Raw genomic sequence first — 57671 nt, 5'->3', positions numbered from 1 at the left:
GTCATGGCCATTGCGGCGCCACCGTCGGCTGCCAGTTGCGAGCCGCCGTTGAAGCCAAACCAGCCGACCCACAACATCGCTGCCCCGATCATGACAAAACCCGGGTTATGTGGCGGCGTCGTGCGGTTAAGGCGAGGACCAAGAACAACCGCGATGATCAACGCAGCGATGCCCGCCGTTTCGTGCACGACAATGCCGCCTGCGAAGTCCCGCACGCCAATCTCGCCCAGAATGCCGCCATCGGTCAGCATGCCGCCGCCCCAGATCCAGTGCACCACGGGCGCGTAACACAGCAACATCCAAAGGCCCGAAAACGTCAGGACGAACCCAAACCCAACCCGTTCGACATATGCGCCAACAATCAAGGCCGGGGTGATGATCGCAAATGTCATCTGAAACGCAAAGAACAGTATCTCGGGCAGGGTGCCGGACAGGCTGTCAACGTCGACGCCGTTCAGGAATGCCTTGCCCAGGCCACCCCAAAGGCCGGACTCACCCGGACCAAATGCAATGGAATAACCCGCGACCAGCCACAAAATGCTCATCAGGCAGGCAATGGAAAAGCAATGCATGAAGACACTGAGCACGTTTCGGGCCCGGACCAGGCCGCCGTAAAACAGGGCAAGGCCTGGCAATGTCATGAACAGGACCAGTGCGGTTGCGACGATGATCCAGGCTGTATCGGCTCCGTTCATGGGCCGTTCTCCTCTTTCGCTTCAGGTGTGTCGGTCGACAAAAACACGTTGCAAACCGGCACTTCGTGAGTGGTGTGCACAGGGTTGAAGCGAATGACGAGCGGGGAAAAAAGAGGCAGTACCCCAAAAGACCGCCTATTTTGGCAGCCTTTTTTTAACTGGCGATTAAACTTGCGCCATTTTGGGGTGATTGCCAGAAATTTAAGCGAAAAGAGAAAGCCCGTCGGACAGCAGATCCAGCGCGTGATCGCGCGCTGCGCGACGGACGGCGTCACGACCCGGCGCGCCAAATTCGATGGTCTCGACCCGCGTCGGATGTCCTTTGGCCGCCAATCCGAAGCACACGCGGCCTTCGGGCTTGAACTCGGATCCGCCCGGTCCGGCGATGCCGGTGATTGAAACGGCCAATTGGGCCTGCGAATGGCGAACCGCGCCTTCGGCCATTTCACGCGCTACCTCTTCTGACACAGAGCCATGGGTGTCCAATGTTTCGGCGCGAACATCCAGCATGTCTTGCTTGGCCCTATTCGTGTAGGTGACGAACCCGCGTTCGACCACCGCCGAGCTGCCGGGAATGTCCGTCAGTGCGGCGGCAACCATACCACCTGTGCAGCTTTCCGCCGTGGCGATCATCACGTTGCGCGCTTTGGCGCGGTCAAGAAGATCGGCGGCGGTCACAGGCCCATAACTCCATGCGCAATGCCAGCTAGGGCTAGAACGCCGATCGCTGCAAATACACCGGCGATGACGTCATCAAGCATAACGCCCATCGGATCGCCACGGCGGTCTGCCCAACCTACCGGACCGAGTTTAATTATGTCGAAGAACCGAAACAGCACGAACCCGGCCACCCAGCCGGGCCAGAGCGCGGTAATCTCGATACCGTGGGCCCAGGACGGGTATGAAATCGCCCAGAGCGCGATGAACTGGCCCGCAACCTCATCAATCACGATCTCTGAGGGGTCGTGATCTTTCTGTCCTTCAGTCATGATGCGCGTGGCCCAAAGGCCCGCAAAAAACACGACCAATGTCGCCACCACCAGCAAGGGGAACCCACCGACTATGTGCAATACCCAAGCCAACGGCAGTGCTGCCAGTGATCCCCAGGTGCCGGGTGCGGGACGCAAGTGTCCGACCCCGCAAACGGTTCCGATCAGCTGCGCGACGTTCATGTTTTCACCAAGCAGGCCGTGGCCAATGCGGCGATGCCCTCGTTGCGCCCGGTAAAGCCCAGACGTTCGGAGGTTGTAGCTTTGATCGAGACCTGATCGGGGTCTAATCCCATGATCCTGGACATTTCTTCCCGCATGGCCTGCGCATGAGGCCCGATCTTTGGATACTCGCACACCAGCGTGCAATCGACATTCGAAATTCGATAGCCCATCTGTTTGCACAGCTCGACGGCGTGCCGCAGGAAGATTTCACTAGCGGCGCCTTTCCATTGCGGATCAGAGGGCGGGAAATGCTGGCCGATATCACCCTGCGCCAACGCACCATAGATCGCATCGGTCACAGCATGCATTCCCACATCCGCGTCCGAATGGCCTTGCAGGCTGCGGTCATGCGGAACTTTGACGCCGCAGAGGATCACATGATCCCCATCCCCAAACCGGTGCACGTCATACCCGTTGCCCAGTCTTACATCCATGTTCAGCCCCATTATGCGTTCCGCCCGGGCAAAATCCTCGGGTCTGGTGATTTTGATATTGTCTGCGTCACCTTGCACGATGGCCACATGGATATCTGCCGCCCGGGCAACCTCCACATCATCCGCCGCCCCGCCGGGATGCGCCGCATGCGCGCCAACGATGGCGGCATAGTGAAACCCTTGCGGAGTTTGCGCAGCATAAAGTGCCGAACGGTCCTGCGTTCCGGTGACAGTTGCCTGCTCACCGGTCCAAAGGGCATCAGTTATAGCCAGTCCAGGGGCCGCGGCGACGTTGGTGTCTAGTGCCGCAAGAACATCGTGTACGATCCGCGTGTTGACGCAAGGCCGGGCCACGTCGTGGATCAGAACTTTTTCCACCCTTAGGCCTGCCAAGGCGTTCAGCCCATTGCGCACCGACCCGGCGCGATCATCACCGCCCTCGGCCAGAATCAGGTCGTTGTTGTGGAATTCGTCCCATGCGGCCGCGTCGTCAGGCGACAGCACAAATACGATGTGATCCACGTGACCTCGAAACCTGTCGATGGTCCAGTCGGCCACACGCCGTCCCGCCAGCGTGCGCCATTGCTTGGGCGTATCCCCTCCGGCGCGCAAACCGCGTCCTGCGGCGACGATGATGGCGGCGGTTGTCATATTAGGGGTGTTCTCCTGTGCTCTGGTCTTTGTTTAGGGGGCGGTGAAAGCAGAGGCAATCACCCGCGTCACTGTGCCTAAAAAATAGGCGGATGATGATTTTGCGGGCTTGTGAGCCGCCGTTTTGTTGTTCATACGCCCTGGATTCGATATCAAACTCGCAATTGCCCAAGGATTAAGCACGTTGACCCTGCATCTTGCTGACAAGGATCTAAACCCGCCTGTGCTGCTGGCGCCGATGGCCGGAATCACGGATCGGCCCTTCCGTGATCTCGTGATGCGCTTTGGTGCCGGGATGGTGGTAAGCGAAATGGTCGCCAGTCAGGAGATGGTGCAAGCCAAGCCGGGCGTGCGTGAGCGTGCGGAACTGTCGGCCGACGTTGAAAACACCGCTGTTCAGCTTGCTGGGCGCGAGGCGCATTGGATGGCCGAAGCCGCACGACAGGTCGCGGGTCGCGGCGCGCGCGTGATTGATATCAACATGGGTTGCCCGGCCAAGAAGGTAACGAATGGGTATTCCGGCTCGGCTTTGTTGAAGACACCGGACCACGCGCTGACACTGATCGAGGCAGTCGTTGAGGCGGTAGATGTGCCGGTCACGCTGAAAACGCGGTTGGGCTGGGACGATGCCTTGCTGAACGCCCCGGACGTGGCGAGGCGGGCACAGAACGCAGGCATTCAGATGGTCACGATACACGGGCGCACACGCTGCCAGTTTTACAAAGGTCATGCCGATTGGCGGGCCATTCGTGCCGTCAAAGACGCCGTTTCGATCCCGGTGATTGCCAATGGGGACATCACCGACACCAATGCCTCACGCACCGCCTTGCATCAATCTGGTGCCGATGGCGTTATGATTGGGCGAGGGGCGCAGGGCAAGCCTTGGGTTCTGGCCCAGGTTTGTCATGAGATCTATGGAACCGGCGCGCCCGAAATCCCGACCGGCGCAGCGTTGGTTGATATGGTGCAGGCCCACTACCAAGCGATGTTGGCCTTCTACGGCGTTGATCTTGGCCTGCGCGTGGCACGCAAACATCTGGGATGGTACATGGATGAGGCTGGCACGCCTGCACCCTTGCGCCGCGCTGTCTTAACGTCGCGCGATACAGACGACGTGTTGCGCCTGATCAGCGATGCGCTGAGCGACACGGCCGAGGAAGCGGCATGAACTCGGACAAAAGCATCTGGAACTCGCTGCCCGTTCCCGCCTTCATCATTGATTCAGACGACCGGATCTCGGATGTGAATTCATCGGGCGAAGGGTTTTTGAATGCCTCGCGCAAGGCGGTTATTGGCCATCCGGTCTGGGATCAGATCGCTGTGGATGCCCCGCTGGAAGAGGCGTTTTTACGCGCACGAGCACAGGGTACCCCCTTGTTCGTGAATGATGTCGACGCTGGATCTGGGAACCGCGCGCCATTGCAATGCGCGCTACAGATTGCCCCACTGGTCGGTCATCCGGGATCGATGATCATGATCATATCTCCTCGGGAATTGGCGGGGCGGATGACACGGGGGAACACGGTCAAATCAGCAGCACAATCGGCCATCGGTATGGCCGAAATGCTGGCCCATGAGATCAAAAACCCCTTGGCCGGAATCACCGGCGCCGCGCAACTTCTTAGCATGAATATTGCGCAGCAAGACCTTGAACTAACGGATCTAATTGTTGCTGAAAGTCGCCGAATTGTGAAGTTGCTAGAGCAGGTCGAGCAATTCGGAAACCTTCAGCAACCTGATTTCAAACCGGTCAATATCCACGATGTGTTGGACCGGGCGCGCCGGTCGGCACTGTTGGGCTTTGGGGCTGATATGGCAATCATCGAGGACTATGACCCCTCGCTGCCGCTCGCCTATGGCGATCCAGATCAGTTTTTGCAGGTGGTTCTGAACCTGCTTAAAAACGCGTCCGAGGCGGCTGGACCCAAAGGCGGGTCCATTCGCTTGCGCACATATTTCGAACACTCGTTTCGCCTGCGACGAAGCGATGGATCGGGTCACTCGCTGCCCTTGCAGATCGAAATCATTGATGATGGTCCGGGCCTGCCGGAAGACATCCGTGGCGACATATTCGACCCGTTTGTTTCGGGCCGGGAAAACGGCACAGGGCTGGGTTTGGCATTGGTCAGCAAGATTATCTCGGATCATGACGGATGGATTTCGGCCGAGTCTGTGCCGGGCCGCACTGTATTTCGAATCTCGCTGCGTCGTGCGCCGCGAGACCAGACAGAAGACAATAAGGAGAGCAGTTGATGGATGGCACTGTACTTGTCGCGGATGACGACCGCACGATCCGCACGGTTCTGACCCAGGCACTGACGCGTGCGGGGTGCAAGGTGCATGCCACCTCATCCCTGACAACACTCATGCGATGGGTCAGCGAGGGCAAGGGTGATGTTGTGATCTCGGATGTCGTCATGCCGGACGGCAATGGTTTGGAAATGTTGCCTAAAATTGCCGAAGATCGTCCGGGTCTGCCGGTCATCGTGATTTCGGCGCAGAATACGATCATGACGGCGATCCAGGCGGCCGAGGCGGATGCGTATGACTATCTGCCAAAGCCGTTCGATCTGCCGGATTTGATGAAGCGTACCGCCCGGGCACTGGATCAAAAGCAACGATCACAAATAGAGCCCGCCGACGATAGCGGGGAACGCCCGGATGAGCTGCCTCTGGTTGGGCGAACACCGGTCATGCAGGCGCTTTACCGGCTGGTGGCACGGGTGATGAACACCGACCTGTCGGTGATGATCTCAGGTGAAAGTGGCACCGGGAAATCCCTGATTGCACGGGCTATTCACGATTTTTCGGACCGGCGCACGTTGCCGTTTGTCACCGCGACTGCAGCTGATCTTCGTGATTTGGAAGGGCCGGCCAGGGTCATGGCTCGGGTACGCGGTGGCACGTTGCTGATCGATGAGATTGCCGACATAGATGACGAGATTCAGGCCCGTATCGTACGAATGATGGACACACCAGGCGATCATGTTCCGCGGTTCATGGCCACCAGTCAGACTGACCTGACCGAAGGCATGGAAGGGGGGCGGATCCGTCAGGATCTGTACTACCGGCTATGTGGTGCCACGATCCATGTCCCTGCGCTGCGCGAGCGGGTGGATGATATCACCTTGCTGACGGAACATTTTCTTGCACGAGAGGAGCGGGAAAGCGGTGCGAAACGCTGGCTTAGTCCCGAGGCGGTTGAACTGGTTCGACGATACTCTTGGCCGGGGAATGTTCGCCAGTTGGAAAATGCGATCCGCCGACTAAGCCTGACCAGCCGGGCAGATGAGATTTCCAAGGCCGAGGTCGAAATGGTGTTGGGAAGCCAGCCCGAGGCTGAACCGGTTTTGGGGGGCGGGGAACGCGAGAAGCTGTCGACGTCTGTCGGAAGACACCTGAGGCGCTATTTTGACTTGCACGGGAATATGCTGCCACCTCCGGGCCTGTACCAGCGGATTTTGCGCGAGGTCGAAGCGCCGTTGATTGAAATTGCACTGGATGCAACGGGCGGAAATCAGGCGAAATGCGCCGATTTACTGGGGATTAACCGGAATACGCTGCGGAAAAAGATTACAGATCTCGATATACAGGTGACACGCCGACGCAAACTGATGTAATATCGCCACACAAACCGTGGCATCCGGGCCTCTCTCGGGTAAAGACCACGATATATGGCGGTAAGCCGCACAAGCGGCACATCAGGATGAGGGCAGACGGTGGCAACCCGAGCACAGAGCGGGATGATCCTATCGATTAATCGATGGCGGAAATCCCGAAAACTGCGCAATTTCGGCACCTTGGGGTTGGTTCTTCTAGGACCCGTGCTGGCGTTGGCAACCTACCTTGTTATTGGTCCATTTGATCTTGGGGCGACCGCTCCGACGCTACGGCTGATTCTGCTTGCTGACCTTGTCTATGTCCTCGTGGTTGCAGCGCTTGTTCTAAGTCAGGTCGGCAGTCTGATCGCAGCGCGGCGCGCGAAATCCGCCGGTTCACGCCTGCATTTGCGGTTGATCGGTGCATTTACGTTGCTGGCGCTTGTACCAACGGTCACGGTGGCTATTTTCGCCGGTCTGACTGTTAATATCGGCCTTGAGGGGTGGTTTTCAGACCGGGTGCGTCAGGTTGTTGGCTCATCTCTCACCGCGGCTGAAGCATATGAACTAGAACACCGCCAGGGCCTGACACAGGATGCCGCCGTTCTGGCGCGTTTTCTGGACAACGCACGCTCGCTGGATTTCTATATTTCGGATGCCGAGCTGCGCGAGGTTCTGGCGCAAGGTCAAGCGCAGATTCAGCGCGGATTGCGCGAGGCATATGTCATTGATGGCAGTGGTGAAATCCGTTCGCGCGGGGACCGTTCCTATCTATTCAACTATGAACCACCGACGCCCGAACAGATCGTCGAGTCGACTGACACTGGGCTCCTGATTATTGCAGATTGGGAAAACAACGAATTCCGCGCGTTGGTACCGCTGCAATCCTATCTGGACCGCTATCTCTACGTCAGTCGTGAGGTCGACGGAGATTTGTTGACCTTGCTTGATGATACCAAGCAAACAGCCAGATTTTATCAGCAGTTGGAAAGTGAACGGGGCAGGGTCCTGTTCAACTTCGGACTACTCTATCTCGGTTTTGCGTTGATCCTGATTCTGGCGGCCATGTCGCTGGGTATGTGGTTTGCGGAACGCCTGTCACGGCCAGTAGGCCGTTTGACAACGGCTGCGCAACGCGTCGGTGCCGGTGATCTGGGTGTGCAGGTCATAGAAGAGGCCAGCGACGATGAGATCGCCATGTTAGGGCGTTACTTCAACCAGATGACCCGCCAGCTGAAAGGTCAGCGAGATACCTTGCTGGAGAACACCCGTCAGATTGAGCGCCGCCGTCGCTTGTTCGATTCTGTTCTGAGTTCGGTGACGTCAGGCGTCGTCGGCGTGGATTCCGAAGGCTGCGTGACCTTCGTTAACCGCTCGGCCGAGCGGCTGCTGGACTGGTCGCGCGGTGAGGACCAATTGGCCATCGGCATTGCCGTGCCAGAATTCCTGCCGTTGTTCGACAATCTGAAAAGCAGCGGGCAAGAGGCTGTTCAGGGTGAGGTCAAGGTGGCCCGAAAAGGTCAGTTGGAGAACCTGCTGGTGCGTATGGCGATCCGGCGCGGTGAAGATGGTGGTCTGGAAGGCTATGTTGTGGCTTTTGACGATGTGACCGACCTGGTCAGCGCGCAACGGATGGCGGCCTGGGGCGACGTTGCACGTCGCATCGCACATGAGATCAAGAACCCACTGACCCCTATCCAGCTCAGTGCAGAACGGATCAAGCGCAAGTTTTCGCGCAAGCTGGATGAGGAAGACTGCGACAGCCTTGAATCGATGACCGATGTGATCGTGCGGCAGACCAACGATTTGCGGCGTATCGTCGATGAGTTTTCGAAATTCGCACGTATGCCGGAGCCTGAGCGCAGTGAGGAAAATGTCGTAGGGCTGGTGCGCGAAGCGGTGCTGCTGCAACAGGCAGGACAGCCGGATGTGCAAATCGATGCCGATCTTCCGGATCAACCAGTGCTGGCGGATGTGGATGCAACGATGTTGAATCAAGCCCTGACGAACTTGATCAAGAACGCAGGTGAAGCCATTGGAACACTTAAGGAAAAAGGCGCACCTGACAACCTAAAGCCGCAAATCAAAGTGGCGGTTTCCAGTGATGATGCGGGTACGATCATCACGATTGCGGATAACGGCATCGGTCTTCCTGAAGACCGGGCGCGGTTGTTCGAACCTTATGTTACGACACGTGACGAAGGGACCGGCCTTGGGCTGCCCATTGTCAAAAAGATTATCGAAGAACATGGCGGCGCGCTGACTTTGGAAGACGCGCCCGTCTTTGACGGACAGGACCATTTTGGCGCGATGGCTGTGATCCGTTTACCGGGGCCCAATATCGCCCCAACAGCCGCGCCACAGAAGCAGGCGATTAAAACCAACAAACTGAAAGCAGGCCAAAGATGAGCGACATTCTGATCGTAGATGACGAACGCGATATTCGCGAACTGGTGTCCGACATTCTGGAGGACGAAGGCTATTCAACCCGGCTGGCGGCAAACTCGGATGAGTGCATGTCGTCGATCAATTCCGAGCCCCCCGGGTTGCTGATCCTGGATATCTGGCTGAAAGACAGCCGCATGGACGGGATCGATATCCTGAAATCGGTGAAACGGGACAACCCGGATGTGCCGGTGGTGATCATTTCAGGGCATGGCAACATCGAAATCGCCGTGGCGGCGATCAAGCAGGGCGCATATGATTTTATCGAAAAGCCCTTTAACATCGACCAACTGATGGTGGTGATCCGCCGTGCGATGGAAACTTCTCGCCTGCGTCGCGAGAATGCCTCGCTCAAGCGGAAAGAGGTCAGCAATTCGGATATGATCGGCAAGTCCGCCTCGTTCCGGGCCATGCAGGGTCAGCTGGATAAAGTGACCAAATCGAATGGCCGTGTGATGCTCAGCGGTCCTGCCGGGTCCGGCAAGGAAATCGCGGCGCGATATATCCACGCGCATTCCAACCGGGCGAACTCTCCGTTTGTGACAGTCAATTGCGCTGGGGTCGAGCCAGAGAGAATGGAAGAGGTTCTGTTCGGACGCGAATCCTCGGAACGCGGTGTTGAATCCGGCCTGCTGGAAGAGGCGCATGGCGGCGTTGTCTACTTCGATGAGGTCGCCGACATGCCCTTGGGCACTCAGTCGAAAATCCTGCGCGTGTTGGTGGATCAGCAGTTCCAGCGCGTAGGTGGCACCGACAAAGTGCGTGTTGATCTGCGGGTGATATCGTCAACCAACAGGGATCTGGACGACGAGATCGCATCGGATCGCTTTCGTGAAGAACTTTATCATCGCCTGAACGTGGTGCCGATTGCGGTGCCGTCGCTGGAAGACCGGCGCGAAGATATCCCTGTTCTGGCGCAGCATTTTATCGAAATGTGCAACGAATCTCAGGGTTTGCCTGTTCGCGAATTGTCGGAAGAAGCCGTGGCTTTGTTGCAAACCATGACGTGGCCCGGCAACGTGCGGCAGTTGAAGAACCTGATAGAACGCGTGCTGATCCTGGGTGATGGGACGGGCCCGATTGAAGCCCGTGAATTGCCAAGCGATGAGGACAAGGCCGAAGAATCAGGCCGGGTGGTTCTGTCTGGTGCGCTGGCAACCCTGCCATTGCGCGAGGCGCGCGAAGCATTCGAACGGGAATATTTGCTGACTCAGATCAACCGGTTTGGTGGCAATATCAGCCGTACGGCAAGTTTCGTCGGGATGGAGCGCAGCGCGTTGCACCGCAAGTTGAAATCTCTGGGTGTGGTCACGTCCAACAAGTCCGGCGCGCGGGTGGCGCAACTGGATGAACCGGAACCGGCAGAGTAATCAGCCGCGATAACCTGATCGCGTTTCCGATCTGTCGTCGTCAAATAGTCGGCGGTCACATGCGTCGGGAACCAGTCAGACGAGGGCACGCGTGTGAATAAGGGGCCTGCACATATTGTCAGCTACGCGCTTGAGACTCGAGGGTACCCCGCCTTCGGCAAGCGCCTAAAACGATTGCGCCGGTCTGTTGGGTTGAAACAGGCGGCTCTTGCCGAATTGTTGCAGGTAGATCAAACCACGATATCCAGATGGGAAAACGGTGCCCAAACGCCATTGCCAGAAACACAACAGGCGGTGTTTTCAGCCCTTGGTCCCATCAAGGAAGATGACAGCGCCTTGCGGCGGCTGGTCATGAGTTCCACCGAATGTGTGCATCTCGTAGAAGAGACCAGTCATAAGTGTCTTGCCTATTCGGCCAGTCGGGCGCGTGACTGGAACACCAGCCAGCAGGCCTTGCTGGGCGTATCACTTTGGCAATTCGCCACCGAAGAAATTCGCCATGCCGAAGCTGAATTGGCGAACGAGGGGTGGTGGGATCAGCACTCGCCCAATCCCAAGGCTTTTTTGACATCCGAGGCTGTGCATGACCGGATCCGGATCAGCGCGGGCGAAATCAGGTGGGAGCGCTTGTATCTGTCGGATGGCACACCGGTTCGGTTGGTCAGCGGCTCTCGGGCCAGCACCGCATAATTTATGCGTTCAACGCGCGGTGCTGGCCTAGTAGAACCATGACATGACGGATTCTTTTCGCGTTTTCTTTCAAGTTGTACTGTTATGGCTCGCGGGGCTTGGCGCCGCTACCCAATTTGCCAAGATCGCGGTGCCGTTTGCCGAGATATCACAGCTTTATCCTGCACACTCGGATACGATTGGATGGCTGTTATCGATCGTTAGCTTGATCGGGGTCATTCTGGGCGCTTTTTCAGGGGCGATTGCCGGTCGGATCGGTCCATCCACCTTGTTGATATCGGGTCTTCTTTTGGGTGGGGCCATGTCGCTGTTTCAAGCAACCGGGCTTGGCTTTTATGTCATGCTGTTAACGCGTGTGGTCGAAGGATTGTCGCATCTCGCAATTGTTGTTGCGGCGCCGACCTTGATTGCACAGATCACGCATGGCCGGGCACGCAATGCGGCTATGGTTTTGTGGAGCACGTTTTTCGGGATCGCATTTGCACTGAACGCTTGGGCCGGCCTGCCGATGGTCGCCCGTTTCGGGCTGACGGGTTACTTTTTGATCCATGGATTGCTGATGCTGTTAATAGCGGGGATCATCTACGCCTGCCGCATTCGCGTCGATTTGGAGCAGTCAGGAAGCGTAGGATTTGGGATCTCGGAATGGGTCAACGCGCATGTGAAAGCCTACCGCTCGCCATTCATTTCCGCTCCGGCAATCGGCTGGTTTTTCTATACTCTGACTTTTGTGTCCCTGCTGGCCATTTTACCGGGGCGCCTGCCAGAGCATCTAAGTGCGACGATCGCCGGGCTCATGCCCCTGGCAGGTATCGTTTTATCGTGGTTGGCCGTCCCATTGCTACTGAGTGTCATGTCATGTGTCGCAGTGGTTAGCCTGGGTTTTGCGTTGGGCATCGCCATACTTTGCGCCGCCTTTATGGGGCTGCCACTGGCTGCGGTATGTGTGGCGCTGTTTGCAGTACTGGGATTGGTTCAGGGCGGAAGTTTTGCCGCCGTGCCAGAGTTGAATGAAACGCCAGAGGCGCAGGCGCTGAGCTATGGGGCCATGGCTCAGATGGGCAATGCGGGAAATCTACTCGGGACGCCTATTCTGCTGGCTGTTTTATGGCGTGGCGGCGATGCCGGGGTGCTTGCGGCAGTGATTTGTATCTATGCAGCGGCAATCACCGCGCATCTGTGGTTAGCCCGTCGACGTCAGGCCCGTCTGCAATCCTAACCAGCCTGACCCGGGGTTATGATTTGAAACGAACCGTCGTCGAACTTCACAAAACAGGAAGCCGTACCAAGTGGCGGTAGCGTTGTTGTCCGAACTGCCGGGACGCTGGATTTTACGTTCTGTTTGCAGGGCGGCAGGCTGACGGGGCGATAGCCTTTTGCAGCCATGCACTGCGCTTCGACGGTGCTGCGCAGGCCCTGGTTCACATCCACGGTATAGATCTGCCCCGGCTGCCACCAACCGCCCGAGCGATAACAGCGGCCATTGCTGTCGCAATGCGTTCGCCCTGGCCAATAAGTCGGCGGGCTTTGCCGCACCTGATTGGCAACCGGTGCATCCTTAAGGGCTTCGACCTGACATTGGGTGGTTTCCCTCTGCATCTTCGAGACGCTTTCGCCTTCGCGATAGTACAAAGAAAGCGGGCCACATGCGGACAGCAGCATCAAGGGTACGAGTAGGCGAAGCAGTGTTTTCATATGCTTACCTTGCCTCAGTCACACTGGTATGACAATTCAATTGACCGCTTTGGGGGCATCTGTCATTCAAAGATTTCAGGCAGAAGGGCCAAATACATGAAGGTCATTATATGCGGTGCGGGTCAGGTTGGCTGGCAGATTGCACGGCACCTTTCGGGCGAACTGAATGACGTCACTGTGGTGGACAACAATCCCGATCTGGTGCGCCGTGCCACTGAAACGCTGGATGTTCAGGGGATTGCAGGGTTCGCCAGTTACCCTGACGTGCTTGAACGGGCAGGGGCCCGTGACGCCGACATGATCATCGCTGCGACCCATTCGGACGAGGTGAACATGGTCACCTGTCAGATGGCCCATTCCGTCTTTGCAATCCAACGAAAGATCGCGCGGTTGCGGTCGAAATCCTATCTCGAAGCGATCCATTCCGATCTTTACCGTCGGGACCATCTGCCGATCGACGTGGTGATCAGCCCGGAACGTGAGGTTGCTGCTGCTGCGATGCGCCGATTGTCGGCACCGGCGGCTTTCGACACCGAGCTTTTCATGGAAGGTAAGGCGCAGCTACTTGGTATTCGAGTTGATGAAGACTGCCCAATCGTCAACACGCCGTTGCGCCAACTGACCGATCTGTTCTCGACACTCAGTTCAATCGTGGTTGGGGTTCGACGCGACGGAACACTGTTTGCGCCTGAATCCGAAGATCAGCTTTTTGTTGGTGACGAGTGCTATGTCTTTACCAACGTCAAAGATGTCGACCGCACAATGGAGGTTTTTGGTAAGTCCCAAAAAAAGCAAGACCGTGTGGTGATTGTCGGTGGTGGCAATGTTGGGCTCGAAGTCGCCAAAACACTGGAAGAACGCGAAAGCCGCGTGCGAGCAAAGATTGTTGAGCGTGATCGCCATTGTGCGGAAGTGGCTGCAGAGGCGCTGGAACGGACGATTGTTCTGAATGGTGACGGTCTGGATGCCGGATTGCTGAGTGAGGCTGGAATCGACCGGGCAGACGCCATGTTGGCCGTTACCGATGATGATCGGACAAACTTGTTAGCGGCAGTGCGCGCCAAGGCCGAAGGTTGTGCGTTGGCGATTGCCCTGATCAATGATCCCAGTATGCTGGCCCTGATGGGGCCGCTTGGAATTGATGCCTACATCAATCCACGCGCCACCACTGTCAGCTCGATCTTGCGCCATATCCGCCATGGGCGCGTCAGACAGGTCTATTCTATTGGCGATGCCGAGGCCGAAGTGATCGAAGCCGAAGTCTTGTCAACGTCGCCCATGGCGGGGCAAAAGCTGCGGGATATTGATTTCCCCGAAGGTGTATTGGTCGGAGCTGTGCGCAAAGGCGAAGACGTTCTACGACCGACGGGCAGCCTCCGGATCGATGAAAAAGATGTGGTTGCGATCTTTGCGATGGCCAAGGACGTGCCCGAGGTTGAGCGGCTGATGCAGGTCTCGATCGATTTCTTCTGATGGCGCGCGCTCGAACACAAAAAGTCGGGCTTCTACGGCGATTGCCCCTGTTTCTGCTGATCTGGGGTTGCGTCGCACTCGCGATGTGGATCCCCGCGATCTATGCGCTGGCGCTGGATGATCATGATACGTCCAGATCCTTTTTCTATTCGGGGATTCTAGGTCTGTTTCTGGTGGCCACGATTGCTCTGGCCTCGTCAAATCGAATCCCTAGAAGGGGAACCTTGGGTCAGTTGGCGGTCCTTTTGGCGTGCTTCACGGTGCTGCCGGTGTTTCTGGCGATTCCGTTTCATGATGCACTTGGCAACACCACTTTTCTGAACGCCTATTTCGACATGGTCAGTGCTTTGACCACGACAGGGGCAGATCTGTTTCCAAATCCCGATCGTCTGACGGCACCCCTACATCTTTGGCGCGCACTGGTCGGCTGGATGGGCGGGCTGTTGATGTGGATTTCTGCGGCGGCGATTCTGGCGCCCTTGTCGCTGGGTGGGTTCGAGGTCACCGCCCGGGGGCAGCCCGGGCGTCCGGTATCAGGTGTTGCACAAAGCGAAAAGGTAGACCCCCGCGGGCGCCTTATCCGTGTAACGCGTACGCTGACTCCGGTTTACATCGGGCTGACAGCCGTGATCTGGGTTCTTCTGTTGATTGCCGGCGAAAACGGACTGACGGCGGTGTGTCATGCCATGTCGATCATGGCCACATCCGGGATTTCTCCTGTGGGCGGGCTTGAAGGGGCGCAGGCCGGTATCACTGGTGAGGCGATCCTGTTTTTGTTCATGTTCTTTGCCTTGTCGCGCCTGACGTTTTCCACAGACACGGCGACAACCGGTTACTCTCGCCTGGACAAGGACCCTGAATTTCGTATTGGCCTTATGGTCGTTTTGGCCGTCGCCACCTTGCTGTTTCTCCGCGTGTTGGCTGGGGTAAGCGAAATCGGCGTTCAGATCGATCCGCTCCAGGCGCTGCAGGTGCTGTGGGGGATGATGTTCACGGTCATGGCCTTTCTGACCACAACCGGGTTCGAGAGTGCCAACTGGGATGATGCGCAGCAGTTATCGGGACTCGGCACTCCGGGCCTTATCCTGATGGGGCTGGCGTTGATTGGCGGCGGTGTTGCTACGACAGCCGGCGGTGTCAAATTGCTGCGTGTGTTCGCTTTGTATCTCAATGGCGCGCGCGAGATTGATCGGCTGATCTACCCGTCTTCGATCAGCGGTGCCGGTGGCGGCAACCGGCGCATTCAAAGTGGTGGTGCCTTTATCGCCTGGATCTTCCTGATGCTCTTGGCGCTGACCCTGGCAGTGTTCAACCTGCTGCTGGCCGCAATGGGATCCAGTTTTGAGCAAGCGATGGTTCTGAGCGTCGCCGCGCTGAGCACAACCGGGCCGTTGATCGAGCTGGCCACCGATGTTCCGATCCGGCTGATTGACCTGCCCGGAAGCGCCAAAATAACCTTATGCGCGGCCATGGTCATCGGCCGTCTTGAGACGCTTGCAATTGTTGCTTTGATCACACCATCGCTTTGGCGAGACTAAGCCAACGCCTGCGTCTGGTCTTTACTGCCTTATTTTTCATCTGGAATATCTCTGCGCGGCACTCCATACTCACGCAGAGGGAGCGCGTTGGTCCGCAGCGCGTAGCAAGAACAACGGCGAGTTTATAAAAATATGGCTTCGGACAGACAGAATCTTCAGGATGCCTTCCTGAACAATGTACGAAAAGCAAAGGTCCCGGTCACGATTTTCCTGATCAATGGCGTCAAATTGCAGGGTGTGATCACCTGGTTCGATAATTTTTGCGTATTGTTGCGCCGCGACGGACAGTCGCAGTTGGTATACAAACACGCGATTTCGACCATCATGCCATCACAACCTATTAACCTGTACGAGGGCGAAGACGCCTCTTGATGGAACATGACAGGACGCGCACCCGGGCTTGGGTGCTGCATCCCGAAATCAAATCAGATGAACAGCGCCGTGTCCCTGAACCGGCGCTGGCCGAAGCAGTTTCACTGGCCGTGACTTTACCCGATCTGGACGTGATCGGATCCGACATTGTGCGCCTGCCACGCGCTCAGCCGGGGTTGTTGTTCGGCAGCGGCAAGATCGAAGAACTGGGCGAAAGGTTTCATGACGCCGAGGTCGAGCTGGTCCTGATCGACGGCCCTGTGACGCCGGTTCAGCAGCGCAATCTTGAAAAGGCATGGAGTGTTAAAATCCTCGACCGGGCCGGTCTGATCCTCGAGATTTTCTCGGATCGTGCCCGAACCCGCGAAGGTGTGTTGCAGGTCGAGATGGCGGCCCTTAGCTATCAGCGTACACGTCTTGTCCGCGCCTGGACCCACCTTGAGCGGCAGCGGGGCGGATTGGGATTTGTCGGCGGACCCGGCGAAACGCAGATCGAGGCTGACCGCCGTGCTATTGATGATCAACTGGTGCGTCTACGGCGTCAGTTGCAGAAAGTCATTAAGACCCGCACGCTGCATCGTGCGGCGCGCGCCAAAGTGCCTTATCCGATTGTGGCGCTTGTCGGCTATACGAACGCGGGTAAATCGACGCTGTTCAATCGCCTGACCGGCGCCGAGGTCATGGCCAAGGACATGCTGTTTGCCACGCTGGATCCAACAATGCGGCGTGTGGAATTGCCGGACGGCCCCGAGATTATTCTGTCGGACACGGTTGGGTTCATCTCGAACCTGCCGACCGAGTTGGTGGCGGCGTTTCGTGCCACGCTGGAAGAGGTTCTGGGCGCTGATCTGATCGTACATGTCCGGGATATCAGTCATGATGAAACCGAAGCTCAGGCGGCAGACGTCGAGACGATCCTGACATCGCTGGGGGTTGATGAAGACCGTCCGCGCCTGGAAGTCTGGAACAAGATCGACTTGCTGAATGCAGATGAGCGCGAAGCGGCGTTGGCCCGAGCAGATCGGGAGGCCGAGATCTTTGCCATTTCGGCCATAACGGGTGAGGGGATCAGTACGTTATTGGCCGAGGTTGCAGAAAAACTGCAAGGCACCCGGCGCGAGGAAACCCTGACGCTAAGCTTTGCTGAAGGTGACAAGCGTGCCTGGTTGTACCGACATGAGGTAGTACGTTCTGAAGAACAGACAGAAGACGGCTTCCAAATCGCAGTTTTGTGGACCGATAAACAGGCATCACAATTTGCTGCGATCTAGGCGTTTTTACCATTGATCTGAGACTGGTAGTCTTCTTCATCAAACCAGCCCAACGAAGACTGAACCTTATGGTCTGGCGTTAGTTCCCATTCCTCCCAGCCCCGGGCGATGACATGGTTACCGGTTTCGGAATGATGGCCTTCGAGGGTCCAGACAAAAATGGCATGAGATCCCGCCCACCGCAGCATGTCGCACCGGACTTCTAAATCGGGAAATTCGCTGTAAAAGCCGCGCGCCATCTCCGCGATTGCGGCGTGGCCCTGGATAGGCTCGCCTCGGTTAATCGCAATCTGTCCGTCGTGTGCATAAAAGCTGGCCACGGCATCGGCGTCGCCCGAACTCCAGGCGATTGCGTAATCACGTGCGAGATTGTTCAGAATGTCGCGAATACTGGCCATGATTGTCCCCTGGTCGCCGTTTGTCGGCCAGTGGATAGTAGGCGGCGCGGCTGTCGGCGTCCACGACACGAAAAAAAAGGGGCGAGGACTTGCCGAACGGATGGCTTATCGCGGGATCAGGTTTGTGACGCCAACAGCCGCGGCCCGCGCCAGATCCATATCCAGTGACATCGGGATGTATTCACCACGCCGCCACAGCTGTGCCTGATCGTCGTAATAGCGAGACAGAAAATGACCTGACTGCCCGGTTGCAGTGATAAAAACCGAGCTGTCAGGGTCGGCAAAATCATAAACACCACGATAGCCCGCACCGTGCACGTTCTGGAACGGATCCGGGCCCTCGCCGGATGTGCGACCGCGCAGCAGGGTGTTGTCACCACCGCTTGTAGACTGGCGAATGTTCACGAAATAGCGCAGAACGGGGACTTCACCTAGAACAGGGTGATCATGAGTGGCTTGATGCGCATCGCCCCAACGCAACGATTCCAACGCACTGCCATACCGCTCGGATATCCAGATCAACGCATCGTCCAGCGCCAGACGTGCCATTTCCGTGCAGGTTTCTTTGGGCGCGCTTTGGCGGACGTCGCACCAGACCCCAGCACCGTCAATGTCGCGGTAGACCCGTTCGATGAACAAGGGCTCAACATGTTTGAACTCACCGGCCAGAGGGCCAAGCTCGTCCGAGATCAGACGGGCCTGAAGCGCCCGCAACCATGCGGCATAGATCAGAGGTTCTGGAAGATGTTCGTTCATCTCACCATTCCAGTCGGCCAAAAGCGTCAGGGCAATCTGGCGCTGGCGTTCTGGCGTGCCTTCGGGGGCGGACGCCCCTGTAAACCATAGATCAGCCCCGATCAGTGGCAGCAATGAACGGGCAGTGAAACTGACCGTGTCCAATTGCGCTTCGATAAAGCTGTCTCGGGTGTGAACCTCGCGGGACATCATCAAACGTTCCCATCGGTTGACGCGTTGCGTATCGCCCCACTCAAAAGACACGTGATTTGGAAACGCGCGATCAATGATCTTGTTGTTGGTATTGCCCAAAACACCACCTGCAGGGGCAACGAATTCGGGGTTTTCTGCATAGGGCAGGCGCCCTTGCCAACGGTTGGCTTCGATCCAGCCCGGTGTCGGGATGCGCCCTTGGCTTTGATTGCGCAGATGGCGCCCCGGCATTGCTCCGATCAGTTTCATTCCAATCGTGTCCGTATCGACTAACGACAGGTTCTGCGACGGGGCGATAAACTGTTCGGCTACTTCGATGGCCTGGTCCACATTGTCCGCATTCATCAACGCCATTGAGGCGGTCATTGATGTGTCCTGAGGGCTGAGCGCGGTCCATGATAAAGACGCAACATGCCCCGGAGGCGTGATCGTTTCCAGATCGTAGTGACTGCCCGGCAGGACCGGGCCGTTATCAGTCCAGCGCAATGTCAGCGTTATAGGGGCTTCGCCCTGGATTTCGATGATCGAGGGGCGTTTGCGAAACTCTTTGTAGCCCTCAGGTGTCAGGTATTCTTCTGGGTTGTTCGGGTTCAGTTGCTCGATATGCACGTCCTGATCGTCCAGATAGGACGAGGTTAGCCCCCATCCAAGCCGGTCGCTGCGACCGCTCATGACGGCTGGTATGCCGGGGATTGTTGCACCGATGACGCCGCCTTTGGCCAGCCCCAGATGTGCCAGATACCAGACACCCGGAGCTGTGAACCCCAGATGGGGATCATTGGCCAGGAGGGTGCCACCACTGGCGGACCGGGAAGGAGCAGCGGTCCATGCGTTGGATGCCCCGGCCAACCCACGTTTGGGGAAGGGCGACAGCGGCGTGTTGGGCATGTCGGTTCCGCGTGCATAACGTGGCAGGGTTGGAAACAATGATGCATATTCTGGCAATGCGGCTATTCCGGGTCCGGGGACGTCGGGCAGGATATCGGCCAGCCGTTCAGGGTTGTTCAGCATCAGCGAGGTACGGGCCCGCAGCACCTCATCCTGCAAATGCCCGGACAGCTGCAGCCCCATCAGCTTGATCACCGCAATACTGTCGCCAGGTTGCCAAGGGGATACGGGGGTGTTGAACAGGAACATCTCGGGCGCGCCGCGGCCCAACGCTTCTTCGTTGATCTCGGTCAGGCGGGCGTTGACGCCCGCCGCATAAGACCTCAGTGCAGCTTTGGTGTAGTCGTCCTGAACCTCGACCGAGCGATGCGCCAGACCATACAGATCCAACCGGCGCAGCAGTTTATCGATATGAACGGTGCGTGGTCCAAACACTTCGGACAACCGGCCCTGCGCCGTGCGGCGCATCACTGTCATTTGCCAAAGGCGATCCTGTGCATGGGCATACCCTAGTCCGAAAAAGACATCCGGGTCGGTTTCAGCCAGAATATGAGGCACATTGGCCGTATCGCGCACGATCTCGACCGGAGCGGTCAGCCCGCGAACTTCTAGGGTTTGGTCGTATTCAGGCAGGGACTGACTGGCCAGAAAATAGACAAGGCCCACACCGGCGAGGATCAGCAGGACCAGGCCCGAGGCAATGCGCACCAGCCAGCGAAAAACAAGACCCATCAATGCCCCACATTCTTCTTCATAATTCGATGTCGCAAAGACTAGTGGATGGCGGCTGTGACCGAAAGAGGAACGGCGCAAGAACGTGTCAAAGACAGGGCAAAATGAAAACCCCGTCGCAGTGACAAACACGGCAACGGGGTGGGAAAAGTGGTAGGTATCGCCCGAGTTAAGGAATGATGCGCGTGTATTTGGTGCCTTCTACGGTTGCGCCGAATTTGAGACCGGCCTGCCCAAAGATGGCCGCCAGAACTGGGGTCCGCAACGTCGTCGTATCCGTTGACAGGGTTTCGCCTGTCGCATCGACAACATAGCCGATATCGGCACCCGCGGTCCAACCGCTGGCGCGCCGGAAATCGTTCAATGCATCCTGCGTCATGAAGAACAGCACATGGGTGTATTGTTGTGCGCCGATCTGCAAACCAGCGCTGCCGGAAACTGCGGAATAGTAATCGACGGTTGCGCCTTGAATGCGCAACGCACCGCGCCCGTAAGCGCCGCCAAAGATAAAGCCGGCTTCAGTGATCAACGGCATGACCAGCATGCCAGTGGCCTTTTGCGAAATCTCGACCGTATTGGGGTACCGCGTGTACATTTCGTTCAGCGTCGCATCGACGCGGGCGTCGATCGTGGTGGCATTGGATGAACCGACCCCGTTGCCGCAAGCGGCAGTAAAGGTCAGACCGGTCATGCCAAGGGCAAAACCACGACGCGTCAGTCGGGGGGAGTTGGAACTGCTCATGATTGTTATATCTCTGTCGAAGTGCCTGAAATGTCGGGTGAACCCGATCTTGGCCGTTAGACTACGCGGATTGTTCCGCTATGTCACGGGAAAAGCTGGCGTAGCAGCCTCGCACACCAGCGGAAAACCGCAATGGGTCGGCGGTTTAGTCTTGTAAATACCTTGCGACTTGTGGGGCGAAATAGGTCAGGATGCCATCGCATCCGGCTCGCTTGAAGGCTATCAGGCTTTCCAGCATTGCCTTCTCACCGTCTATCCAACCGTTCTGCGCAGCCGCCTGAATCATCGCGTATTCTCCGGACACCTGATAGGCGTGGGTCGGTGCCCCAAACGTGTCTTTTACGCGGCGGCAGATATCCAGATAGGGCATGCCCGGTTTGATCATCACCATATCGGCGCCTTCAGTCAGGTCACGTTCGATCAGGCGCATGGCCTCGTCAGAATTGGCCGGGTCCATCTGATAGGTCTTTTTGTCACCGGTCAGTGCGCCTGATGCGCCAACTGCATCGCGGAACGGCCCGTAAAAGGCGCTGGCGTATTTCGCGGCGTAGCTGAGGATCATAACGTTGTGATGGCCAGCACTTTCCAGCGCGCGGCGCATTTCCCCGATACGGCCGTCCATCATGTCCGATGGGCCGATAATATCGGCCCCGGCTTCGGCCTGGGCCAATGCCATTTTAACCAACGCTTCGACGGTCTGATCATTTACGATCTCACCCTCAACGACATAGCCGTCATGACCGTTGATATTGTAGGGATCCAGCGCCACATCGGTCATGACGGCTATGTCAGGCGCGGCCGTCTTGATCGCCTTGATCGCCCGGTTCGACAGGTTGTCTGGGTTCCAAGCCTCGGCGCAGTCTTCGGTTTTGAGAGACGCATCCGTATAAGGAAAGATGCAGATTGCGGGTATGCCAAGCGCTTGTGCCTCAACAGCCGCTTTGGCGATCAGGTCGACGGAACGGCGCATGACACCGGGCATCGAGGACACGGGTTCTTCCACGCCTTCCCCATCCCTGACAAAGACCGGCCAGATCAAGTCATCGCAGGTCAAAGTGTTTTCCCGAACCAACCCCCGAACAGCCGCAGATTGACGCGCACGCCGGAACCGGGTCAGGGGAAAAGGGGCAATGGTCGGTTTCATGACTCGTTCTCCTTGAACAATGCCGCATTGGGTGGCATGAATTCGCGACGGTCTCAAGGGTACCAATGGACGCGCTGGTGCGATAGAACCCCCTGAGGATTTTGAATAAAGGGCTGGGTTTGGACTGGTACACTTCGATCTTCGAACTCATCGACATGCGCAGCTTTTCAAATCTGTGGTTTTGGATCGTCTTGGCGGTGGTTTGGTCGTCAACCAGCCATTGGGTTATGGGCGTCCCTTATGATCTTGTGATCCGCGCCCGTCGCGTCGGTGGTCAGGCCGAAGCCGATCTGCTCGACATCGTGCGGATCCAAACCAATCGGATGCTTAACATCGTTGATATGTCCGGAACGCTGCTTTTGGCCATCGTGTGCTTTGTGTCCACGGGGCTTGGTACTTTAGGCTTTTTTTACGGAGTCGAGTTTGCGCAGGCAGTTTTCCTGCTGGCGTTTCCAATGACATTCGTGACGCTTGTGAACATTTCTCACGCCCGGCGGTTACGCCAAGAGGAGCTGACGCTTGAACGGGTTGCAAAAACCCTGTCTCGCTGTCGGCTGTATACCCAGATCATCGGTATGATCTCGGTGCTGGTCACTGCGCTTTGGGGCATGTATCAGAACATTTCGATCGGCGTTCTGGGATAGCAAAAATCTGAAAGGCAAGGCGATGAAGGCTCCGAACCACGTTACAGTCGGCGGCGCCCCTGAAGGGTTTGACGCAAAGCTTGTGCTGAACGAAATTGCGCGGTCGGGCGCGCCAGTTTGCCACGTGGCCCGCGATGACAAGCGGATGGAGGCAATGCGGGCGGCGTTGTCTTTCTTTGCCCCGGATATGCCGGTCTTCGTGTTTCCCGGTTGGGATTGTCTTCCCTATGATCGTGTCGCACCCAATCCAGATATCTCGGCTGCACGGGTGGCGACTTTGGCCGCGCTGGTGCATCAAATGCCGCAGAAGTTCATTTTGCTGACGACGCTGAACGCGGCGACGCAAAAGGTTCCGGCGCGCGATGTTCTGCGTGAAGCGGCATTCACCGCCCGCGTCAATCATCGCATCAATGAAGGCGCTTTACGAGATTTCCTTGTTCGCATGGGGTTTACCCAAAGCCCAACGGTGATGGAGCCGGGCGACTATGCAATCCGGGGCGGTATCATCGATATCTTCCCTCCGGGTGAATCGGGACCGGTTCGCCTCGATCTGTTCGGAGATGTTCTGGACGGCGCCCGCCGATTCGATCCCGTCTCTCAGCGCACGACTGAGAAACTAGATGTGGTCGAGCTGGCACCGGTATCCGAGGTTATTCTGGATGAGGCAGCGATCACTCGGTTCCGCCAGAACTACCGGATCGAATTCGGTGCGGCAGGGACGGATGATCCGCTGTACGAAGCGGTCAGTGCCGGGCGCAAGCATCAGGGGATGGAGCATTGGCTGCCTTTCTTTCACGAACAGCTTGAGACTTTGTTCAACTATCTGCCGGACGCAACGATTTCCATCGATGATCAGGTGACGCCAGCGCGGTTGGCACGGTGGGATAGCATCGAAGACCAATACGAGACGCGAAAACATGCGCTGGAGAATCGCTCGCGCATGGACACGGTCTATAAACCAACACCGCCCGACTTGTTGTATCTGGATGACGCGGCCTGGGATAAGGCAGTGGGCGACAGGCGGGTTATGCAGTTCAGCCCGTTGCCGCAGGCTAGTGGGCCGGGTGTGATCGATGCAGGCGGGCGGATCGGACGAAACTTTGCCCCAGAACGCCAACAGGAGAGCATAAGCCTGTTCGGTGCATTGGCCGACCACATCACGAGCAAGTTGGGCAAGGGGCCGGTGCTGATCGCATCCTATTCGGAAGGGGCGCGGGAACGGCTGACGGGTTTGATTGAAGATGAAGGTCTGGCAGAGGCGGTTCCGGTCGCTGACGGCACCCGAATTGGCAAGCGCGGTCTGCATCTGGCCGTCTGGGCGCTGGAACATGGGTTCGAAACCCCGGATCTGACAGTGATCGCAGAACAGGATGTGCTGGGTGATCGGTTGATCCGCCAGCCCAAGAAACGCCGCAAGGCCGAGAATTTCCTGACCGAAACTCAGTCCCTCAGCCCTAGTGATTTGGTTGTCCACGTGGATCACGGCATTGGGCGTTATATGGGTATGGAAGTGGTCACCGCCGCAGGCGCTGCCCATGAATGCCTGCTGCTGGAATATGCTGAAAAATCAAAACTGTATCTTCCGGTCGAAAACATTGAACTGCTATCAAAATACGGCCACGAAGAGGGTCTGTTAGACCGGCTTGGCGGCGGTGCATGGCAGGCCAAGAAGGCCAAGCTGAAAGAGCGTATCCGCGAGATGGCGGACAAGCTGATCCGCATCGCTGCCGAACGCGCCCTGCGCAAGGCTCCGGTGATGGACCCACCGCCACACGCGTGGGAAGAGTTCAGCGCCCGGTTCCCCTATCAAGAAACCGACGACCAATTGCGTGCCATCGCCGAGGTGATGGAGGATATGCATTCGGGCGCACCTATGGATCGCCTGATCTGTGGCGACGTCGGGTTCGGCAAGACCGAGGTCGCCATGCGCGCGGCCTTTGTGGCCGCGATGTCGGGTGTTCAGGTGGCGGTCATTGCGCCTACGACTCTGTTGGCGCGGCAACATGCGGCCAGCTTTCGGGAACGTTTCCGGGGCTTCCCAATGGAGGTCCGGCAACTGTCCCGTTTTGTGTCGGCAAAAGATGCGCAACAGACCCGGGACGGGATGGCGCGGGGTACGGTCGATATCGTGATTGGTACTCACGCACTGCTGGCCAAGGGAATACGGTTCAACAATCTGGGCCTTCTGATCATTGATGAAGAACAGCATTTCGGTGTGGCTCATAAGGAACGGCTCAAGCAATTGCGGTCGGATGTCCACGTGCTGACCCTGACGGCAACGCCGATCCCGCGGACGTTGCAACTGTCCCTGACCGGTGTACGCGATTTGTCGATCATCGGCACGCCGCCCATCGACCGGCTAGCGATCCGAACCTATGTCAGTGAGTTCGATACGGTGACGATACGCGAGGCGCTGCTGCGGGAACACTATCGCGGCGGGCAGAGCTTCTACGTTGTCCCACGCATCTCGGACCTGCCCGAGATCGAGGAATTCCTGAAAGAACAACTGCCCGAGCTGACGTATATGGTCGCCCATGGGCAGATGGCCGCGGGTGAGCTCGATGATCGGATGAACGCCTTTTACGATGGGAAATACGATGTCCTGCTGGCCACAACGATTGTGGAAAGCGGCTTGGATATTCCCACTGCCAATACGATGGTCGTGCACCGCGCCGATATGTTTGGCTTGGCGCAACTTTATCAGATCAGGGGTCGCGTTGGGCGGTCCAAGACCCGCGCTTACGCCTATCTGACCACAAAGCCGCGCAAGAAGCTGACCGATACGGCCGAAAAACGTCTGCGCGTTTTGGGTTCGCTGGACACGTTGGGGGCAGGGTTCACGCTGGCTTCGCAGGATCTGGATATTCGTGGTGCCGGAAACTTGTTGGGTGAAGAACAGTCCGGTCAGATGCGTGATGTGGGATATGAGCTGTATCAATCGATGCTGGAAGAGGCGATTGCCAAGATCAAGGCGGGTGAGATGGAGGGTCTCAGCGAGGCCGACGATCAGTGGGCACCGCAGATCAATCTGGGTGTGCCGGTTCTGATCCCCGAAGACTATGTGCCCGATCTGGACGTGCGGCTAGGGCTGTATCGTCGCCTGTCATCGCTGTCCACCAAGGTCGAGTTGGAAGGTTTTGCTGCCGAACTGATTGACCGTTTTGGCAGTCTGCCGAAAGAGGTGAATACGCTGATGCTGGTGGTGCGGATCAAGGCGATGTGCAAGCGGGCGGGCATTGCCAAGTTGGACGGCGGGCCGAAGGGGGCCACGATCCAGTTTCACAATGATAAATTCGCCTCACCTCAGGGGTTGGTGGAATTCATTCAGGCCCAGCGCGGCCTCGCCAAGGTCAAGGACAACAAGATCGTCGTGCGTCGGGATTGGAAAAAGGACAGCGACAAGATCAAAGGTGCCTTTGCCATCGCACGGGATCTGGCAGAAAAAGTGGTGGCCCAGAAGAAAAAGGCCAAAGCCTAGTCGCCCGAGACAAACGTGCACAATTGCCAGTTGCCGTCATTGGATTTGACCAGCGCGGCACGGTGGCCGACCATGGACCACAAAAAGTCACTGTGCATATGACCAACGGTGCCATCCGTCAGGCGCACTGATTGGTATTCAGCCCCATCCTGATAGTCCGGGACAAAAACAACTTCATGGCTGATCAGCCCGAGTATAGCCCCGCCACGCGACGGTTCCCCGCGCAAGGTGACCTTCTCGCCGGTGATGAAATAGGCGGTGAACGGGTCAAGGGACGCGGGCAGGCTGATCTGCCATTGATGCGGCATCCAGAATTCACCCTGATCGTCGAAATAACCGGGTTGCGACAGCGTATCCTGCAATGCGACCCAGTAGCTTTCACGCATCTCGTCGGCCTGATCGCGAAGCTCTTCAGAAAGCTTTTCGGGATCTAACATCAGGTTTTCGCGGAGTTCTTCGGGGCCACCGTTGCCGCCATGGCTGAGATAGATATCAGGGCAGGCGCTGGCCACGACAGCCTCGATATCGCGCGCGGTGATCTTGGCCAGAAGGTCGTCGCGAAAGGCAACAAGTGCGGGGTCACGACCGGCCTGATCAACGGGTGGAAAAGACTGACGATCAGCTAAAGCCGGGCCGCAGACCAAAGCGGCCAGTAGGACAGACAGGTACTTCATTCGGCAGCCTTCATTGCGGCTTGCGCACAGAAACAGGAAGCGCCAACAGCTCGGTCAGCGCGTGCCAGCGCAAGGTCCAAGCGCTGTTTAATCTGTTTTATTTCAATGCCCTCACCGCGTGCCTTCAGGCAATCATGTAAACCTTTCAGGCTCCAGACATTGTCAGGATGTATAGACGCACGGCTAAGGGTTCCGCCCAGTCCCAGATCCTCGCGATAAACGGCCTCGGCCTCGGCTACATGACCTTGTTCGAACAACAGCGCCCCAAGCGCGTGACGCGTTGGTTGCATCCAGCCCCAGGGCTCGTCGTATGGCAAGGTGTCGTCCAGCTCGACCGAGCGGCGCAGATGGGTGTAGGCTGCAGCATAGTTCCGTTTGCGATATTCGATCTCGCCCCGCAGCATTTCGCGCGCGATTTCAAGCAGATCAATGACGCGGTTATTGTGCAGCAGGCGTGAGTCAGGCACCCTCGACATGGCCGCCAGAAACTCTTGCTCCTCCGCTTCCGCCTGCGCCACCTGATCCGTGGCGGCAAAGGCAATGGCGCGTGCGTAGTGGATTGTCGCAGTCAGGGTGCAATACAATTCGGGGTCCGACGGCAACCCCAACGCCTTAGCCTCATCCCAGCGGCCAAAGCGGATCAGGATATGCGGACCCATGGACATGTAGCTTTCGAAAAAATCTGCCATCGGTGGGCTTTCGATGCGCAGCATGTCCTCGGGGGTGGTGTCCCAAAGGCCCTGATTGGCCCGTAAGGCCGGTTCCATTTGGCCAAGAAACAGCGCACCGTAGATGGTAAAATGGTAATCATGCTGGCGATAGCCAGTGTAGAGGTTGAAGGCACCTTCGCGTTCGTAATACTTCAGATCGGTTTCGGTCGCCTTTTCATTCCAATGCACAACGTTGTGGTAATGCCCACACAGCACATCGATATGAGTGGGCATGTGAACCAGATGCCCAGCGTCGGGCACCATTGTCCGCAGCACATCCCCGGCCTTGAGCGCCTTTTCCGGAGTTGGCGACATCTCCATCAAGTGAACATAAAGGTGCAGCAGCCCGGGATGTGACATGGCGGCCGGATCATTGGTCATGGCCCACTCAAGCGTCTCTTGCGCCTCGAGCGTGGCGGCGCCTTTAGCGGGTTGACCGCTTTTCAGGTCCCACATCTGCCAGGGGGTGAGGTTCAGCAACGCTTCGACAAAAACAGTGCGCAAGTCCAGGTGATCAGGATGCGCGGCGAATGTCGCACGCATGCTATCCGCGAAATCGTGATCCCATTTGTGCATATCCGGGGTTGGTTCACGCTGAGGGTATCGGGCGGGCAGGGCGCGGATCAGGGCTTGTTCTACATCGGTGCACCCATCCATATGCGCCAGTGCCTTTTGGGCAGCGTCATAGGCCAACGCCAATGCCTTTTGTTTCCCGCGGTCATCCTGCAGATCCCAGGGCAGGTTATAATTCGGACCTGCCGCGTAGGCGACGCCCCAATGGGCCATGGCGCATTCCGGGTCAAATTCTGCTGCGCGCTTAAAGCAGACTACGGCTTCTTCATGGTTATAGCCGTATGTCCAGTTCAGCCCTCGGTCGAACCAGATCTGTGCTTCGGGCGACGTGGTTGTGACAGGACAGGAATAGGTGCCCAGATCGTAATACTCGCTCATTGAATGACCCCCCTCGGCTTGGAGATGAGAGTAGCGCGATTCAGTCGCGCAGCACAATTCAGGCAGGCAACCTGTCTTCAATCCGTCCCATATGGACCATCAGCCCAAAAGCGATGATGCACATAGTCAGGATGCCCATCGTCAGTGGTGTCAAAGACCCGTCGAACAACAAGCCGATAGGGGCTGCGATGGCAGCGGCCAAAACAGTTGAAATCGATCCGATGACCGAAGCGGCCATGCCTGCGATATGGCCCATCGGCTCCATCGCGATGGCATTCAGATTGCCCAGTGTTACGCCGGCCATAAAAAATACCATGGTCTGCCAGAAGACAAACAGCGCAAATGAGGCGTCAGGCGAAAGCTGCGTAGCGCTCAGGGCCATAACTGAGGCGGTAATCAGGATTTGTCCCCCCAGCGCCCATGTCACCATCCGGCGCATACCAACGCGCACAACAAGGGCTGCGTTGAGCAAGCTGGCTGACCCGGACATCAGCGCCACGAAACCAAACCAGAACGGAAAGCTATCGGCGCGGTCATGGATTACGTCATAAACCGGCTGAACCATCGTCAGCATGGTGAACAACACCCCCATGCACAGGGTCTGAACCATAATCGAAAGGCGGACGGTCGGATGAGAAAACATCTCTTTCGTGGCAGAGATCATCAGCGGCAGCCGGATCGGACGACGGTTCTCGCGAGCCAACGACTCCGGCAGGCGCACACCCATCCAAGAGATGATGACCAGTGCAAACAGAATGAACGATACAAAAATCCCACGCCAACCGAACAACGCGATCACACCTGCGCCCAGCATCGGAGCGGCCGCAGGCACCAACGTGAAGATCATCATCGCAATCGAAATGATCCGCGCCATTTCCCGGCCCGAATACAAGTCTCGAATGATCGCCATCGCCACCACGCGCGGACCGGCGGCGCCCAGCCCCTGAACCACGCGTGCGATCAATACCAATTCCAATGATGAACTCGCCCAGGCAACGGCAGAAGCCGCGACATAAAGCGCCGCGCCGCCGTATATAACCGGCTTACGCCCGATTGCATCGGACAAAGGGCCAGTAAAGAACGTACCAATCCCCATGCCCAACACAAATGAGGTTAGGATCAGTTGCGCCCGGTTGATGTCATCCGGGCTTAGCTGCGCGCCGATTTCGGGCAGAGCGGGCAGCATTGAATCGATCGAAAATGCAATGGTGGCGAACATCATTGCGATCAATGCAATGAACTCCGCCTTGGACATGCGGTTGGCCATGAAGGTCTCCTAACCCGTTCGCGCTATCACGGCGGATCGGGTTGCGCCAGACCGGAAATTTGCACAGACCTATGTGCTATTCTGCAGGGGAAGCCTCAAGTTGAGACATGATCTCCTCGATCACTTTTGCCCACATTTCAGGCGGTTGTGCGCCCGGAACGGCGTGCTGATTGGCCACGATGAACGTCGGGACCGAGCTGACGCCCATTTCCCGTGAATGGGTATCGCGCTGGCTCATGTCTTGGCGGTCGGCGTCTGATTTAAGCAGTTTCATGACCACGGCTGCATCCATTCCGGCACCGTCAGCGACATCTGCCAGCACCTCGGGGTCGCCAATGTCGCGGGCTTGAACGAAATAGGCATCGAACAACCCATCAACGACGTCGTTTTGCTTGCCTTCAATACCAGCCCAATGGATCAGTCGGTGCGCGTCCAGCGTATTGGGCGTGCGTTTCATACCTTCAAAATCGATCTTCAAACCGGCGTTTTCGGCGTGTTCAACCACGGGCGCATAGGCGCGTACCGCACCTTCCTTGCCGCCGAACTTGCGTTCCAGATATTCACGGCGATCCATGCCCGCATCCGGCATGTCCGGGTTCAGCTGAAATGGGTGCCATTCGATAACAAAGGGATGATCCGGAACGGCGGCCAGCGCTTTGTCCAGATGGGTTTTGCCGATATAGCACCATGGGCAGATCGGATCGGATAGGATGTCGAGCTTGACGGTCTGGGTCATTCGGTAGACGCCTTGAAATAGGCCGGCAGGGCGCGGCGCAGGAGCTTGCCGTTGCCACCACTGGGCAATTCGGTCAGATGAACAAAGGCGCGCGGCTGTTTGTACCGGGCCAGATTGGCCTCCACATAGGTGCGTAACGCGTCTTCGTCCAGCTTTTTGGGCCCGGTGTAGAAGGCGGCTATCACAAATGTGTTCTCTTTGACCTCAACCGCTGCCGCGCCAACCTGCGTGATACCGGTAAAGCGGGACAAGACGGATTCGACCTCAACCGGTGAGACGCGGTAGCCACCCGCATTCATCATGTCGTCATCGCGACCCAGATAGGTGATCTGCCCGTCGACGGCCATTGCACCCTGATCGCCGGTCAGGAACCAGTCGCCCAGCATCCGGGCCTGCGCCTCGTCAGGGGCGTTGAGATAGGTCAACATCAGCCCCGGATCGGACCGGTGGATGGCGATGGTTCCTTCCTGACCTTGTGGCATGGGACCGTCCGGCCCAAGAATGGCGATGCGGCGCCCCGGTTGCGGTTGCCCCAGCGCCTCACCGCGCGCCGGATGTGCTGGACTGGACGAGATGAAGGTCGAACATTCGGACATGCCATAGGCTTCGTAAAGCTCGGTTCCGGTGGCCTGTTGCCAGTGTTCGTGCAAATGACGAGACAGTTTTTCACCCGCGCAGAGGCCGTGGCGCAGGTCTGGTAGATCAATCTCCTCTGAGTGTGAGAGCAACTTGCGATAGACGCCAGGCGCTGCGGCAAAAATTGTAGCGCGGTGCTGGCGCAGCAAGGCGGGCAGTGTAAAGATGTCGGTGCCTGGTTCAGGGATCAGAGCCGTTGCACCGATGGTCCACGGATCCAATAAACCGGTGCCCAGCGTATAGGTCCAATTGAACGCACCCGCGTGGCACAGCCGGTCGTCTTCCCGCAGGCTGTACCAACCGTCCACCATCATCTGTCGCCCCCAGATGGCACGGTGCGCATGTGCCACGGCGCGCGGCTTTCCAGAAGTTCCAGAGGTGTAGACCACGTAGGCCAACCGCTCAGGATCACCCATGGCATAGTCAGCAGGAGGCAGACCTCGCATGGCGGTCAGCTCGGTCAGGTCGATTTGCCAGGGGAGCGACGCGCAGGCGACTGTAGGGTCTCGCAGAACAGCCGCAGGTGACAGATCTTCGATCATGTGCGCGGTTTCGGGTTCCGTCAGTTGCGATGAAGTTGGCACGGGCACAATGCCAACGGCGATAGCGCCCAGATAGGCGATTGGAAAGTCTACCGTATTCCCTAAGCGCATCAGAACGATGTCTCCGGGTTTCAGTCCGGTCTGCAGCAAGCCTGTTCCGGTTCCCAAAATGGCTGTTTGTAGTTCGCGATACGTCCAGTCGATGGCGCCGTCCGTACCAAGTACCGACAACGCGGTCTTGGCTGCGCTCCGGTCTGCCCGTCGCAAGACATGTGCGGCCAGATTAAAGGGCGAAGGGCAGGGCGGCGGCGGTCCTTGATCGAAGATCGACAACATGACGACTGGCTATCGCGGTGCATGGCGCGTTGCAAGCACGGTTGGCTGGCCCTATAGAAAGGCATATGAGTACCCAAGATCCCAAATCCCTTATCCGTATTGCCCGTGACGCAGGCGATCATTCGGAACTCGAACCGCTGGACCTTGGCGCAAGAGTGCGAGAGCTGCGCAAAGCGCGAAAGTGGACGTTGGAACAGGCGGCCAGTCAAGCAGGGCTTGCGCGGTCAACGCTCAGCAAGATCGAGAATGGGCAAATGTCGCCCACTTATGATGCGCTCAAAAAGCTGGCGATCGGGCTCGAGATTTCGGTGCCGCAGCTTTTTACGCCGCCGCAGCGGGATCAGGTGATCGGACGTATGGCCGTTACCCGAATGGGCGAAGGCGCTGCCCATGCCACTGCGACCTACGAGCATGAATTGCTGGCTGAAACACTGACAAAAAAGCAGATGCTGCCATATCGGGCCCGCGTTCGTTCACGATCAATGGACGAATTCGAAGGCTGGGTACGCCATGACGGCGAAGAGTTCATGTATGTGTTGACCGGCGTTGTTCGCCTGTACACAGAATTCTATGAACCAGTAGAAATGCGCCGCGGGGACAGCGCCTACTACGATGGCAGTATGGGGCATAACGTGATTTCGGTCAGCGATGAGGATGCGACCATCCTTTGGGTGACATCACTGTCCTAAGATGCGTGCACCAGAAGTTCCCGGTTCAGGCGTTCAGTAAACAGAAAATCCTCGACCTCTTCGTGGGCCTCGTTGACCGTCAGATGGTGGCGTTCGGCAAGATAGGCTTCGAACCGTTTACGATCCTTGCAAACACGCATCATGTCCTGGTCGCGCAGGTTCGGAAAACGGCGTTTCGCGCGCTCATAGGTCGCGCCCCAGTCTTTTGTGATATCTGTCCAGTTCAGCATCGCGAGCTTTCAGTTGTTCGGGTTCAGAACTGCTCTCCCCAACTACAGGGTACGAACGGGTTTACGTCACGTGAGACATGACAAAATGTCGCAGGGCACGAGAGGTTCATGTTTGGAACCTTCGAACTGCGGCGCGTCGCGCTTAGGACGAGTGAACTTTATGTCCGACGGGTGATCGCTAGATTTATTCTGTTCCGGACGGCTTGGATGGATCAGGCTTATGTGTCAGAAACATATAGATATTTAGACCGTGATTGAAGCCATGTTCTTCGCGCGCTGCAATAGCTTGAAGCGCTTTGCATTGCGCATGTGTGTGTTTCTTTCCAGTACACTAGATGCAGTCGCGAGGGCTTTATGCAGTGGTTTCCTGAGGAGCTTTTCCACATCTCGTGTCCGCGAATGATGTGCCAGATTTTGCCGAAATAAAACCGATGACAACTCGGTTGACTGATCAAAAGCCGAAAGACGACAAAACTGCCCGGTTTTCATCCTCGAGTTCAATGAATCGGAACATTACCTTGTGAGCGCCATCCGAGTTCGTAAGCCTTGCTTAAACAATCCGGTTGGGGGCCGGGGGTGGCCGCACTACTCCTCGTACCACCACACTTCGGGCATGTATTGCGGTCCGTCACCGTATATCGGCAGCGTGTCCGGGAATTTCAAAGTGCTGACATGGGCGATGCGCCCGATATCAAAGCTCCAGATTGGGATCACGTAACGGCCCGCTGTCAGAACGCGGTCCAACGCCCGTGTGGCTGCCACGAAGTCCTCTCGTGACTCCGAGGCGAGCATGGCATCAATCATTCCGTCCACGGCCGGTGATGCGACGCCCATCAGGTTGCGTGTTCCCGGGGCGTCCGCATTCTCGCTACCCCAATACAGGCGCTGCTCGTTTCCTGGTGACAGGGACATCGCGCGTCGGAATGGCGTGATATCAAAGTCCAGCTCGGCGGTGCGGCCGGTGTATTGCGCGTTGTCGACCTGTTCCGTCAGAACCTGAATGCCCAAGCGTTCAAGTGCGCGCGCATAGATTTCGACCGCAATCGCCATATCGGTGTCGCCTTGTTGCAGCAACACTGTCATCTTGAATGCTTCACCGTTCTGGTTTCGTAGAACACCGTCCTGTATGGTCCAACCAGCCTCGGCCAACAGCTTTGTGGCTTTGCGTATATTGGCCCGGTTTCGCGCCGATCCGTCCCCCGTAGGTGCGCCGTAGCCTTCCAACGTGCCGGGCAGCAGATCATCCGCGAAAGGCTGCAACAATTCTTCGACCCTGCCGGTTGCGGGACCGGGTTGCATGGCCAAGTCCGAGCCGGAAAAGTAAGATGTGATGCGCGGCTGCGCGCTGCCGGTAATCGTGTCGTTGATGAACTCAAAATTGAAGGCCAGAGTCAGGGCTTCGCGCACACGCCAGTCATCAAACGGTGCCTTGCGGGTGTTCATGACAAACCCGGTCATACCCGATGGTTTGCCATGGGGAATTTCCGTCTTGATCACATCCCCGCGTTGAATGGCCGGAAATCCGTATTGGTTGTCCCATTTATCTGCGTTGAATTCGCGCACTGCGGACAGTTCGCCGGCTTTGAACGCTTCGAACAGAACGGTTGCGTCACCATAGAACTCGATCCGCATTTCATCCAGATTCATGGTGCCGCGCCGGAATGGAATATCGGCCCCCCAATAGTCGGGGTTCCTGCGTAGGTTCACATAGCGACCGGCTTCGTAGCCATCGACAACATAGGGGCCGCTGCCAACCGGCACGTCTTGCAACTGACCGTCTGCGAAGTCTTTTCCGTCCCATTGCGACTTTTGCAGTATTGGGCGCAGACCTGCGATCAGCGCAAGTTCCCGATCAGGTTCGTTGAACGTGATACGAACCGAATGCGGGCCGGTTTGTTCGATGCTGTCGATCTTGCCCCACAACCCGCGATATCGCAGGTGACCTTCGGTGCCCAAGGTTTCATAAGACCAGATAACATCGTCGACCGTGACTGGGCTGCCGTCGGAGAACCGGGCCTCTTCCCGGAGGGTGAATTCAACCCAGGATCGGTCTGGCGCTGTCTCAACTGATTCGGCTAACAGACCGTAAAGAGTGAAAGGTTCGTCCCAGGATCGGCCCATCAGGCTTTCATGGGTCCAAAATCGCAATTGCCACGGCGAGGTGCCTTTTTGCAAAAACGGGTTCAAACTGTTAAAGCCGCCGGTGTTTCCGAAAACTACCTTTCCACCTTTGGGCGCATCTGGATTCGCGTAAGGCAGGGACACAAAATCCGGTGGTAGGGCCGGGTCACCATACATAGCTATGCCATGAGACGAATCTGCAAGGGCGAAAGACGACGCGAAAATGCAGGCGATTCCCGCTGCGACGGGGCGAAGAGGGCGTAGAAAATCCGGGCTCATTTTGGAAACAATCCTGCTCTGGCCTTATTTTGTTGGGATTAACCGTACCGATGATTTTTCTTATTATCAAACTTTTAGCTTGGACGAAGGCGCAGAATTGCTTATAAAGGTCGCACTGCTCGATAGGTTTCTTGCCTGTATGAAACCTGCCTCAATAACTTAACGCCCGCTTCGTGCGGGCGTTTTTTTTGGGCGCAAAGGATTTTGCAGTCGCGGCGTTGATCCCGGATGTTTCCCCGTTTTCTTTGCAGGTGCAGCATGGCATTGTGCGCATAGTCAAATGCTGTGGGAGAACGCTCATGACCCTGTCGGGCAAAACTGCAATCGTGACCGGATCGAATTCGGGGATCGGGCTTGGCGTCGCGCGCGAACTGGCCAAGGCCGGGGCGGATGTTGTCCTGAACTCGTTCACGGATCGCGATGAAGACCATGCGCTGGCCGCCGAGATCGCGGCGGAAACCAGCACCAATACGCGTTACATCAAAGCCGACATGTCCAAGGGCGACGAATGCCGGGCCCTGATTGAGACGGCCGGAGCTTGCGATATTCTGGTGAACAATGCGGGTATTCAGCATGTCTCGCCGATTGATCAGTTCCCGGTCGACAAATGGGACGCGATTATTGCGATCAACATGAGTTCGACCTTTCACACAACTGCTGCTGCATTGCCGATGATGCGCAGCGCAGGTTGGGGCCGGATTGTGAATATTGCCTCGGCGCACGGGCTGACAGCGTCCCCGTTTAAGTCAGCTTATGTGGCGGCCAAACACGGGGTGGTCGGGATGACCAAATCCGTGGCGCTGGAAACCGCTCGGGAACCGATCACATGCAACGCGATCTGCCCCGGCTATGTTCTGACGCCTTTGGTCGAGGCCCAGATTCCGGACACGATGAAAGAATACGACATGAGCCGCGAAGACGTGATCAAGAACGTCATGCTCGAGCGTCAGCCTTCAAAAGAGTTTGCGACCGTTGAGCAACTCGGTGGGACAGCCATTTTCCTGTGCTCAGATGCGGCGGCGCAGATCACGGGTACTACCATTTCTGTGGATGGTGGCTGGACGGCGCTTTAGGGTTTGTTTGGGCGTTGGGGTTTTCATGAAAGGGAAAACAACTGGATGAGAAAAACTGGATTTCGCTACTTCAAGTTGGTTGATGAGAATGCAGTTACTACACCATATTTGCAGTACTTCAGGATTTCTCATGAAGGTGCGATGTTAGAAGCCATTAATCACTATCCGTCTGCCTCACCGAAGAGAAGCTCCGGCCCTGAGGTCTTAAGTGTTGGCGAGGATAATCTTATAGGATCGTTGTCGATTGATCCCGAGCCTCCAGATGAGTTCGAAGAGGAATGGGATGGTGGATACTCGATAGAGATTTCACGAGATGAGTTTGATAAAGCTCTGGAAGCTGCTCTCGGTAATGAGTGACGGAGGCCGCAATTGAAAAAGATCAATCTGGCATTGCAGGGAGGCGGAGCACATGGGGCGTTCACTTGGGGTGTCCTGGATCGCCTTCTGGACGAAGAAGACATCGAGGTTGCGGCCATCACCGGAACTTCTGCCGGGGCGCTGAACGGCGCGGCGTTTAAGGCCGGTATGGTGCATGCGGGCCGTGACGGCGCCCGCGAGCAACTAGATGGGCTGTGGAAGCGCATGGGCGCGATTGGCGACATGCGCATGGCCAATTGGTTCCGCGGAATAGAGCCTGCGCAAATTGCACAAGCAATGGAATATTCAGTGCCGTATTCCATTGGGGATGCGTTGTCGCGCATGGTGTCGCCCTACGCCTATGGCCCGTTTTACAGCAACCCCTTGGAATCGGTAGTGGATCGGTTCAACTTCAGCGAAGTTTGCGCGGATCAGGGGCCAAGCCTGTTTGTATGTGCCACATGCGTGCGCAGCGGCAAGATTCGAATATTCACCGGGGACGAGATTTCAACGGATGCCATTCTGGCCTCAGCCTGTTTGCCCAGCCTGTTCAAAGCCGTTGAGATTTATGATCCCGCAACCGACCGGGCCGAGGCCTATTGGGACGGCGGGTATACTGGCAATCCGGCGCTGTACCCGTTGTTCAACAAAGCGTTTCCCGAAGATGTGGTGATCGTCAACATCAACCCGCTTGAGCGGGACGAGATACCGGTTACCCCGCAGCAGATCCAGAACAGGATCAATGAGATCAGCTTTAACTCTTCACTGTTTCGCGAATTGCGGGCGATCAACTTTGTTCAGCGACTGCTCGAGGATGGCAAGCTGAAACCGGGTGAGATGAGCCGTGTTCTGGTTCACATGATCGCTGACAACGAGCTGATGAACAGCTTGTCCGTGGCGACGAAAACAGTTCCAAATCCGGTGATCCTGCACAAGCTGAAGAAAGCCGGGCGCGAGGCTGCAGACGGGTTTCTGTCTCGCCACAAGGACGATCTTGGTCAGACCAGCACGGTGGATTTACCCGCGATGTTCGGGTGACTCTTCCGGCGGTTGCGTCGGATCCGCGCCGTTGGGATAGACCAGCCCAGCCGAAATCACCAATTTGGCGGCGTCTTCGATCGACATATCCAGCAAGATCACATCTTCGGCAGGAAAGAAGAGCAGGAATCCTGATGTTGGGTTGGGTGTTGTCGGCACAAAGACACTCAGCAAATCGCCACCGGTTTCCGTCTTCTGACTAACTTCACCTTTGGCTGTTGTTGAGACAAATCCAATCGCCCAAATCCCGCGCCGTGGGTACTGAATAAGGCAGGCCTTCTCGAATGACCGCTCGGTTTGCGCAAACACCGTTTCCGAGATCTGTTTGATGCCTGAATAGATGGATCGAACCACCGGCATCCGATTTACAACACGTTCACCAAAATGAATCAGTGACCGCCCCAGAATGCCCTTGGCCACCCAACCAACAAGCACTGTGAAGATCAGAAAGAAAACGACGCCAACGCCGCGCAGGTTGATGCCGACATATTGCTCGGGTCGGAACTGGTGTGGGATCAGCGGCAACACAGCGCTGTCGATCCAGCCGACGACAGACCAGATCAGCCAGATCGTCAGCCACACCGGCGCAATGACGACGATGCCCGTTAGAAAAGACGCACGGAACCGTGAGAATAGGCCAGGGCGGCGTTGGGGTTCTTCGTCGAAAGGTGTGTTCATTGCGGTTCCGAGTGGTTTGCAGATTTAGGTAGGCAATCCGCAGCCTTAGTGCAATAGGTCAGACTTACACGCCCTTCGCCAAAGCCTTGGCGATAGCGGCCGCCAGCCGGGCATTGTTGCGCACCAAAGCGATGTTAGCGGTCAATGAACGGCCTTCGGTTTTCTCGTAAATCCGCTGCAACAGGTAGGGCGTGACGGCCTTTCCGGTAATCCTGTGTGCGTCCGCATCAGCCTGAGCGGATGCAATGATCGGGGCTAATTCCTCGGCCGGAATTTGATCTGCGACCGGGATCGGGTTGGCGACCAACTGCCCGCCGGGCAGCCCAAGGGCGCGACGGGTGGCATGCGCCTGTGCGATGTCTTCTGCATTGTCCATGCGTAACGGGGCACTGTATGGCGATTTGGCGGACCAAAATGCTGGAAACGCGTCTTGACCGTGGGCAATGACTGGCACGCCCAATGTCTCCAGAACCTCAAGCGTTTTGGCAAGGTCAAGGATGGCTTTGGCGCCAGCAGCCACCACCGTGACCGGGGTTTGTCCCAATTCGTGCAGGTCAGCGGAAATATCAAATGACGTCTCCGCGCCCTGATGCACCCCACCGATGCCGCCAGTGGCAAACACCTCAATGCCTGCATAGTTGGCGGCAATCATAGTCGCCGCCACCGTGGTTGCGCCGGTGCCACCTGTAGACATGCAGGCCGCCATATCAGCGCGCGAAATTTTTACCACGCCTTGCGCCTGTCCAAGGGCCTTCAGTTCGTCTGCCTCAAGCCCCACATGCAGTTTGCCTTCGATCACCGCCATTGTGGCCGGAACAGCACCTGCATCACGGATGTCCTGTTCAACCTGTGCTGCGACTTCGATGTTCTGCGGGTAGGGCATGCCATGGGTTATGATGGTGCTTTCAAGCGCGACGATGGGCTGGCCTGCCTCTTTGGCGGTGCGGACCTCGGCGGAGTATTGAATGTCGATCACAGTGGGGTTTCTCCGGAAACATAAGTTGCGGCTGCATGCAGAGCGCGTTTGAGAGCCGTGTCGTTGTCTGCGCCACTGGCTTCGGCTGCGATGTGGGCTGCCATGAAAGTATCGCCAGCACCTGTCACACGCGTGACAAGGACGGATGGCGGGGTTTGTGTCAGAACGCCCGCGGCGGTTCCCACAGAGGCTGAATTGCCGCCGTCAGTGACCAGCACACGCAGCGCGCCACGGTCCAGCAAACCTTTGGCAGCACTTTCGGAATCCTCGAATTCGCGCTGACACAGCAGGCCGGCCTCTTCCAGGTTCACGTAAAGCGTGGCGCGGGCGTGTTTAAGGAACGGTTGCAGACGCTCGGCCTTGCCAGGTGAAGCAGGCGCTACACGCAGATCGGCGCGGGCAAAGGCCGGGCTTTGCGCAATCTCTTCCAGCAAGTCCAGTGTCAGGTTGCCGTCCAGTGCGATTGGGCCCTGGAAAGGCGTGTTCTCGTACCCCAAGGGCCCGTGCATCAATGGACGCAGGATCTTGGCGCCAGCAGCTTCCAATGAATGCGCGTCGGCAATTGCGGCGATCAGACCATTGGCGCCTTCGACGGCCATATAGCGGTCGGTAGGAAGGTCTTGGGATCGATAGATTTGGTCCGTGACCATGCCAAGTCGAGCGCACGAACGAACCAACTCGTCGCCTTCCGGGTCCCGGCCAATGGCGGTCAACAATGTCGGGGTCATGCCAAACCGGACCAATGTCATTGCGATGTTCATGGCCACGCCGCCGGGCAGGCGGGTAATCCGCCCAGGTACGTCTGATCCATGCCGCATGGCGCTGGCAGATCGTCCGATTACGTCCCACAGGACCGAGCCGATACACAGGATTTCGCTGTTCTGAGTCATCATGCTGTCATGCCGCAGCCCTGATGCCCGTGCAAGTGCGAACGTCGTCGCCTTTCGAGAATCCCGGTGGAGACCCGCCTGTGCGGCGCTTTGGGCTTGCGATCATTTTGTTTCGGAAAGACACTCGGGCTAAATGTTTGATGATTTGATTTGTAGCCCGGAGCGTTTCTTATGAGAGATGGTTTGATACCTGCCATCCTCTGCCATCTAAAAGTTCTGTTGTTGAGTTGTATGGCGGCGCTGACTCTGGCTCCAAGTTTTGTTTTCGCGCAATCTCCGGCACCGACTATTGTCGAGTTCTGGACCAAGTCAGACACCTTGTTTCTGGATATCAGCCTGAATGCCGAAGCGTTTCTGGCCGGAGTTGATCCGCAAAGCGCGACCGGTTTTGACAACAACCGTCACTACAAGGATTTGCGCCAATTGGTGTCGTCCGAGTTGGAGCCAAAGGTGAAAGCCTTTGCCAAACCGTGGATGCAGACCTTGCAGGTTGATATCGCAGGCCCGGTTGTTTTGTCTTACGAAGGCGTGAGTATCCCGGTTGTAGGGGATCCCCAAACGGTGCGGACTTCAAAGCTGTTGCTGACGGCGCCTCTGACAGACGGCGCATCCGGTTTTCGACTGACTTGGCCTGATGGTAGCGGGTCAGCGGTTATCAAGCAGCAGCGTGTCTCGGCCCCGTATACCGGGTACCTGACAGGCGGCCAAACGACTCCAGTGATTCCGCTTCAGGGTGGCGCGGCCCTGACCACCGAACAAACCCTGCAGACATTCCTTCCGAAAGGTCTCTCTCAGGTTCTAACCAGCGGCCCCAAACCGATTTTGCTTGTGCTTACGCTGGTGTTTCTGTCGCTGAACTTGCGCCCGTTTTTGATGCAACTGCTGTTCTTCTCACTGGGTATCTTGCTTGGATTGAGTGCCGGAGCTTTCGACGCCGTGAGTATTTCTTCGACAGCTGCATCGCAATCATTGGCATTTGCAATCGCTGGTCTGGCGGTATGGAACTTGATCTCTCGGCGGCTGCAGATCCTGCGTGTGATTGCCGTTTTTGCAGCCGGATTGCTTCAGGGTCTGGTGTGGACCTTTGCCCTGACCGAGATTGGTGTGCCACCCAACCATCTACCCCCGGCGATATTGGGGTTTGCGGGCGGGATCGTTTTGGCGCTGTGCGCTGTTGCCTTTGCCGCCTTTGCGGCGTCTGTGGTGATCACCGGTGGATTGCACAGGCTGCAGGGCCGGGTTTCGATCCTGGCCTCGATGGTAATTGCAGTTGCTGGTGTGTTTTTGACAGTCGAACCCTGGCTGTTTGGCTAGGGCATGTTTGCCAGCAGGGTGTTCAAAGCCCCCGAGGGATCATCGCTGGACCAGATCTCATCCCCGATGCCAAAGAAATCGGTGCACGGGCTAAGATCGCGGATCAATTCGGGGGTCAACCCGCCCTCGGCCACAACCGGAACTTCGATCATCTCGGACCACCACTGAAACAGGTCTTTTTCGGCCAGCGTACCATCACCCAGCGAAGATTCTCCCACCGGACCAAAAGCCACATAATCCACACCGGCTTCTCCTGCCGTCATGCCGTCATGGCTGGAGGTGCCACAAAAGCTGCCAACGATGGCATCTGGACCCAATTCCTTACGGGCAGCGCGGACAGATCGCGCCGCATCGTCCAAATGCACCCCATCCAGGCCAAGCTTTTGCGCCAGTAAGACATGGTTCGAGATCACCAATGCCACGTCGCGCGCATGGGCGACCTCACGACAGGCGTCGGTAGAACGGGAAATGGTGTCTTCGTCGTTGCCCGCCAAAGCCAACCGGATGCAGGCGATGTCAGCGCCATCCAGAACGCGCGCCAACTGGTCCGGAAACGTGCTGAGCGCAACGGTTGGCGGTGTAATCAGGTAAATCTGCGGCTGCTCGGGGGTGTCCATTGGCGCGTCCTTGGCTGTCAGTCTTTGGCGCGGTTTAGCGGATTGCGACGGGGAAGCAAACTTTTATGCCTGCGGCCGCGGGATTTGGCGGTCAGGATGGCTTGCCCTGTGGTGTTGACGGGATTAGAGCAGGCGGAACTTTTGGAGTGAGTGATGCCCAGCGACAGATCCCAGCCAGCATTCGTGCTTGTACGCCCACAAATGGGCGAAAACATCGGCGCCGCGGCGCGGGCGATGTGGAACTTTGGTCTGGATCGGATGCGCATCGTGGCCCCGCGGGATGGATGGCCGAACCCCAAGGCGGTGGCCATGTCCAGCGGTGCGGGCCGTCTATTGGACGAAGCGCAGCTGTTTGATGATCTGTCTGGGGCACTGGGCGATCGCACTTATGTTTTCGCTACAACTGCCCGCCAGCGGGGGTTGACCAAACCGGTTTTCAGCCCGGAACGCGCCATGCAAATCGCCGCTGAAAAAGTTTCGGCGGGCGAGAAAGTGGCGGTCTTGTTTGGCCCCGAACGGGCCGGGTTGGAAAACGAGGATATCGCCAAGGCCAACGCCATCATCTCGGTTCCTGTGAATCCAGAATATGCCTCGCTGAACCTGGGGCAATGTGTGTTGCTGACCGCCTATGAATGGATGCGGCAGTCCGGCGATGTGGTGCACGAGACCACTGATCTGGGCAAGGGCGACTGGGCCACCGGGATCGAGGTTGAAAAACTGGTCGAGCATTACGAGGATCGTTTGAACGAGGCCGGGTTCTTCTATCCCCCCGAAAAAGCCGAAGGCATGAAGGTCAACCTGCGCAATCTGTGGTCACGGATGCGGATGACTCGAGCCGATGTACAGATGCTGCACGGCGTGATGCGGCAGATGGTCCGCTGGAAGGACAGGGGCTGAGGCTGGACCTTGGTGCCCCATGGCCCTAGCTTGCGACAAAATCCAAGACACATGAGAACGGCATGAGCAGTAAGCGCAGCATCTTCGAAGACGTCTCAGACACAGAAAAACAGCGGGCGGTTCAGCCTGGCATGATCGACAAAGGGCGCGGCGGTGCGCGTGGGGCCATTCGGACCTGGCTGACGATCCTGTTTGCCTTGGTTGTTGTGATGATCGCCGTGGGTGGCCTGACCCGTCTGACGGACAGCGGTCTGTCGATCACCGAATGGCGTCCAATCACCGGCGCCATCCCTCCGATGTCCGAGGCCACTTGGCAGTCTGAATTCGACAAATACAAAGAAATCGACCAGTGGCGCATTCAGAACCAGTGGATGGAGCTGGCAGATTTTAAAACCATCTATTGGTGGGAATGGGGCCATCGCCAATTGGGCCGTGTGATCGGCCTGGTTTGGGCTATCGGCTTCCTCGGCTTTCTGATCGCACGGAAAATTCCAACTGGATGGACCGGCAAACTGCTGATCCCCGGAGCTCTGGGTGGTGTGCAGGGTGCTGTCGGTTGGTGGATGGTCGCCTCGGGCGTGACGCAGGGCGAGGGGATGACGGCTGTGGCCAGCTATCGTCTGGCCACGCATCTGGGTCTGGCCTTTGTCATTCTTGGTTTTCTGGCATGGTACATCTTTGAACTGGGTCGCGAAGAACGCGACCTGATGCAGGCCCGCCGCGCGAAAGAGGCCAAACTCTTCTCTCTGTCCACCGGTCTGATGCATTTCGCCTTTTTACAAATACTCATTGGCGCGCTCGTTGCCGGGATCGACGCCGGACGGTCTTACACCGATTGGCCGTTGATCGGGGGGCAAATCCTGCCACCCGATGCGACGATGCTGGAACCGATGTGGCGTAACTTTTTTGAAAGCCCCGGTCTGGTGCAGTTTATCCACCGTTGTGCCGGGTATTTGCTGTTTGCCTTCGGTGTTGTGGTCTGGCGGCGCGGCAGTTCCAGCTCCCATCCGCAAACACGTTTTGCCTTCAACGCGGCCTTTGCGGCCCTGTCGCTGCAAGTCGTGGTCGGGATTCTGACCGTTGTGTATGGCGCACCTTGGCAGATTGCCATTTTCCACCAATTCCTTGCGGTTGTCGTCTGGACGCTGATCCTGCGCGCACGGTTCCTGACCGCTTATCCCATCGCAACTTCGCTTCGTGGAGCATAACCTGATGACTGCATTTGATGACCTGATGGCGTATCAACGCGAAACCTCGGCGCTTGGGCAGATTGCCGGACGGCTGGGCTGGGATCAGGAAACTGTGATGCCGCGCGGCGCAGCCCCTCAGCGCGCAGAAGAGATGGCCGCGATCGAGGCCGTGCTGCACGCGCGACGGTCCGACCCGCGCGTGGCAGAGTGGCTGGAACAGGCCGAACCGACATGCGAAGCCGGTCACGCGCAATTGCGCGAAATCCGACGGTCCTATGAGCGTACGGTCAAAGTGCCCGCCGATCTGGCCAAGGCCATTGCGCGGGTCACATCGGCTGCGCAAGGCAAATGGGCTCAGGCGCGCGCGAACGAAGATGTCGCCGCTTTCTTGCCGGTGTTGGAAGAGGTTGTTGCACTCAAACGTGAAGAAGGCGCAGCGCTGGCGCAGGGCGGCAATATCTACGATGCAATGGTCGAGGATTATGAGCCCTATACGACCGGCGGACAGATCGCGGATATCTTTGATCAGATGCGCCCTCGGTTGGTTGCGTTGCGAGCCGCTGTTCTGGACAAGCCAGTGCCGCAAGCGCTGCAAGGGTCGTTTGATGAATTGGATCAGATGCGTCTGTCTCAAAAGCTGGCAGTAGCCTTTGGCTATGATCTGGATCGGGGCCGGGTGGACAAGGCCGTGCACCCGTTCAGCTCGGGCAGTGGGTCCGATGTGCGGATCACCACAAGAACCAGTGCGACAGATCCATTCAACTGTTTCTACTCCACCATCCACGAGGTCGGCCACGCGGCCTATGAACAGGGTATCGACCCGACCTATGCGCTGACGCCGTTGGGCAGCGGCGTGTCGATGGGCGTCCATGAAAGCCAAAGCCGGATCTACGAAAATCAACTTGGCCGCTCGCGTGCCTTTACCGGCTGGCTATACGGACAAATGAATGAGGCATTCGGTGATTTCGGCATCGCAGACGCCGATGCTTTCTATGCAACGGTGAACCGGGTCCATAACGGCTATATCCGGACCGAGGCGGATGAGGTGCAATACAACCTGCACATCATGCTGCGCTTTGATCTGGAACGCGCCCTGATGGTCGGCGATCTGCCGGTCAGCGATCTGGAAGCTGCCTGGAATGATCGGTTCGAGGCTGATTTTGGCTATGCTGTCGACAAACCGTCGAACGGGTGCTTGCAGGATGTGCATTGGTCGGTCGGCTTGTTCGGCTATTTCCCAACCTATTCGCTGGGCAATGTCTACGCCGGGTGCTTATATCAGACCTTGTCTGATGCACTGCCACAGTTGAATGAACAGCTTGCCGCAGGCGACACCACGGGCGCAACAAGCTGGCTGCGTGAAAACGTACAGCGCTTTGGTGGGTTATACGCGCCGCGCGACGTCATCCAGCGCGCCAGCGGGGTTGAACCGGGACCAGAACCGTTGCTTGCCTACCTGGAACAGAAATTTGGGGGGCTTTACGGGCTGTAAGGCTCGTCTCGTTGCGTCACATCCACGTGTTTTCAGCTTGGGTTCCAACGGAATGCGAATAGGGTGATCCCAAACGGAGGGATCACCTTGTCCTTTGATACACATGTGAAATCTCGGCTGGCTGTGGCGCTGACAAGTCGACAACTTCTGCGCATCCGAAGGATTTTCCATGAGGGAAGGCGGCAAGTTCTGCGCCAACCCCATGTAGTGCACTACTTTCACGATGCGGCAGACCCCTATTGTCATTTGACCGCGCAGGTATTGCAGCGATTTCAGGACAGGTATCGGGTTTTTGTGCGCCCTTACTTGATCTCTGGACCGCCCGAAGATGCCGTGCCAGACCCTGTGGCACATCATAGAAATGCGCTGAACGATTCGAGGAACCTGGCCCGGAAACTCGGCCTGGCGGAACCTTCGGCGACCGGACCAGACCGTCATGCGGTGTCTCAGGCGGAACAAGCTCTGGCAGCAAAGCTTGAGGACGGAGAGTTCCTGCTCGGCGTTTCTGACATCAGCCGCAAGCTTTGGACAGGTGCAGAGTTTTCCAAAGGGAAAGGAACCGACCCGTCATCCGCCAAGGCAAGGGGGGATCATCAATTATCCTCGTTCGGGCACTATATAGGCGGCACGTTTTACTATGGTGGTGAATGGTACTGGGGGGTTGATCGACTCCACTATCTTGAAGACCGTTTGCAGAACGCCGGGCTTGGGGCTGATCTGCCGCCACTGATTCCGGTGCCAGACCTGCAGGATAACCATGCTGAAGGGCAGGCGATCGAATTCTTCTTTTCGTTTCGCAGCCCTTATTCATATCTCGCATTTGATCGTGTTTGGGAGCTGGCCCGGCGCAGTGGCGCGGATTTGGTTCTGCGCCCGGTTCTGCCAATGCTGATGCGTGGGTTGCCTGTTCCCAAGGCCAAGTCTTCCTACATTCTGCTTGATTGCGCTCGCGAAGCCAGACGATTGGGGGTGCCGTTTGGCCGTATTTGCGACCCGCTTGGGGAAGGGGTTGAGCGTGGGTATGCGCTGCTGGATCATGCCCATGCGCAAGGGCGAATGGTCGAATACTGCTCGGCGTTTTTGCGCGGGGTCTGGTCGCAGGGGTTGGATGCCTCGACGAATAATGGGTTGGCACAAATTGTTGGGCAGGCTGGACTAGATTGGAACATCGCCCGGCAAGAGCTAACCACACAGAACTGGCGCGCGCGTGTTGAGCAGAACCAGGACAGGTTGCAGGAGATCGGGTTGTGGGGCGTTCCCAGCTTTCGCGTATCCGGACAAAGCATCTGGGGCCAAGACCGTCTTTGGGCCGTTGAGGATGCGCTTGTGAGTTGACCGGCAAAAGGCGCCGCATATGGGAACGCGACGCCATTGTTTCATGATTGCAAAGCTATTTAGACTTCAGGTTCGTCATCCTCACCCTGATCGGCGATCCAGGCTACGCTGACGACTTCTTCGCCCTTGCCGGTGTTGAAGACCTTTACGCCCCCCGCAGACCGAGACCGGAACGAGATTCCGTCGACCGGAACGCGGATCGATTGGCCTTTGGAGGTCGCCAACATGATCTGATCATCGATCTCAACCGGGAAGGAAGCAACCAGTTCGCCACCACGCATAGCTTTGTCCATCGCGGTGACACCCATGCCACCGCGACCGCGGACGGGGTAATCGTGGCTGGAACTCAGCTTGCCCGCACCGCCGGACGTAATGGTCAGGATCAAGTTTTCTACTGCTGACATTTCGGCGTATTTTTCCTGGCTGAAGTCGCTGCTTGCGGCGGCGTCTTCGTCCTCACCTGAGTCTTCGTCCGTCAATCCGGCAACGGCGCGTCGCATCTTCAGATAGGCGGCTCGATCCTCGGGCGTGGCTTCGAAATGACGGATCACCGACATTGATACGACGCGATCGCCATTGGACAGCTTGATGCCACGAACGCCGGTGGATTCGCGCGAGTTGAAGACCCGCACATCCGTGGTGCGGAAGCGAATGGCACGCCCAGAATTTGTCACCAGCATCACATCTTCATCTTCCGAGCAGATGCGGGCGTTTACCAGCTCTACATCCTCGGGCAGTTTCATCGCGATTTTGCCGTTGCGGCGGACATTCGTGAAGTCTGACAGACGGTTGCGGCGGACATCGCCGGCGCTGGTGGCAAAGACGATCTGCAGATTCTCCCATTCTTCATCCGGCACATCCACCGGCATGATTGCAGCGATGGAAACACCGGTTGGGATCGGCAGGATGTTGACGATCGCCTTGCCCTTGCCCGTCCGGCCGGACTGCGGCAAGCGCCACGTCTTGAGCTTGTAGACCATCCCATCCGTGGTGAAGAACAACAGCTGCGTATGGGTGTTGGCCACGAAGAGGTTCGTGACGACGTCCTCTTCTTTGGTCTGCATCCCGGACAAACCCTTGCCGCCCCGCTTTTGCGCGCGGAAATCGGCCAGTGGGGTACGTTTGATGTAGCCGCCTGAGGTGATGGTGACGACCATGTCTTCACGCTCGATCAGGTCCTCGTCGTCCATGTCGCCGGACCAATCGACGATTTCGGTGCGACGGGGCACGGCAAACCGTTCGCGAACCTCACGCAGTTCGTCCCCGATGATCGACATGATGCGTTCGCGAGATCCCAGAATTTCAAGGTATTCCTTGATTTTGCCCGCCAGTTCTTCCAACTCGTCGGTGACTTCCTTGACACCAATCTGAGTCAGGCGTTGCAGGCGCAGTTCCAGAATGGCGCGGGCCTGGGTTTCAGACAAGTTATAGGTACCGTCGTCATTCGCCGTATGGGTCGGATCATCAATCAGGGCAATGTATTCCAGGATCGGCTGGGCAGGCCAACGGCGCGTCATCAGTTTTTCGCGAGCTTCAGACGCGTCAGCCGATTGGCGGATAGTGGTAACGATTTCATCGATATTGGTGACGGCAACGGCCAGTCCACACAGAATATGGCTGCGTTCACGCGCCTTGCGCAGTAGATGCGCGGTACGACGGGCCACAACGTCTTCGCGAAAGTCGATAAACGAGGTCAGGAACCGGCGCAGAGTCAGTTGTTCCGGACGGCCACCATTGAGCGCCAGCATGTTGCAGCCGAAATAGGTTTGCATCGGCGAAAAGCGGAACAGCTGGTTCAGAACTACTTCGGGCGTCGCATCACGCTTTAGTTCCACAACGACGCGCACGCCGTTACGGTCAGATTCGTCCTGAACATGGGCCACGCCTTCGATCCGCTTTTCACGTACCGCTTCGGCGATTTTTTCGATCATCGCAGCTTTGTTGACCTGATACGGGATCTCATCGACAACAATCGCGTACCGATCCTTGCGGATCTCTTCGACGCGCGTTTTTGAACGGATGATGACGCTGCCGCGGCCTTCCAGATAAGCCTTCCGCGCGCCCGAGCGGCCGAGCATCACACCACCGGTTGGGAAGTCGGGGCCGGGGACGTAGTCGATGAGCTGTTCGGATGTCAGATCCGGATCGTCGATCAAGGCCAGTGTTGCATCAACCACTTCGCCCAGATTGTGCGGCGGGATGTTCGTCGCCATACCGACGGCGATACCACCGGCGCCATTGACCAGCATGTTCGGGAAGCGCGCGGGCAGGACCGTCGGCTCTTTGTCCTTGCCGTCATAATTGTCCTGAAAATCGACCGTCTCTTTTTCGATATCGGCCAGAAGGGACGCGGCCGGTTTGTCCATGCGCACTTCGGTATAGCGCATCGCCGCCGGATTATCGCCGTCCATCGAGCCAAAGTTGCCCTGACCATCCAAGAGCGGCAGTGACATCGAGAAATCCTGCGCCATCCGCACCAGCGCGTCATAGATCGCGCCATCACCATGTGGATGGTATTTACCCATCACATCGCCAACCGGCCGGGCCGATTTGCGGTACGACTTGTCATGCGTATTCCCCGTCTCATGCATCGCGTAAAGAATACGGCGATGCACTGGCTTCAAACCGTCCCGCAAGTCGGGAATCGCACGCGACACGATGACTGACATCGCGTAGTCCAGATACGACGTGCGCATTTCGGATTCGATTGAAACCGTCGGGCCATCGTATACGGGGCGCTCGGGTGGGGTTTCGTCCATGTTTTCAGGGATTTCTGGCGTATCGCTCACGTAAACTGCCCGCTTATTGTTCTGGGACTATATCTTGTGGATGCACCTTATCAGACCCGGCACATAAGGTGCAAGCAAGCAACCGGTTTGACCCTACATTGCTGACCTCACGCGTAAGTAACATATTGTTATTATACGAATTAGAAAGAATTCGTGGTACGCTGAAGAGACCTTGCAAGAAATGAGAGGTCTGAATGGAGCAAAGCGAAACAGAATTGATGCTAAAGGGATATGGGCTGACGACAGCGGAATTCTTCTACCATATGCCCGACTACATCCACGTCTTGAACACGTTCATCTGGCAGGATTATGATCTTGCCCCGGACCATCCCAAGCTTTTTGAATTCATCGAATACTGGCAGCGCGAAATCGATGGGCCGCTGCATTCGGTGAAGTTTTCGCATCGAAAGATGATTGCGCCGGGTGAATGGCGCAATGTGGTGGGCGAATTCAGAGTTAACTGACGGTCAGCCCGAACAACTGGCCCCGCCCAAAACACAGAACTTGGCGCAATGCGGATGGTTCAGGTGCACATCCGCCTCGGCTTCGGCCAGGGTGGTGCCCAGTTCGAATTCCGGTGAGTACGGCAACAAAGTGCAGGCAAGAACTGCGGGGCGGTCTGCGCCTTTGCGTTTAACGACCATTCTGGCGCTTGCGCACATGATGGAGGTCGGAGATTTGTTGAGAATGCCCCAGCAGGCAGTTGTAATCTCAGGTACTTCGACCGTCTCATCCATTTCCGGGAACAAAACCGTCTGACCCGGGTTGTGCGCGTCGATGTCGAAGCCATTTTCGGCAAAGAAAGCAGCGTAGCCTTTGCGGCTTTCAATGTCCGTATCACCCCATACTGTCCGTCCGGCCACAGCCATTTTGAACCCGTTGTCGCGCAGCCATTCCATACCGGTCAGCGTCTTTGAAAAACTGCCTTTTCCGCGTTCTTCGTCATGCAGTTCGGGGCGGTAATGATCGACGGAAATGCGCAGTGTTAACTTGTCGTTATAGTCCTTTTGCAGGTCCAATAATCCATCGCGCATCTTTCGGCGCATCATGGGCAGCATTGCGTTTGTCAGAATCAGAACCTCGTGCCCGCGTTCCAGCGCGGCGCGTGTGATTTCGATCATCTCGGGGTTCATGAAGGGCTCGCCACCTGTAAACCCGATTTCTCGGATCGGCCAGTTCCGCTCTTCGATCTGATTGAGGTAGTCGGTGACCTCCTGTGTGGAGATGTAAACCAAAGCATCATTGGTCGGGCTGCTTTCGATATAGCAGTTTACACATTCAATGTTGCACAGGGTGCCGGTGTTGAACCAAAGCGTCTCGGGGTTTGTCAGTGCAACCGATGCTCGGGTCTGACCATCCGCCGTCACCAATTTGTTCTGAAACTTGCCGATATTCGCAAGTTGAGGGGCGTTGTCTTTCATTCCGGGATCCGGTTCTTGTAACTGGTTGAACAGACTTAGCTGTTTGTTTCGGACTAAGTAAGGGCAGCGTACCGGTTCTGACAGAGTTTTGATGAGCAAAAGAAATACGTAGATGGTGGCGCTAACATTGGACATGCGGATAGGGGCAAGGTAAGGACAACACATGGTTTCTCGCGTCATACCTGTTGACCCATTTGATCTGGTCATTTTCGGCGGCACCGGTGATCTGGCGCAACGCAAAATTCTGCCTGCGTTGTTTCGCAGGTACTGTGCAGGCCAATGGCCCGCCGATGTGCAAATCATTGGGGCCGCACGGGGCGATCACAGCCCGGATAAGTTCCGCGAGATCGTCGCGAAGTCGTTGCACCAACATGTGCCAAACCGATCGAAAGACACTGAAACACTCAGTGAGTTTCTGAAGCGCATTGATTACGTTCCGCTGGATGCAAAGTCGGACAATGGATGGGCGAGCCTGGCAGCGCGTTTGAAAGACAACCGCATCCGGGCCTTCTATTTCTCGGTTGGTCCCAGTTTGTTTGGCCCTTTGGCAGAACGGATCAGAACGCATGACATGGTCACAAGACACACCAGAATTGTAGTCGAAAAACCATTTGGGCATGACCTGGACAGCGCACGCGCCCTGAATGCGACTTTGGCTGCTCATTTCGACGAAGGGCAGATCTATCGCATTGATCACTACCTTGGGAAAGAAACCGTCCAGAACCTAATGGCTGTGCGATTTGGCAACATGCTGTTCGAGCCACTGTGGAACAGCCAATACGTGGACCACATCCAGATTACGGTAGCAGAAACTGTAGGTATCGATGGGCGTGAAGAATACTATGAACGTTCGGGCGCGATGCGGGACATGGTGCAGAACCACCTGATGCAATTGCTGTGTCTGATCGCGATGGAGCCGCCAGCGAAATTTGATCCCGATGCGGTTCGGGACGAAAAACTGAAAGTGATCCGTGCGCTGGACCCGGTTGAACCGCATCACATTGTGCGTGGACAATTTGCCGCCGGGCTGGATGGGCTTGGCTATCGTGAGGTTGTCGGCAATCCGCGCTCAACCACCGAAAGCTATGTGGCACTAAAAACCCATATCAGCAATTGGCGGTGGGCTGGTACACCGTTTTACTTGCGCACGGGCAAACGGTTGGTGGCCCGATCTTCGGTCATAAACGTGATGTTCAAGGACGCGCCGCACTCGATCTTTGGGGAAGAGGCGGGCCGCCACGCCAATGCGTTGTCTATTCGCTTGCAACCAAATGAGGGGATCACCCTCAAAGTGACGATCAAAGAGCCGGGGCCGGGCGGCATGCGCCTGATCGACGTACCGCTGGACATGAGCTTTGCCGAAGCTTTGGGCCCCGAAAACCAGGACCCACCAGACGCCTATGAACGCCTTGTCATGGATGTGATCCGCGGCAACCAAACCTTGTTCATGCGCGGTGATGAGGTGGAGGCCGCCTGGGCCTGGACCGATCCCGTCATTGCTGGCTGGCAAGCGCGTGGTGATGTGCCCAAACCTTATGAAAGCGGCAGCACAGGCCCCGGCGACGCCGAGCTGCTGATGAAACGTGACGGTCGCCTCTGGCAAGGAATAAAGCCATGAAAATCAAAGATTATGCTGACCGGGACATGCTTGCCATCAATGTGGCAAACCAACTGGCAGGAGAGCTTGAGGCCGCGCTGCTGCATGATGAAACGGTTGCGTTGGCGGTTCCGGGCGGGACGACGCCAGGCCCCGTGTTTGACGTTTTGTGTGCGGCGGATCTGGAGTGGGACCGGGTGCGTGTTTTACCTACAGACGAGCGTTGTGTTCCAGCCAATCATGAGCGGTCGAACGAGCGATTGATCCGCGATCGTCTGCTGACAAACCGTGCCTCGGTCGCGCAATATGTGCCGCTTTATGTGCCCGGTACCAATCCCGATGCGGCCTTGCCCGAAATCGAATCCCTGATTGCCCCGATCCTGCCGCTCTCGGTGCTGGTGCTGGGTATGGGAGAGGACATGCATACGGCGTCTCTGTTCCCGGGAATGGACGGGCTGGAAGCCGCGTTGGACAGCCACGCGCCGACCCTGGCCGTAGCCCGGACCGAGGTGCAGCCCGAACCCCGCATTACGCTGTCCGCGCCTGTGTTGGACGGGGCGCTATCCAAGCATCTGATCATCTTTGGGGCTGCAAAGCGCGAGTCACTGGAACGGGCGATGTCTCTGCCACCTGAAGAGGCGCCGATCGCTGCGGTGACAAGCGGTCTGACAGTGCACTGGGCGGAGTGAGAATATGGAATTGAACACGTTGAAATCGCTGGCTTCGTCACAGAAAGACCGCCGCATTCTGGATCTGTTCGGTGCCGATCCGGACCGCGCTCAAGGTTTCTCGGCCTCCACGGGCGATCTGTTGTTCGACTATTCGAAAACCCAGATTGATCAGGATGTCCGTTCGGGCCTTGTTCAGTTGTGCGAAGAAGCCGATCTGGCGGGTCGACGTGCTGCGATGTTTGCCGGTGAAAAGATCAACGAAACCGAAGGTCGTGCGGTATTGCATACCGCGCTGCGCAATCTCGACGGAGGGTCGGTCACAGCTGATGGGCAAGATGTCATGCCCGACGTCCTTGAGACGCTTCAGGGCATGCGCGTGTTTGCCGAACAAGTGCGCGGCGGAACACTAGCCGGGGCAGGGGGCAGCTTTACCGACGTTGTGAACATTGGCATCGGCGGCTCTGATCTTGGGCCGGTCATGGCGACCCACGCGCTAGCGCCATATCACGATGGCCCGCGGCTGCACTATGTCTCTAACGTTGATGGGGCACATATTGCGGACACGTTGCGCCAGTTGGACCCGACACGAACGCTGGTGATTGTGGCGTCCAAAACCTTCACAACCATTGAAACCATGACCAATGCGCGCACGGCCCGCGCCTGGATGACCGATGGCGGAGGGGATTCGGCCAAGCAGTTCGCAGCCGTTTCCAGCTCATTGGATAAAACGCAGGCCTTTGGCATCCCGGAAGACCGCGTCTTTGGTTTTGCCGACTGGGTCGGCGGGCGGTATTCGGTTTGGGGCCCTGTGGGTCTGCCGGTGATGATAGCCATTGGGTCCAACGCGTTCGATGCCTTTTTGCGCGGCGGACAGGCGATGGATTTGCATTTTCGATCTGCCGAGTGGGCGGAGAACCTGCCAGTAATGCTCGCACTGGTCGGCATCTGGCACCGTCGGGTTCTGGGCCACGCCAGCCGAGCAGTTTTGCCATATGATCAGCGTTTGCTGCGGCTGCCGGCCTATTTTCAACAGCTGGAAATGGAATCAAATGGCAAATCCGTTGCCATGGACGGTAGTTCTTTGACCGTTCCGTCCGGCCCGGTTGTTTGGGGAGAGCCCGGTACGAACGGGCAACACGCTTTCTATCAGTTGATCCATCAAGGAACCGATGTGATTCCCTGTGAATTCATGGTCGCTGCCGAAGGTCACGAGCCAGAGCTGGCCCATCACCACCGACTTTTGCTGGCCAATTGCCTGGCACAATCTGAGGCCCTGATGCGGGGCCGTTCGCTGGACGAAGCTCGCGCGCGTATGGCCAAGACTGGCCTGGAAGGCAATGAATTGGAAAGACAATCCCGCCATCGCGTCTTCCCCGGAAACCGTCCCTCAACCACATTGATCTATCCGAAGCTTACTCCTTTTGTTCTTGGTCAGATCATCGCGCTGTATGAACACCGGGTATTCGTCGAAGGTGTTTTGTTGGGGATCAACTCGTTTGACCAATGGGGCGTCGAGCTGGGCAAGGAATTGGCAACCTCACTTGGTCCGATTGTTGAGGGGGACGAGGCCCCCGACGGCAAAGACGGGTCCACCGCTGCTTTGGTCGGCTATGCCCTGAAGCACCGTGATTAGTAGCCAAAATCGCAACCTATCGTGACAGCAAGCTGCATTCTTTTATTGTCAGACAATTAAATGATTGGCAGGGTTCTTCCCGAGGAAACGTGTTGATTGACGCGTAGGACAACGCCCCTACGTGTCGATGACAGACATAAAAGGTCGCGGCCACAAAAGGTCGCCCCGACAAAATGGGGAGGATGTCCATGCTGGGACAGATGATGACGCAGCCCTTGCTGATCTCGTCGCTAATCGATCATGCCGAACGCTACCATGGCGAGGCCGAAATCATTTCGGTTGAAACAGACGGCACGGTTACGCAAACCAATTGGTCCGAGATTGCAAAAAACGCGCGGCGATTGGCATCTGCACTGACCAACCTCGGTTTGGAGCCGCAGGACAGAATCGGCACCTTAGCCTGGAACAACAGGCGCCATCTTGAGATCTACTATGCGACGTCGGGTGCAGGATATGTGTGCCACACGGTCAACCCGCGCCTTTTCCCCGAGCAACTGACCTACATCATCAACCACGCGCAGGATCGTGTGCTATTTTTTGATGCAACGTTTATCCCGCTGGTCGCTGCGCTGCATGAGAAACTGACCGAAGTTCGACATTTCGTGCTGATGGGTCCTCGGAACGAGGATGTTGCGGCGCAAATCCCCGGCGTTAAATTCTATGATGAACTTATCGAAGCCGGCGATGCGGGATTTGAATGGCCCAGCTTTGATGAAAACACTGCGTCCAGCTTATGTTACACCTCGGGCACAACGGGCAATCCTAAGGGCGTGTTGTATTCTCACCGATCGACTGTTTTGCACAGCTTCGGGTCGAACACACGCGATGTCATAGGGTATTCGGCAATGGACGTGGTCATGCCGGTTGTGCCGATGTTCCATGTGAATGCGTGGGGCTCTCCCTATGCCTGTGCAATGTCGGGCTCTCGGATGGTGTTGCCGGGGCCGGATCTGCATGGCGAAGCGTTGGTCAATCTGATCGACACCTATGGTGTTACTTTGGCCATGGGCGTGCCAACGATCTGGCAGGGCCTGCTGGCGCATGCGGCGAAATCAGGCAGCACTCTGACCAGCCTTGAACGCACGGTGATCGGAGGTGCGGCCTGTCCGCCGTCAATGATCGAAACTTTCCGTGAAACCTATGGCGTCGACACGGTTCATGCCTGGGGCATGAGTGAGATGAGCCCTTTGGGCACCACCAACAACCCGTTGGCGAAGCACCGAAATCTGTCGATTGAGGCTCAGCACAAACAGCGAGAAAATCAGGGACGTCCACCATATGGGGTCGAGCTGAAGATCGTTGATGACGATGGAAACGACTTGCCTCATGACGGTGAAACCCAGGGGGATCTGATGGTGCGCGGCCATTGGGTGCTGGACAGCTATTTCCAGCTTCAGGATCAGGGACTGCTGCAGGATGGCTGGTTCGCCACGGGGGATGTGGCCACATTGGATCCGGACGGCTACATGACGATCCGCGATCGCTCCAAGGACATCATCAAATCGGGGGGTGAGTGGATCAGTTCGGTCGAGCTGGAAAACATCGCCGTCGCGAATCCCAAACTGGCGACGGCAGCCGTTGTTGGTGTGCCGCATCCAAAATGGGATGAACGCCCGTTGCTGGTGGCTGTCAAAGCCGAAGGCGAAAACCCCACCGAAAAAGAGCTGCTGGCCTTCTTCGACGGTAAGATCGCCAAATGGCAAATCCCCGACAAAGTGGTGTTCGTCGATGCATTGCCACTCAATGCCACTGGAAAAGTGCTGAAACGTAACCTGCGTGCAGATTTCGAAAGCACCCTGACGGGCGAAGCTTGAAACAAGGGGAAATTGGCTCCGGCGGTAGGGATCGAACCTACGACCAATTGATTAACAGTCAACTGCTCTACCGCTGAGCTACGCCGGAACGGTTCGCGCCGTATAGCAATCAGATTTCACGACGTCCAGAGGGCGGTGTTAAGTTTTTTCAACGAAAGAACCTGACCGTGCCGAAGACGCAGAAATACGGCCGAATGCAGGTACGTGTCTGAGGGAAAAATGGCTCCGGCGGTAGGGATCGAACCTACGACCAATTGATTAACAGTCAACTGCTCTACCGCTGAGCTACGCCGGAAC

50 protein-coding genes and 2 tRNA genes (1 of these 52 running past the window's edge) are annotated in these 57671 nt (G+C 57.1%); 28 read left to right on the top strand and 24 right to left on the bottom strand.

Annotated features, from left to right (window positions below; translation table 11 throughout):
- From Q1B13_RS02930 to Q1B13_RS02915, 4 genes are all read right to left on the bottom strand, one after another.
- Positions 1–695 carry the 5' portion of an ammonium transporter gene (locus tag Q1B13_RS02930; protein WP_299075707.1) on the bottom strand. Its footprint begins 487 nt before the window's first position, so only the first 695 of its 1182 coding nucleotides appear in the window; the start codon lies at positions 693–695; its stop codon lies beyond the left edge, outside the window.
- Between the two features lie 201 nt (positions 696–896).
- Positions 897–1373, bottom strand: coding sequence for a CinA family protein (locus tag Q1B13_RS02925; RefSeq protein WP_299075705.1), 477 nt, complete (start codon positions 1371–1373; stop codon positions 897–899).
- Entirely contained in the window at positions 1370–1867 is a 498-nt protein-coding gene (locus tag Q1B13_RS02920; protein ID WP_299075704.1) for a phosphatidylglycerophosphatase A, read from the bottom strand. The genes Q1B13_RS02925 and Q1B13_RS02920 overlap by 4 nt, the downstream gene beginning before the upstream one ends.
- A complete protein-coding gene (locus Q1B13_RS02915; RefSeq protein WP_299075702.1) occupies positions 1864–2994 on the bottom strand; it encodes a bifunctional 2-C-methyl-D-erythritol 4-phosphate cytidylyltransferase/2-C-methyl-D-erythritol 2,4-cyclodiphosphate synthase in 1131 nt (376 codons plus the stop codon). The genes Q1B13_RS02920 and Q1B13_RS02915 overlap by 4 nt, the downstream gene beginning before the upstream one ends.
- A 184-nt stretch (positions 2995–3178) precedes the next feature.
- Here Q1B13_RS02915 and dusB point away from each other — a divergent pair, with 184 nt between their 5' ends.
- The 7 genes from dusB (at position 3179) to Q1B13_RS02880 (ending at position 12317) form a co-directional block, all read left to right on the top strand.
- Positions 3179–4162: a tRNA dihydrouridine synthase DusB gene (gene dusB, locus Q1B13_RS02910; RefSeq protein WP_299075700.1), complete on the top strand. Its 984-nt coding sequence runs from the start codon at positions 3179–3181 to the stop codon at positions 4160–4162.
- Complete coding sequence (locus tag Q1B13_RS02905; protein ID WP_298934861.1) at positions 4159–5247, top strand: ATP-binding protein; 1089 nt, start codon at positions 4159–4161, stop codon at positions 5245–5247. Before dusB ends, Q1B13_RS02905 begins: the two co-directional genes overlap by 4 nt.
- Complete coding sequence (locus Q1B13_RS02900) at positions 5247–6614, top strand: response regulator (RefSeq protein WP_298934862.1); 1368 nt, start codon at positions 5247–5249, stop codon at positions 6612–6614. Before Q1B13_RS02905 ends, Q1B13_RS02900 begins: the two co-directional genes overlap by 1 nt.
- 123 nt (positions 6615–6737) lie before the next feature.
- Entirely contained in the window at positions 6738–9002 is a 2265-nt protein-coding gene (locus Q1B13_RS02895) for a PAS domain-containing sensor histidine kinase (RefSeq protein ID WP_299075698.1), read from the top strand.
- The gene (locus tag Q1B13_RS02890; RefSeq protein ID WP_298934864.1) at positions 8999–10408 is read left to right on the top strand and encodes a sigma-54 dependent transcriptional regulator; all 1410 of its coding nucleotides are present in this window, start codon (positions 8999–9001) and stop codon (positions 10406–10408) included. The genes Q1B13_RS02895 and Q1B13_RS02890 overlap by 4 nt, the downstream gene beginning before the upstream one ends.
- A gap of 93 nt (positions 10409–10501) precedes the next feature.
- The gene (locus tag Q1B13_RS02885; protein ID WP_299075696.1) at positions 10502–11098 is read left to right on the top strand and encodes a helix-turn-helix transcriptional regulator; all 597 of its coding nucleotides are present in this window, start codon (positions 10502–10504) and stop codon (positions 11096–11098) included.
- A 43-nt stretch (positions 11099–11141) separates the two neighbouring features.
- Positions 11142–12317, top strand: a complete 1176-nt coding sequence (locus Q1B13_RS02880; RefSeq protein ID WP_299075693.1) for an MFS transporter — start codon at positions 11142–11144, stop codon at positions 12315–12317.
- On the opposite strand, the gene Q1B13_RS02875 is transcribed toward Q1B13_RS02880, so the two are convergent.
- Positions 12314–12793, bottom strand: coding sequence for a hypothetical protein (locus Q1B13_RS02875; protein WP_299075691.1), 480 nt, complete (start codon positions 12791–12793; stop codon positions 12314–12316). The two genes, Q1B13_RS02880 and Q1B13_RS02875, sit on opposite strands and share 4 nt — an antisense overlap.
- A gap of 96 nt (positions 12794–12889) precedes the next feature.
- Here Q1B13_RS02875 and trkA point away from each other — a divergent pair, with 96 nt between their 5' ends.
- The 4 genes from trkA (at position 12890) to hflX (ending at position 17447) form a co-directional block, all read left to right on the top strand.
- On the top strand, positions 12890–14266 hold the full coding sequence (gene trkA, locus Q1B13_RS02870; protein WP_299075689.1) for a Trk system potassium transporter TrkA: 1377 nt from the start codon (positions 12890–12892) through the stop codon (positions 14264–14266).
- Positions 14266–15804 carry a TrkH family potassium uptake protein gene (locus Q1B13_RS02865; protein ID WP_299075687.1) on the top strand — a complete coding sequence of 513 codons (1539 nt, stop codon included), beginning with the start codon at positions 14266–14268 and terminating at the stop codon, positions 15802–15804. The genes trkA and Q1B13_RS02865 overlap by 1 nt, the downstream gene beginning before the upstream one ends.
- A 132-nt stretch (positions 15805–15936) precedes the next feature.
- On the top strand, positions 15937–16176 hold the full coding sequence (gene hfq / locus Q1B13_RS02860) for an RNA chaperone Hfq (RefSeq protein ID WP_005982826.1): 240 nt from the start codon (positions 15937–15939) through the stop codon (positions 16174–16176).
- Complete coding sequence (hflX, locus tag Q1B13_RS02855) at positions 16176–17447, top strand: GTPase HflX (protein WP_299075684.1); 1272 nt, start codon at positions 16176–16178, stop codon at positions 17445–17447. Before hfq ends, hflX begins: the two co-directional genes overlap by 1 nt.
- Here hflX and Q1B13_RS02850 read toward each other — a convergent pair.
- From Q1B13_RS02850 to hemB, 4 genes are all read right to left on the bottom strand, one after another.
- Entirely contained in the window at positions 17444–17845 is a 402-nt protein-coding gene (locus Q1B13_RS02850; protein ID WP_299075681.1) for a nuclear transport factor 2 family protein, read from the bottom strand. The two genes, hflX and Q1B13_RS02850, sit on opposite strands and share 4 nt — an antisense overlap.
- A 105-nt stretch (positions 17846–17950) precedes the next feature.
- Positions 17951–20413: a penicillin acylase family protein gene (locus tag Q1B13_RS02845; RefSeq protein ID WP_299075678.1), complete on the bottom strand. Its 2463-nt coding sequence runs from the start codon at positions 20411–20413 to the stop codon at positions 17951–17953.
- A 169-nt stretch (positions 20414–20582) separates the two neighbouring features.
- Positions 20583–21155 carry a YSC84-related protein gene (locus Q1B13_RS02840; protein WP_298934872.1) on the bottom strand — a complete coding sequence of 191 codons (573 nt, stop codon included), beginning with the start codon at positions 21153–21155 and terminating at the stop codon, positions 20583–20585.
- A 145-nt stretch (positions 21156–21300) separates the two neighbouring features.
- A complete protein-coding gene (hemB, locus tag Q1B13_RS02835; RefSeq protein WP_299075675.1) occupies positions 21301–22299 on the bottom strand; it encodes a porphobilinogen synthase in 999 nt (332 codons plus the stop codon).
- A 119-nt stretch (positions 22300–22418) separates the two neighbouring features.
- Between hemB and Q1B13_RS02830 the strand changes: the two genes are divergently transcribed.
- Together Q1B13_RS02830 and mfd are read left to right on the top strand one after the other, a co-directional pair.
- Positions 22419–22943 (top strand): component of SufBCD complex, encoded by a 525-nt coding sequence (locus Q1B13_RS02830; protein ID WP_298934989.1) that lies wholly within the window; start codon positions 22419–22421, stop codon positions 22941–22943.
- A 22-nt stretch (positions 22944–22965) separates the two neighbouring features.
- Positions 22966–26421 (top strand): transcription-repair coupling factor, encoded by a 3456-nt coding sequence (gene mfd, locus Q1B13_RS02825; RefSeq protein WP_299075672.1) that lies wholly within the window; start codon positions 22966–22968, stop codon positions 26419–26421.
- On the opposite strand, the gene Q1B13_RS02820 is transcribed toward mfd, so the two are convergent.
- From Q1B13_RS02820 to Q1B13_RS02800, 5 genes are all read right to left on the bottom strand, one after another.
- The gene (locus Q1B13_RS02820; RefSeq protein ID WP_299075669.1) at positions 26418–27095 is read right to left on the bottom strand and encodes an SH3 domain-containing protein; all 678 of its coding nucleotides are present in this window, start codon (positions 27093–27095) and stop codon (positions 26418–26420) included. The genes mfd and Q1B13_RS02820 overlap by 4 nt on opposite strands.
- Positions 27092–28756, bottom strand: a complete 1665-nt coding sequence (locus Q1B13_RS02815; RefSeq protein WP_299075667.1) for a hypothetical protein — start codon at positions 28754–28756, stop codon at positions 27092–27094. Before Q1B13_RS02815 ends, Q1B13_RS02820 begins: the two co-directional genes overlap by 4 nt.
- A gap of 58 nt (positions 28757–28814) precedes the next feature.
- Positions 28815–30023 carry a multidrug effflux MFS transporter gene (locus Q1B13_RS02810; RefSeq protein ID WP_298934877.1) on the bottom strand — a complete coding sequence of 403 codons (1209 nt, stop codon included), beginning with the start codon at positions 30021–30023 and terminating at the stop codon, positions 28815–28817.
- 76 nt (positions 30024–30099) lie between these two features.
- Positions 30100–30759: a DsbA family oxidoreductase gene (locus Q1B13_RS02805; RefSeq protein WP_298934878.1), complete on the bottom strand. Its 660-nt coding sequence runs from the start codon at positions 30757–30759 to the stop codon at positions 30100–30102.
- A complete protein-coding gene (locus Q1B13_RS02800) occupies positions 30756–32273 on the bottom strand; it encodes a class I adenylate-forming enzyme family protein (protein ID WP_299075665.1) in 1518 nt (505 codons plus the stop codon). The genes Q1B13_RS02805 and Q1B13_RS02800 overlap by 4 nt, the downstream gene beginning before the upstream one ends.
- Positions 32274–32338: 65 nt before the next feature.
- Between Q1B13_RS02800 and Q1B13_RS02795 the strand changes: the two genes are divergently transcribed.
- Entirely contained in the window at positions 32339–32962 is a 624-nt protein-coding gene (locus Q1B13_RS02795; protein WP_298934880.1) for an XRE family transcriptional regulator, read from the top strand.
- Here Q1B13_RS02795 and Q1B13_RS02790 read toward each other — a convergent pair.
- A complete protein-coding gene (locus tag Q1B13_RS02790; protein WP_298934882.1) occupies positions 32959–33192 on the bottom strand; it encodes a hypothetical protein in 234 nt (77 codons plus the stop codon). The genes Q1B13_RS02795 and Q1B13_RS02790 overlap by 4 nt on opposite strands.
- A 585-nt stretch (positions 33193–33777) precedes the next feature.
- Positions 33778–35592: an extracellular solute-binding protein gene (locus Q1B13_RS02785; RefSeq protein ID WP_299075662.1), complete on the bottom strand. Its 1815-nt coding sequence runs from the start codon at positions 35590–35592 to the stop codon at positions 33778–33780.
- Here Q1B13_RS02785 and Q1B13_RS02780 point away from each other — a divergent pair.
- The 4 genes from Q1B13_RS02780 to Q1B13_RS02765 all read left to right on the top strand — a co-directional run bounded on the left by Q1B13_RS02780 (position 35537) and on the right by Q1B13_RS02765 (position 38060).
- Positions 35537–35755 carry a hypothetical protein gene (locus Q1B13_RS02780; protein ID WP_299076658.1) on the top strand — a complete coding sequence of 73 codons (219 nt, stop codon included), beginning with the start codon at positions 35537–35539 and terminating at the stop codon, positions 35753–35755. The two genes, Q1B13_RS02785 and Q1B13_RS02780, sit on opposite strands and share 56 nt — an antisense overlap.
- A 136-nt stretch (positions 35756–35891) precedes the next feature.
- Entirely contained in the window at positions 35892–36665 is a 774-nt protein-coding gene (locus tag Q1B13_RS02775; protein WP_299075660.1) for a 3-hydroxybutyrate dehydrogenase, read from the top strand.
- Between the two features lie 45 nt (positions 36666–36710).
- Entirely contained in the window at positions 36711–37022 is a 312-nt protein-coding gene (locus tag Q1B13_RS02770) for a hypothetical protein (RefSeq protein WP_299075657.1), read from the top strand.
- A gap of 12 nt (positions 37023–37034) precedes the next feature.
- Positions 37035–38060, top strand: coding sequence for a patatin-like phospholipase family protein (locus Q1B13_RS02765; protein ID WP_299075654.1), 1026 nt, complete (start codon positions 37035–37037; stop codon positions 38058–38060).
- Here the strand turns inward: Q1B13_RS02765 and Q1B13_RS02760 are convergent.
- The 3 genes from Q1B13_RS02760 to Q1B13_RS02750 form a co-directional block, all read right to left on the bottom strand.
- On the bottom strand, positions 38040–38738 hold the full coding sequence (locus tag Q1B13_RS02760) for a DUF502 domain-containing protein (protein WP_299075652.1): 699 nt from the start codon (positions 38736–38738) through the stop codon (positions 38040–38042). The two genes, Q1B13_RS02765 and Q1B13_RS02760, sit on opposite strands and share 21 nt — an antisense overlap.
- Before the next feature lie 64 nt (positions 38739–38802).
- Complete coding sequence (locus Q1B13_RS02755) at positions 38803–39714, bottom strand: pseudouridine-5'-phosphate glycosidase (protein ID WP_299075650.1); 912 nt, start codon at positions 39712–39714, stop codon at positions 38803–38805.
- The gene (locus Q1B13_RS02750; protein ID WP_299075649.1) at positions 39711–40604 is read right to left on the bottom strand and encodes a PfkB family carbohydrate kinase; all 894 of its coding nucleotides are present in this window, start codon (positions 40602–40604) and stop codon (positions 39711–39713) included. Before Q1B13_RS02750 ends, Q1B13_RS02755 begins: the two co-directional genes overlap by 4 nt.
- A gap of 171 nt (positions 40605–40775) precedes the next feature.
- On the opposite strand from Q1B13_RS02750, the gene Q1B13_RS02745 reads away from it, so the two are divergent.
- Positions 40776–41918 (top strand): HupE/UreJ family protein, encoded by a 1143-nt coding sequence (locus Q1B13_RS02745; RefSeq protein WP_299075648.1) that lies wholly within the window; start codon positions 40776–40778, stop codon positions 41916–41918.
- Here the strand turns inward: Q1B13_RS02745 and Q1B13_RS02740 are convergent.
- A complete protein-coding gene (locus Q1B13_RS02740; protein WP_299075645.1) occupies positions 41915–42535 on the bottom strand; it encodes a thiamine phosphate synthase in 621 nt (206 codons plus the stop codon). The genes Q1B13_RS02745 and Q1B13_RS02740 overlap by 4 nt on opposite strands.
- Before the next feature lie 153 nt (positions 42536–42688).
- Here Q1B13_RS02740 and Q1B13_RS02735 point away from each other — a divergent pair, with 153 nt between their 5' ends.
- From Q1B13_RS02735 to Q1B13_RS02720, 4 genes are all read left to right on the top strand, one after another.
- Complete coding sequence (locus Q1B13_RS02735; RefSeq protein ID WP_299075643.1) at positions 42689–43432, top strand: RNA methyltransferase; 744 nt, start codon at positions 42689–42691, stop codon at positions 43430–43432.
- Positions 43433–43494: 62 nt separating this feature from the next.
- Positions 43495–44640, top strand: a complete 1146-nt coding sequence (gene ctaA / locus Q1B13_RS02730) for a heme A synthase (protein WP_299075640.1) — start codon at positions 43495–43497, stop codon at positions 44638–44640.
- Between the two features lie 4 nt (positions 44641–44644).
- Positions 44645–46114: a carboxypeptidase M32 gene (locus Q1B13_RS02725; protein ID WP_299075637.1), complete on the top strand. Its 1470-nt coding sequence runs from the start codon at positions 44645–44647 to the stop codon at positions 46112–46114.
- A gap of 87 nt (positions 46115–46201) precedes the next feature.
- Positions 46202–47449 carry a DsbA family protein gene (locus tag Q1B13_RS02720; protein ID WP_299075634.1) on the top strand — a complete coding sequence of 416 codons (1248 nt, stop codon included), beginning with the start codon at positions 46202–46204 and terminating at the stop codon, positions 47447–47449.
- Positions 47450–47508: 59 nt separating this feature from the next.
- Here Q1B13_RS02720 and gyrA read toward each other — a convergent pair whose 3' ends face one another.
- Positions 47509–50238 (bottom strand): DNA gyrase subunit A, encoded by a 2730-nt coding sequence (gyrA, locus tag Q1B13_RS02715; protein ID WP_299075631.1) that lies wholly within the window; start codon positions 50236–50238, stop codon positions 47509–47511.
- 194 nt (positions 50239–50432) lie between these two features.
- Here gyrA and Q1B13_RS02710 point away from each other — a divergent pair, with 194 nt between their 5' ends.
- Positions 50433–50702 (top strand): usg protein, encoded by a 270-nt coding sequence (locus Q1B13_RS02710; RefSeq protein WP_298934899.1) that lies wholly within the window; start codon positions 50433–50435, stop codon positions 50700–50702.
- Between the two features lie 3 nt (positions 50703–50705).
- On the opposite strand, the gene Q1B13_RS02705 is transcribed toward Q1B13_RS02710, so the two are convergent.
- Positions 50706–51659, bottom strand: coding sequence for a radical SAM protein (locus tag Q1B13_RS02705; protein WP_299075628.1), 954 nt, complete (start codon positions 51657–51659; stop codon positions 50706–50708).
- A gap of 163 nt (positions 51660–51822) precedes the next feature.
- Here Q1B13_RS02705 and zwf point away from each other — a divergent pair, with 163 nt between their 5' ends.
- From zwf to Q1B13_RS02685, 4 genes are all read left to right on the top strand, one after another.
- A complete protein-coding gene (zwf, locus tag Q1B13_RS02700) occupies positions 51823–53277 on the top strand; it encodes a glucose-6-phosphate dehydrogenase (RefSeq protein ID WP_298934901.1) in 1455 nt (484 codons plus the stop codon).
- On the top strand, positions 53274–53945 hold the full coding sequence (pgl, locus tag Q1B13_RS02695) for a 6-phosphogluconolactonase (RefSeq protein ID WP_298934902.1): 672 nt from the start codon (positions 53274–53276) through the stop codon (positions 53943–53945). Before zwf ends, pgl begins: the two co-directional genes overlap by 4 nt.
- Before the next feature lie 4 nt (positions 53946–53949).
- Positions 53950–55560 (top strand): glucose-6-phosphate isomerase, encoded by a 1611-nt coding sequence (gene pgi, locus Q1B13_RS02690; protein WP_299075625.1) that lies wholly within the window; start codon positions 53950–53952, stop codon positions 55558–55560.
- Positions 55561–55748: 188 nt separating this feature from the next.
- On the top strand, positions 55749–57374 hold the full coding sequence (locus Q1B13_RS02685; RefSeq protein WP_299075620.1) for a long-chain-fatty-acid--CoA ligase: 1626 nt from the start codon (positions 55749–55751) through the stop codon (positions 57372–57374).
- A 13-nt stretch (positions 57375–57387) separates the two neighbouring features.
- On the opposite strand, the gene Q1B13_RS02680 is transcribed toward Q1B13_RS02685, so the two are convergent.
- A tRNA-Asn gene (locus tag Q1B13_RS02680) sits at positions 57388–57462 on the bottom strand.
- 132 nt (positions 57463–57594) lie between these two features.
- Positions 57595–57669 (bottom strand) — tRNA-Asn (locus tag Q1B13_RS02675).
- Between the last annotated feature and the right edge of the window lie 2 nt (positions 57670–57671).

Source organism: uncultured Ruegeria sp. (genome assembly GCF_947489545.1).
Lineage (GTDB): Bacteria > Pseudomonadota > Alphaproteobacteria > Rhodobacterales > Rhodobacteraceae > Ruegeria.
Note: the sequence above shows the minus strand (reverse complement) of the source record. Positions and strands in the feature narration are given on the sequence as shown.

Bases quoted from the DNA above. Each gene is read 5' to 3' on its own strand.
- Q1B13_RS02920 (WP_299075704.1), bottom strand. From the start codon at position 1,867: ATGAACGTCGCGCAGCTGATCGGAACCGTTTGCGGGGTCGGACACTTG.
- Q1B13_RS02915 (WP_299075702.1), bottom strand. From the start codon at position 2,994: ATGACAACCGCCGCCATCATCGTCGCCGCAGGACGCGGTTTGCGCGCC.
- Q1B13_RS02905 (WP_298934861.1), top strand. From the start codon at position 4,159: ATGAACTCGGACAAAAGCATCTGGAACTCGCTGCCCGTTCCCGCCTTC.
- Q1B13_RS02900 (WP_298934862.1), top strand. From the start codon at position 5,247: ATGGATGGCACTGTACTTGTCGCGGATGACGACCGCACGATCCGCACG.
- Q1B13_RS02895 (WP_299075698.1), top strand. From the start codon at position 6,738: ATGATCCTATCGATTAATCGATGGCGGAAATCCCGAAAACTGCGCAAT.
- Q1B13_RS02890 (WP_298934864.1), top strand. From the start codon at position 8,999: ATGAGCGACATTCTGATCGTAGATGACGAACGCGATATTCGCGAACTG.
- Q1B13_RS02880 (WP_299075693.1), top strand. From the start codon at position 11,142: ATGACGGATTCTTTTCGCGTTTTCTTTCAAGTTGTACTGTTATGGCTC.
- Q1B13_RS02875 (WP_299075691.1), bottom strand. From the start codon at position 12,793: ATGAAAACACTGCTTCGCCTACTCGTACCCTTGATGCTGCTGTCCGCA.
- trkA (WP_299075689.1), top strand. From the start codon at position 12,890: ATGAAGGTCATTATATGCGGTGCGGGTCAGGTTGGCTGGCAGATTGCA.
- Q1B13_RS02865 (WP_299075687.1), top strand. From the start codon at position 14,266: ATGGCGCGCGCTCGAACACAAAAAGTCGGGCTTCTACGGCGATTGCCC.
- hfq (WP_005982826.1), top strand. From the start codon at position 15,937: ATGGCTTCGGACAGACAGAATCTTCAGGATGCCTTCCTGAACAATGTA.
- hflX (WP_299075684.1), top strand. From the start codon at position 16,176: ATGGAACATGACAGGACGCGCACCCGGGCTTGGGTGCTGCATCCCGAA.
- Q1B13_RS02850 (WP_299075681.1), bottom strand. From the start codon at position 17,845: ATGGCCAGTATTCGCGACATTCTGAACAATCTCGCACGTGATTACGCA.
- Q1B13_RS02845 (WP_299075678.1), bottom strand. From the start codon at position 20,413: ATGGGTCTTGTTTTTCGCTGGCTGGTGCGCATTGCCTCGGGCCTGGTC.
- Q1B13_RS02840 (WP_298934872.1), bottom strand. From the start codon at position 21,155: ATGAGCAGTTCCAACTCCCCCCGACTGACGCGTCGTGGTTTTGCCCTT.
- hemB (WP_299075675.1), bottom strand. From the start codon at position 22,299: ATGAAACCGACCATTGCCCCTTTTCCCCTGACCCGGTTCCGGCGTGCG.
- mfd (WP_299075672.1), top strand. From the start codon at position 22,966: ATGAAGGCTCCGAACCACGTTACAGTCGGCGGCGCCCCTGAAGGGTTT.
- Q1B13_RS02820 (WP_299075669.1), bottom strand. From the start codon at position 27,095: ATGAAGTACCTGTCTGTCCTACTGGCCGCTTTGGTCTGCGGCCCGGCT.
- Q1B13_RS02815 (WP_299075667.1), bottom strand. From the start codon at position 28,756: ATGAGCGAGTATTACGATCTGGGCACCTATTCCTGTCCTGTCACAACC.
- Q1B13_RS02810 (WP_298934877.1), bottom strand. From the start codon at position 30,023: ATGGCCAACCGCATGTCCAAGGCGGAGTTCATTGCATTGATCGCAATG.
- Q1B13_RS02805 (WP_298934878.1), bottom strand. From the start codon at position 30,759: ATGACCCAGACCGTCAAGCTCGACATCCTATCCGATCCGATCTGCCCA.
- Q1B13_RS02800 (WP_299075665.1), bottom strand. From the start codon at position 32,273: ATGTTGTCGATCTTCGATCAAGGACCGCCGCCGCCCTGCCCTTCGCCC.
- Q1B13_RS02795 (WP_298934880.1), top strand. From the start codon at position 32,339: ATGAGTACCCAAGATCCCAAATCCCTTATCCGTATTGCCCGTGACGCA.
- Q1B13_RS02790 (WP_298934882.1), bottom strand. From the start codon at position 33,192: ATGCTGAACTGGACAGATATCACAAAAGACTGGGGCGCGACCTATGAG.
- Q1B13_RS02780 (WP_299076658.1), top strand. From the start codon at position 35,537: ATGCAGGCGATTCCCGCTGCGACGGGGCGAAGAGGGCGTAGAAAATCC.
- Q1B13_RS02785 (WP_299075662.1), bottom strand. From the start codon at position 35,592: ATGAGCCCGGATTTTCTACGCCCTCTTCGCCCCGTCGCAGCGGGAATC.
- Q1B13_RS02775 (WP_299075660.1), top strand. From the start codon at position 35,892: ATGACCCTGTCGGGCAAAACTGCAATCGTGACCGGATCGAATTCGGGG.
- Q1B13_RS02770 (WP_299075657.1), top strand. From the start codon at position 36,711: ATGAGAAAAACTGGATTTCGCTACTTCAAGTTGGTTGATGAGAATGCA.
- Q1B13_RS02760 (WP_299075652.1), bottom strand. From the start codon at position 38,738: ATGAACACACCTTTCGACGAAGAACCCCAACGCCGCCCTGGCCTATTC.
- Q1B13_RS02750 (WP_299075649.1), bottom strand. From the start codon at position 40,604: ATGACTCAGAACAGCGAAATCCTGTGTATCGGCTCGGTCCTGTGGGAC.
- Q1B13_RS02745 (WP_299075648.1), top strand. From the start codon at position 40,776: ATGAGAGATGGTTTGATACCTGCCATCCTCTGCCATCTAAAAGTTCTG.
- Q1B13_RS02740 (WP_299075645.1), bottom strand. From the start codon at position 42,535: ATGGACACCCCCGAGCAGCCGCAGATTTACCTGATTACACCGCCAACC.
- Q1B13_RS02735 (WP_299075643.1), top strand. From the start codon at position 42,689: ATGCCCAGCGACAGATCCCAGCCAGCATTCGTGCTTGTACGCCCACAA.
- ctaA (WP_299075640.1), top strand. From the start codon at position 43,495: ATGAGCAGTAAGCGCAGCATCTTCGAAGACGTCTCAGACACAGAAAAA.
- Q1B13_RS02725 (WP_299075637.1), top strand. From the start codon at position 44,645: ATGACTGCATTTGATGACCTGATGGCGTATCAACGCGAAACCTCGGCG.
- Q1B13_RS02710 (WP_298934899.1), top strand. From the start codon at position 50,433: ATGGAGCAAAGCGAAACAGAATTGATGCTAAAGGGATATGGGCTGACG.
- Q1B13_RS02705 (WP_299075628.1), bottom strand. From the start codon at position 51,659: ATGAAAGACAACGCCCCTCAACTTGCGAATATCGGCAAGTTTCAGAAC.
- zwf (WP_298934901.1), top strand. From the start codon at position 51,823: ATGGTTTCTCGCGTCATACCTGTTGACCCATTTGATCTGGTCATTTTC.
- pgl (WP_298934902.1), top strand. From the start codon at position 53,274: ATGAAAATCAAAGATTATGCTGACCGGGACATGCTTGCCATCAATGTG.
- pgi (WP_299075625.1), top strand. From the start codon at position 53,950: ATGGAATTGAACACGTTGAAATCGCTGGCTTCGTCACAGAAAGACCGC.
- Q1B13_RS02685 (WP_299075620.1), top strand. From the start codon at position 55,749: ATGCTGGGACAGATGATGACGCAGCCCTTGCTGATCTCGTCGCTAATC.